This is a genomic window from Bacteroidota bacterium (genome assembly GCA_016718825.1).
Classification (GTDB): domain Bacteria; phylum Bacteroidota; class Bacteroidia; order J057; family JADKCL01; genus JADKCL01.
The window spans coordinates 1-57,671 of the sequence record JADKCL010000038.1; the positions used below are offsets into that span (position 1 = coordinate 1).

49 protein-coding genes and 4 pseudogenes (1 of these 53 running past the window's edge) are annotated in these 57,671 nt (G+C 51.5%); 25 read left to right on the forward strand and 28 right to left on the reverse strand.

What is annotated here, in order from left to right:
* A partial coding sequence (locus IPN95_25580; protein MBK9452731.1) for a hypothetical protein occupies positions 1 to 647 on the reverse strand: 647 nt, incomplete at its 3' end.
* A gap of 199 nt (positions 648 to 846) precedes the next feature.
* On the opposite strand from IPN95_25580, the gene IPN95_25585 reads away from it, so the two are divergent.
* A complete protein-coding gene (locus IPN95_25585) occupies positions 847 to 3,774 on the forward strand; it encodes a histidine kinase (GenBank protein ID MBK9452732.1) in 2,928 nt (975 codons plus the stop codon).
* Positions 3,775 to 3,826: 52 nt separating this feature from the next.
* Complete coding sequence (locus tag IPN95_25590; protein ID MBK9452733.1) at positions 3,827 to 4,561, forward strand: response regulator transcription factor; 735 nt, start codon at positions 3,827 to 3,829, stop codon at positions 4,559 to 4,561.
* A gap of 88 nt (positions 4,562 to 4,649) precedes the next feature.
* Here the strand turns inward: IPN95_25590 and IPN95_25595 are convergent, their stop codons facing one another.
* Complete coding sequence (locus tag IPN95_25595; protein MBK9452734.1) at positions 4,650 to 5,525, reverse strand: helix-turn-helix domain-containing protein; 876 nt, start codon at positions 5,523 to 5,525, stop codon at positions 4,650 to 4,652.
* 176 nt (positions 5,526 to 5,701) lie between these two features.
* Here IPN95_25595 and IPN95_25600 point away from each other — a divergent pair, with 176 nt between their 5' ends.
* The 5 genes and pseudogenes from IPN95_25600 (at position 5,702) to IPN95_25620 (ending at position 10,756) form a co-directional block, all read left to right on the forward strand.
* Positions 5,702 to 7,234, forward strand: a complete 1,533-nt coding sequence (locus tag IPN95_25600) for an aldehyde dehydrogenase (protein MBK9452735.1) — start codon at positions 5,702 to 5,704, stop codon at positions 7,232 to 7,234.
* An 87-nt stretch (positions 7,235 to 7,321) separates the two neighbouring features.
* Positions 7,322 to 7,697, forward strand: a pseudogene (locus IPN95_25605) (DUF779 domain-containing protein).
* A gap of 192 nt (positions 7,698 to 7,889) precedes the next feature.
* A complete protein-coding gene (locus tag IPN95_25610; GenBank protein MBK9452736.1) occupies positions 7,890 to 9,077 on the forward strand; it encodes a c-type cytochrome in 1,188 nt (395 codons plus the stop codon).
* 3 nt (positions 9,078 to 9,080) lie between these two features.
* On the forward strand, positions 9,081 to 9,524 hold the full coding sequence (locus IPN95_25615; GenBank protein MBK9452737.1) for a Rieske 2Fe-2S domain-containing protein: 444 nt from the start codon (positions 9,081 to 9,083) through the stop codon (positions 9,522 to 9,524).
* Positions 9,525 to 9,529: 5 nt separating this feature from the next.
* Positions 9,530 to 10,756: a hypothetical protein gene (locus IPN95_25620; GenBank protein ID MBK9452738.1), complete on the forward strand. Its 1,227-nt coding sequence runs from the start codon at positions 9,530 to 9,532 to the stop codon at positions 10,754 to 10,756.
* Positions 10,757 to 10,939: 183 nt separating this feature from the next.
* On the opposite strand, the gene IPN95_25625 is transcribed toward IPN95_25620, so the two are convergent.
* From IPN95_25625 to IPN95_25640, 4 genes are all read right to left on the reverse strand, one after another.
* Positions 10,940 to 11,365 carry a DUF3828 domain-containing protein gene (locus tag IPN95_25625; protein MBK9452739.1) on the reverse strand — a complete coding sequence of 142 codons (426 nt, stop codon included), beginning with the start codon at positions 11,363 to 11,365 and terminating at the stop codon, positions 10,940 to 10,942.
* Between the two features lie 2 nt (positions 11,366 to 11,367).
* Complete coding sequence (locus IPN95_25630) at positions 11,368 to 13,005, reverse strand: hypothetical protein (GenBank protein MBK9452740.1); 1,638 nt, start codon at positions 13,003 to 13,005, stop codon at positions 11,368 to 11,370.
* A 266-nt stretch (positions 13,006 to 13,271) separates the two neighbouring features.
* On the reverse strand, positions 13,272 to 14,240 hold the full coding sequence (locus tag IPN95_25635) for a T9SS type A sorting domain-containing protein (protein ID MBK9452741.1): 969 nt from the start codon (positions 14,238 to 14,240) through the stop codon (positions 13,272 to 13,274).
* A gap of 273 nt (positions 14,241 to 14,513) precedes the next feature.
* Positions 14,514 to 16,625, reverse strand: coding sequence for a PQQ-binding-like beta-propeller repeat protein (locus IPN95_25640; protein ID MBK9452742.1), 2,112 nt, complete (start codon positions 16,623 to 16,625; stop codon positions 14,514 to 14,516).
* 323 nt (positions 16,626 to 16,948) lie between these two features.
* Between IPN95_25640 and IPN95_25645 the strand changes: the two genes are divergently transcribed.
* Genes IPN95_25645 through IPN95_25655 form a run of 3 tightly spaced genes read left to right on the forward strand, consistent with a single transcriptional unit; the run spans position 16,949 to position 18,883 of the window.
* Complete coding sequence (locus tag IPN95_25645; protein ID MBK9452743.1) at positions 16,949 to 17,752, forward strand: ATP-grasp domain-containing protein; 804 nt, start codon at positions 16,949 to 16,951, stop codon at positions 17,750 to 17,752.
* 41 nt (positions 17,753 to 17,793) lie between these two features.
* On the forward strand, positions 17,794 to 18,402 hold the full coding sequence (locus IPN95_25650) for a class I SAM-dependent methyltransferase (GenBank protein MBK9452744.1): 609 nt from the start codon (positions 17,794 to 17,796) through the stop codon (positions 18,400 to 18,402).
* 10 nt (positions 18,403 to 18,412) lie between these two features.
* Positions 18,413 to 18,883 (forward strand): hypothetical protein, encoded by a 471-nt coding sequence (locus tag IPN95_25655; protein ID MBK9452745.1) that lies wholly within the window; start codon positions 18,413 to 18,415, stop codon positions 18,881 to 18,883.
* 1 nt (position 18,884) lies between these two features.
* On the opposite strand, the gene IPN95_25660 is transcribed toward IPN95_25655, so the two are convergent.
* On the reverse strand, positions 18,885 to 19,676 hold the full coding sequence (locus tag IPN95_25660) for a hypothetical protein (protein MBK9452746.1): 792 nt from the start codon (positions 19,674 to 19,676) through the stop codon (positions 18,885 to 18,887).
* Entirely contained in the window at positions 19,673 to 20,410 is a 738-nt protein-coding gene (locus IPN95_25665) for a hypothetical protein (protein ID MBK9452747.1), read from the reverse strand. The genes IPN95_25660 and IPN95_25665 overlap by 4 nt, the downstream gene beginning before the upstream one ends.
* Before the next feature lie 194 nt (positions 20,411 to 20,604).
* Between IPN95_25665 and IPN95_25670 the strand changes: the two genes are divergently transcribed.
* Positions 20,605 to 20,952, forward strand: coding sequence for a hypothetical protein (locus tag IPN95_25670; protein ID MBK9452748.1), 348 nt, complete (start codon positions 20,605 to 20,607; stop codon positions 20,950 to 20,952).
* A 318-nt stretch (positions 20,953 to 21,270) separates the two neighbouring features.
* Here IPN95_25670 and IPN95_25675 read toward each other — a convergent pair whose 3' ends face one another.
* The 3 genes from IPN95_25675 to IPN95_25685 all read right to left on the reverse strand — a co-directional run bounded on the left by IPN95_25675 (position 21,271) and on the right by IPN95_25685 (position 24,031).
* Positions 21,271 to 21,642 carry a hypothetical protein gene (locus tag IPN95_25675; protein ID MBK9452749.1) on the reverse strand — a complete coding sequence of 124 codons (372 nt, stop codon included), beginning with the start codon at positions 21,640 to 21,642 and terminating at the stop codon, positions 21,271 to 21,273.
* 71 nt (positions 21,643 to 21,713) lie between these two features.
* On the reverse strand, positions 21,714 to 22,247 hold the full coding sequence (locus IPN95_25680; protein MBK9452750.1) for a SocA family protein: 534 nt from the start codon (positions 22,245 to 22,247) through the stop codon (positions 21,714 to 21,716).
* Positions 22,248 to 22,360: 113 nt separating this feature from the next.
* Positions 22,361 to 24,031 carry a membrane dipeptidase gene (locus IPN95_25685; GenBank protein ID MBK9452751.1) on the reverse strand — a complete coding sequence of 557 codons (1,671 nt, stop codon included), beginning with the start codon at positions 24,029 to 24,031 and terminating at the stop codon, positions 22,361 to 22,363.
* Positions 24,032 to 24,209: 178 nt separating this feature from the next.
* Between IPN95_25685 and IPN95_25690 the strand changes: the two genes are divergently transcribed.
* The 5 genes and pseudogenes from IPN95_25690 (at position 24,210) to IPN95_25710 (ending at position 28,046) form a co-directional block, all read left to right on the forward strand.
* Entirely contained in the window at positions 24,210 to 25,055 is an 846-nt protein-coding gene (locus IPN95_25690; GenBank protein ID MBK9452752.1) for a PIG-L family deacetylase, read from the forward strand.
* 162 nt (positions 25,056 to 25,217) lie between these two features.
* Positions 25,218 to 25,995: pseudogene (locus IPN95_25695) on the forward strand (prohibitin family protein).
* A gap of 249 nt (positions 25,996 to 26,244) precedes the next feature.
* Positions 26,245 to 26,775, forward strand: a complete 531-nt coding sequence (locus IPN95_25700; protein MBK9452753.1) for a DinB family protein — start codon at positions 26,245 to 26,247, stop codon at positions 26,773 to 26,775.
* Positions 26,776 to 26,821: 46 nt separating this feature from the next.
* Positions 26,822 to 27,784, forward strand: coding sequence for an NAD(P)-dependent alcohol dehydrogenase (locus IPN95_25705; GenBank protein ID MBK9452754.1), 963 nt, complete (start codon positions 26,822 to 26,824; stop codon positions 27,782 to 27,784).
* A gap of 58 nt (positions 27,785 to 27,842) precedes the next feature.
* Positions 27,843 to 28,046: a cold-shock protein gene (locus IPN95_25710; GenBank protein MBK9452755.1), complete on the forward strand. Its 204-nt coding sequence runs from the start codon at positions 27,843 to 27,845 to the stop codon at positions 28,044 to 28,046.
* A 111-nt stretch (positions 28,047 to 28,157) separates the two neighbouring features.
* Here the strand turns inward: IPN95_25710 and IPN95_25715 are convergent, their stop codons facing one another.
* Entirely contained in the window at positions 28,158 to 29,690 is a 1,533-nt protein-coding gene (locus IPN95_25715; GenBank protein MBK9452756.1) for a hypothetical protein, read from the reverse strand.
* A gap of 304 nt (positions 29,691 to 29,994) precedes the next feature.
* Here IPN95_25715 and IPN95_25720 point away from each other — a divergent pair, with 304 nt between their 5' ends.
* The 4 genes from IPN95_25720 to IPN95_25735 all read left to right on the forward strand — a co-directional run bounded on the left by IPN95_25720 (position 29,995) and on the right by IPN95_25735 (position 32,634).
* On the forward strand, positions 29,995 to 30,234 hold the full coding sequence (locus tag IPN95_25720; protein MBK9452757.1) for a hypothetical protein: 240 nt from the start codon (positions 29,995 to 29,997) through the stop codon (positions 30,232 to 30,234).
* 492 nt (positions 30,235 to 30,726) lie between these two features.
* Positions 30,727 to 31,038 carry a hypothetical protein gene (locus IPN95_25725; protein ID MBK9452758.1) on the forward strand — a complete coding sequence of 104 codons (312 nt, stop codon included), beginning with the start codon at positions 30,727 to 30,729 and terminating at the stop codon, positions 31,036 to 31,038.
* Between the two features lie 247 nt (positions 31,039 to 31,285).
* Positions 31,286 to 31,822 (forward strand): FAD-dependent oxidoreductase, encoded by a 537-nt coding sequence (locus IPN95_25730; protein MBK9452759.1) that lies wholly within the window; start codon positions 31,286 to 31,288, stop codon positions 31,820 to 31,822.
* On the forward strand, positions 31,822 to 32,634 hold the full coding sequence (locus IPN95_25735; protein ID MBK9452760.1) for a hypothetical protein: 813 nt from the start codon (positions 31,822 to 31,824) through the stop codon (positions 32,632 to 32,634). The genes IPN95_25730 and IPN95_25735 overlap by 1 nt, the downstream gene beginning before the upstream one ends.
* 66 nt (positions 32,635 to 32,700) lie before the next feature.
* On the opposite strand, the gene IPN95_25740 is transcribed toward IPN95_25735, so the two are convergent.
* Both IPN95_25740 and hisE read right to left on the reverse strand, forming a co-directional pair.
* Entirely contained in the window at positions 32,701 to 32,874 is a 174-nt protein-coding gene (locus IPN95_25740) for a hypothetical protein (GenBank protein MBK9452761.1), read from the reverse strand.
* A gap of 181 nt (positions 32,875 to 33,055) precedes the next feature.
* Positions 33,056 to 33,301, reverse strand: a pseudogene (gene hisE, locus IPN95_25745) (phosphoribosyl-ATP diphosphatase).
* Between the two features lie 138 nt (positions 33,302 to 33,439).
* Here hisE and IPN95_25750 point away from each other — a divergent pair.
* Both IPN95_25750 and IPN95_25755 read left to right on the forward strand, forming a co-directional pair.
* Positions 33,440 to 33,850, forward strand: coding sequence for a hypothetical protein (locus tag IPN95_25750; protein MBK9452762.1), 411 nt, complete (start codon positions 33,440 to 33,442; stop codon positions 33,848 to 33,850).
* Positions 33,851 to 34,119: 269 nt separating this feature from the next.
* The gene (locus tag IPN95_25755; protein ID MBK9452763.1) at positions 34,120 to 34,296 is read left to right on the forward strand and encodes a hypothetical protein; all 177 of its coding nucleotides are present in this window, start codon (positions 34,120 to 34,122) and stop codon (positions 34,294 to 34,296) included.
* Positions 34,297 to 34,434: 138 nt separating this feature from the next.
* On the opposite strand, the gene IPN95_25760 is transcribed toward IPN95_25755, so the two are convergent.
* The 7 genes and pseudogenes from IPN95_25760 to hisD all read right to left on the reverse strand — a co-directional run bounded on the left by IPN95_25760 (position 34,435) and on the right by hisD (position 40,498).
* Positions 34,435 to 34,983: a bifunctional phosphoribosyl-AMP cyclohydrolase/phosphoribosyl-ATP diphosphatase HisIE gene (locus IPN95_25760; protein MBK9452764.1), complete on the reverse strand. Its 549-nt coding sequence runs from the start codon at positions 34,981 to 34,983 to the stop codon at positions 34,435 to 34,437.
* A pseudogene (gene hisF, locus IPN95_25765) lies at positions 34,980 to 35,731 on the reverse strand (imidazole glycerol phosphate synthase subunit HisF). Before hisF ends, IPN95_25760 begins: the two are co-directional and overlap by 4 nt.
* Positions 35,725 to 36,441, reverse strand: coding sequence for a 1-(5-phosphoribosyl)-5-[(5-phosphoribosylamino)methylideneamino]imidazole-4-carboxamide isomerase (gene hisA / locus IPN95_25770; GenBank protein MBK9452765.1), 717 nt, complete (start codon positions 36,439 to 36,441; stop codon positions 35,725 to 35,727). Before hisA ends, hisF begins: the two are co-directional and overlap by 7 nt.
* Positions 36,438 to 37,016, reverse strand: a complete 579-nt coding sequence (gene hisH, locus IPN95_25775; protein MBK9452766.1) for an imidazole glycerol phosphate synthase subunit HisH — start codon at positions 37,014 to 37,016, stop codon at positions 36,438 to 36,440. Before hisH ends, hisA begins: the two co-directional genes overlap by 4 nt.
* Positions 37,013 to 38,101 (reverse strand): bifunctional histidinol-phosphatase/imidazoleglycerol-phosphate dehydratase HisB, encoded by a 1,089-nt coding sequence (gene hisB, locus IPN95_25780; protein MBK9452767.1) that lies wholly within the window; start codon positions 38,099 to 38,101, stop codon positions 37,013 to 37,015. The genes hisH and hisB overlap by 4 nt, the downstream gene beginning before the upstream one ends.
* 77 nt (positions 38,102 to 38,178) lie before the next feature.
* Entirely contained in the window at positions 38,179 to 39,219 is a 1,041-nt protein-coding gene (hisC, locus tag IPN95_25785; protein MBK9452768.1) for a histidinol-phosphate transaminase, read from the reverse strand.
* Positions 39,206 to 40,498 (reverse strand): histidinol dehydrogenase, encoded by a 1,293-nt coding sequence (gene hisD, locus IPN95_25790; GenBank protein ID MBK9452769.1) that lies wholly within the window; start codon positions 40,496 to 40,498, stop codon positions 39,206 to 39,208. Before hisD ends, hisC begins: the two co-directional genes overlap by 14 nt.
* A 418-nt stretch (positions 40,499 to 40,916) precedes the next feature.
* Here hisD and IPN95_25795 point away from each other — a divergent pair, with 418 nt between their 5' ends.
* Positions 40,917 to 41,927 carry an IS110 family transposase gene (locus IPN95_25795; GenBank protein MBK9452770.1) on the forward strand — a complete coding sequence of 337 codons (1,011 nt, stop codon included), beginning with the start codon at positions 40,917 to 40,919 and terminating at the stop codon, positions 41,925 to 41,927.
* A gap of 139 nt (positions 41,928 to 42,066) precedes the next feature.
* On the opposite strand, the gene IPN95_25800 is transcribed toward IPN95_25795, so the two are convergent.
* A complete protein-coding gene (locus tag IPN95_25800; GenBank protein MBK9452771.1) occupies positions 42,067 to 42,930 on the reverse strand; it encodes an ATP phosphoribosyltransferase in 864 nt (287 codons plus the stop codon).
* A gap of 320 nt (positions 42,931 to 43,250) precedes the next feature.
* Between IPN95_25800 and IPN95_25805 the strand changes: the two genes are divergently transcribed.
* Both IPN95_25805 and IPN95_25810 read left to right on the forward strand, forming a co-directional pair.
* Positions 43,251 to 43,847, forward strand: coding sequence for a hypothetical protein (locus IPN95_25805; GenBank protein ID MBK9452772.1), 597 nt, complete (start codon positions 43,251 to 43,253; stop codon positions 43,845 to 43,847).
* A gap of 147 nt (positions 43,848 to 43,994) precedes the next feature.
* Positions 43,995 to 45,203, forward strand: a complete 1,209-nt coding sequence (locus IPN95_25810; protein MBK9452773.1) for a hypothetical protein — start codon at positions 43,995 to 43,997, stop codon at positions 45,201 to 45,203.
* Between the two features lie 392 nt (positions 45,204 to 45,595).
* Here IPN95_25810 and IPN95_25815 read toward each other — a convergent pair whose 3' ends face one another.
* The 6 genes from IPN95_25815 to IPN95_25840 form a co-directional block, all read right to left on the reverse strand.
* Positions 45,596 to 46,426, reverse strand: a complete 831-nt coding sequence (locus tag IPN95_25815; GenBank protein MBK9452774.1) for a hypothetical protein — start codon at positions 46,424 to 46,426, stop codon at positions 45,596 to 45,598.
* Positions 46,427 to 46,577: 151 nt separating this feature from the next.
* Positions 46,578 to 48,320 carry a hypothetical protein gene (locus IPN95_25820; GenBank protein MBK9452775.1) on the reverse strand — a complete coding sequence of 581 codons (1,743 nt, stop codon included), beginning with the start codon at positions 48,318 to 48,320 and terminating at the stop codon, positions 46,578 to 46,580.
* A 47-nt stretch (positions 48,321 to 48,367) separates the two neighbouring features.
* A complete protein-coding gene (locus tag IPN95_25825) occupies positions 48,368 to 50,473 on the reverse strand; it encodes a hypothetical protein (GenBank protein MBK9452776.1) in 2,106 nt (701 codons plus the stop codon).
* On the reverse strand, positions 50,470 to 52,647 hold the full coding sequence (locus tag IPN95_25830) for a hypothetical protein (protein ID MBK9452777.1): 2,178 nt from the start codon (positions 52,645 to 52,647) through the stop codon (positions 50,470 to 50,472). The genes IPN95_25825 and IPN95_25830 overlap by 4 nt, the downstream gene beginning before the upstream one ends.
* Positions 52,638 to 56,360, reverse strand: a complete 3,723-nt coding sequence (locus IPN95_25835) for a hypothetical protein (protein MBK9452778.1) — start codon at positions 56,358 to 56,360, stop codon at positions 52,638 to 52,640. Before IPN95_25835 ends, IPN95_25830 begins: the two co-directional genes overlap by 10 nt.
* Positions 56,361 to 56,368: 8 nt before the next feature.
* Positions 56,369 to 57,671, reverse strand: partial view of a baseplate J/gp47 family protein gene (locus IPN95_25840; GenBank protein ID MBK9452779.1) — the 3' portion only. 2,999 nt of this gene lie beyond the right edge of the window; 1,303 of the gene's 4,302 nt are visible here — the last part of the coding sequence; its start codon lies beyond the right edge, outside the window — the gene reads right to left on this strand; its stop codon occupies positions 56,369 to 56,371.

Genomic DNA, 57,671 nt, shown 5'->3' on the forward strand with positions numbered 1-57,671 from the left:
TTGGGCTGCGGGGCTAATCTGCTAATCGGAATCAATTCTACGCGAACAGATGTTGCCAGATTGCCTGGATCAGTGACGAAAACCATGATATCGTTGGTTCCGAGGCCAGTTTCAGCAATCCGCACGCCGGTGATGGTTGCTGGGTCTGTGACCAAATCGGCCTTGTCCGTCACGGTGACGTTGATGGTTTCCACGGCACCGACGGTTGCACCGTTGGCATCTTTCATGGTCACAGTGGCAATATATCCCAAGCCAAGTGGCGATGTGCTAAAGGTAATGTCCTTGTTCACATACCGTTTCTTGTTCTTGGCGGAGTTTTCTGCCTTAAACGGCAAATTAAAGGATGTGCTCGAAGGCACAGGACTGGAGGGAGAAACTGGCGTCAATCCCACCTCGACCGATGCAACGTCGTCAGCATCATCATGTTTGACCACGACGACGATTTTGTAGCTGACAGTACTATCACCGCCTACAATCTCCCGAATCCGAATATTCTTGACTTTGGGTGTATTTGCGGGCATGGGAAGCGGTGCGCAGGTGGCGTCTGCTAGCTGGAGATGGTCAGTCAAGCTGAAAGCTGGGGCACTTGCAAAGGCAGTCATGGTCATCGCAAAGGCGAAGCTGAGGAGGAGGAGTATTTTTTTCATTGTCGAATACATTTTCTGGTTGGATAAAGAATGCTGCAAACGTCGTCGAGCGTGGCCGTCTTCCATTGCGCCAATTCACCAACCGTCGGTTTGAATTCACAAAGCGCACCGCAGCACGGACGTGTGAAGGACTTTGTTTGCTTACCTTTAGACCGTGATGTCGCGCCCCGCACATGCTTTTTCGATTTGTCGATCCAGGGTGATCCTTGCGATGCTTTGGATGGCGATGATGGTGATCCAAAGTGGATTTTTGCGCGCACAACACCCCCTCTATTACCCCGTCAACGAGGAAAACGGCCTTCCCTCGGATGAAATCTACGAAGTGCAGCAGGACCGTTTCGGGCTCATCTGGGTCGCCTCCAACAATGGCCTGTTCAGCTATGACGGTATTCGGGTGCATCGCTTCGCGCATCCGAAAGAGAAAAACAGGGCCATCACCGCTGTCACCGTGGACGATCACGACCGTATTTGGTGCCGCAACACCGCTGGGCAAGTGTTTGGCGTCGTGGACGACAGCCTGAAGTTAATGTATGATCCTGATGCAGCAAATCCCGTTCGGGCGATTGCTTTTGACCCCGCCGGTGGCTTTTGCGCCATTGTCGGTAACAAGGTGCAGCGCTACGATGGCGATGGACGAGCCCGTGACAGCATTTCGCTTTTGCCTGAAATTTCAGTCTCCAATCAGGTCTTGGACGCAGCCATCCGCGGAGACAAACTTTTCATTTTTGTGGCCAATGAAGGGGTTTTTGAAGTCGATTTAAAGACTGGACAGAAAGCAAAGCGCTACGAATGTACCGTATTTGTAACGGGCGGCTTCAACTTCAAAGGGACAGACCTCTACCTGATGCTAATCGATCAGCGGGATCAGTCCAAGGCAATTCTTCGATTCAAGGCCGGGAAATTTGAACGAATTTACCAAACGGATCCCCTCGAAACCCCTGAGCGGTGGTTGCGCATCGTCCCGGAGGGCCGCGATCGCCTGTGGGTTTGTACGGGAAGCGGCGCCTTTCCCTTGCTGGCAAGCGCACAGGGCTGGACGAGTGGCTCCAAGCGGTTTCAGGGTACGCCGATCAGTTCGATGATGGTGGACGCAGAGGGGATCGAGTGGTTTTCGACGCTCAGTGAAGGGTTTTTGGTGGTGCCTTCGCCTGAAATCACACGCTTGGTGATCGATCAGGGTGACATCAAGGAAAACAACTTCACCTCGATTTGCACCTTGCCCGATGGAGATCTTATTGTCGGCAACTACTTTGGAAAGCTGTTTCGCATCTCGCCTGCGACCGCTGCAATTCAGGAAATTTGCGCCGGTCAAGACAATGAAGGCAGGTTTCAAGTGCGCAAGATTTTGTATGCCGAGCCGCAGCTGTTGGTGGCACGCGGTGTCATCTCCAACATCCAGCTGTCGACGCAGGCACTGCGTCGATTTCCCACGCTCCTGCATGCCCGGGATTTTGCGGTATCGGGGGAGGACCTGTACTTGGTTTTGCCCACTGTCGTGCGGCGCTTCTCCTATCACGGCAGCTTGAAGCCGGAGGAATCCTTTTGGGAAACCATTCATGGTCAGGGTGGTAGGGCGGTGGAGACTGACAACGAGGGGAATCCCTATTTCGCTTTCAACGACGGTCTTTATTGGCGCAAGGGAGGGGAAATGCAGGAAATCCTCTTGAATGGCGACAAGATTTTTGCCAACCTGCTGTGCGCCACCGTCGATGGCATGTGGGCGGCTGCGCCCGCAATCGGATTGCTCAAACTGCGCGGCAACAAGGTGGAGCGCGTGGTCGGAATGCAGGAAGGTTTGCCCGATCATAGTATCCGCGCAATTTGCGATGACGAAAGGAAACTCTATTTCTCGACGGAAAACCACATTGCGGCACTTGACCTGAAGTCGATGACGCTCAGTCAATTGAGTGCATCGATCGGGTTCAATCCCCATCACGTGAATGAAATGACGGTGATCAATGACCGTCTTTGGCTAGCCACCACCAAGGGGATCATCGCCTTGCCATTGCCGCTGAAACCTGTTGCATCGAAGGCACCACCAATCCGTATTCAACAAGCGACCCTCGACAATGAACCCGTTGATTTTCAAAATGGACTACAGATTCAGGACAGAAATAGCGATTTGCGCATCTCCTTCGAAGGCATTTCTTTTCGCAGCCGCAACCTCTTTCATTTCGAATACCGCATTGCCGCGATCGACAGCCATTGGGCACGCACCCCTGCAGAAGCCAACTTCGTCAACTATGCTTCCTTGCAGCCCGGGAGTTTCGATTTTGAGGTCCGAGCAGTGGATGAAAATGGCATTTGCAGTCCAGAACCCGCGGTTTTGCATTTCGAAGTGGCGACGCCATTTCAGCAGCAGCCCTTGTTTTTTGTCCTCATCGGCGTCGTCGTGCTCCTCATTTCCTTCGCCATTTTTCAAGTCAGGTTGCGCTACCTCCGTCGCCGTCACCGGATTCAGGAACAATTGATTCATTCGCAGCTCACCGCCCTCAAGGCCCAAATGAATCCGCATTTCATGTTCAATGCGCTCAATTCTATCCAGGATTTCGTGATCAGCAAAGACGTGCGCAACTCCAATCTTTACCTCACCAAGTTCAGCACGCTGATGCGCAAGGTGCTTGATGCCTCTGGGCAGAATCAGGTGCGTTTGAGCGACGAAATCGACATGCTTCGGCTTTATTTGGATCTTGAGCAGTTGCGGTTCGGAGCAGAGATGACCTATACCATCGAATGCGCAGCGGATGTCGATGCCGATGGGATTTTCTTACCCTCGATGATCATCCAGCCCTTTGTCGAAAATGCAATCAAGCATGGATTGCTGCACAAGAAAGGGGAGAAGCGGCTGGAGATCAGATTCAAAGTTATAGATAATGAATTGGTATGCAACATCTTGGACAACGGCGTAGGCCGCAAACGCAGCGCCGAAATCAAGGCAAGAGCCACGGTAGCACATGCATCGTTTTCGACGGCTGCTACCGTAAAGCGCCTGGATTTGATCCGGAGTTTGTATGGGGATTCGGTAAATTTGGTGATCATAGATTTGGAGGCGAATGGAGAGGCGCAGGGCACCGAGGTAAAATTGACCTTGCCGATCATGAACCCAAAGCACCCACTGATGAATTGACCGGTGTGTTGTGGCCGACTGCAGCTAAATTTGGGATTCAATATTCTAGGAAATGGAAGAAAGGCAACTCAAAGCCATCATCATCGACGACGAAGAGCGGGCAAGAACCTCCCTGGGAACCTTGCTGTCGGAATTTTGCCCCGAGGTGCAGGTCATCGGCACGGCCGCCAACGTGCCCGATGGTGTCCTCGCAATCAATAAGTTGAGGCCAGATCTCGTCTTCCTCGACATCGAGATGCCCGAATACAACGGTTTCGAGTTGCTAAGCTTTTTCCGGGACGTAGACTTTGAATTTGTGTTCGTCACCGCCTACAATGAATATGCCCTCCGCGCATTCGAAGTCTCCGCCGTGGATTACCTGCTCAAACCTGTCGAAATTGGCCTCTTGCAAGCCGCGGTCGCCAAGGCGCAACAACGCCGCTTTGCCAACTCCATGCAGCAGCGCATCGACGTCCTGAAAGAAGCCTTCAAAGGCGACGACCTCAAACGCATCGCCCTCACCGTCAACGATGGACTGATCTTCGTCGACGTAGCCGATATCGAATTGCTGGAAGCCGATGGCGCCTACACAAAAGTGATTCTCCATAACGGCACCCACATGCTCGTGAGCAAAAAACTGAAGCTATTCGAAGACATCCTCCTGCACCGCCCCAATTTTTCGCGCCCGCACCGGAGCTATATCCTCAACCTGAATTTCGTTAAGAAGTATGCCCGAGGAGAAAGTTTGCTCTTGATGGACAATGGAACGAGCGTCCCCGTGGCGCGGGAAAGAAAAGCAAGAATTTGAATCGATGCTGAAGGATTTGCAAATCGCGATGTGAATGATCAAGAGCTTGGATTGGCTGAGCCTTTTCAGGATTCTGAAGGATTCTGGCCTATCTACCAATCTTCCCGGGCGTGATGCCGGTGACTTTCTTGAACGCCCGCACAAAATAGTTGGGATCTGAAAATCCCGATGCATAACAGGCTTCTTTCACGCTGATGCCTTCTTGTTGTAACAGCAACCGTGCATGGGTGATTCGCTCGTTGAGCACAAATTGCTTCGGCGATATTCCAAATGCGGTCGTGAATTCGCGGTACAGCTGGGATTTGCTCATACCCGTGATTTTGCAGAGCTGCGCGACGGTAATCTCGGACGTGAGGTTGCGGTGAACAAATTGCAACAGCGCTGCGAATGGGGTGAAGTCCTTGGCCAAATTCGGGGAAAGCAGGGCCCGCAATTGCTGCTCCTGAACAATGCCCAATACCAATTCCTTGAGTGCCAATTCGGCAAAGGTATCCTTGCGCGGATGCCCGCTTGTGATCACACGCAGGAGCTTTTCCGTGATGCGCGCGATGCTTTCCGTATTTCGCAGGTGGGCATCGCCGACGTTGATCTGCCAACTGCTTTGCAAAGCGGTCGGCAACATCGACATGTTCAGGAAATCCAATTGCTGCTGCAAATAGCCGTCTTCGATGACCAAAGCCGTGCATTGCGTCGGCGTTTCCAAGTTGGCATCCGGAAAGTCTATGCGCATCAGCGTCTCGCGCGGACAGATCACCGTTTCGCCAGGCACGTAGTCAAAGTCCTGAATGCCATCGAGGTGCATCACCTTGCGACCGCGCAACATCGAGGTGACCGTAAATCCGCCAAACTTGAGATGGAAATCCGATGCCGGACGCAACGTCTGGTAAATGTTCAACTCGCAGCGTTCCAATGAAAACGACGAACGGTGCTCGACATCCGACTGAAGCTTGGCCAAGGGAACCATTGGCAGGGGCGATATGTAGTTGCTGACCAAGTCGCAATGCTGATTGGAGATATGAAGTTATGGAGAAAACAGCACAGAATTCCCATTTGGGAAGTTTGTGCTGCGAATTGGGAAGTTCGTGCAGTCGGAATGCCGATTCGAAGGCGAATTTCGATCAAATCTTAATTTCAATTGTTATGGCAACTTTAGTATCTCCTTCATCTACAGTATTTCCGGGCACGAACATCAGCTTCAAGCCCAAGTATGACAACTTCATCGGCGGGGAGTTTGTAGCTCCTGCGAATGGTGCCTACTTCGACAATATCTCGCCGATCAACGGGCAGGTATTTACACAGGCAGCACGTTCCACCCAAGCCGACATCGAAAAGGCCTTGGACGCTGCTTGGGCCGCATTCCCCCGCTGGAGCAAGTCCTCCGCGGCCTCCCGTTCCAACCTGCTGCTCAAAATCGCGCAGATCATGGAAGACAACCTCGAGTACCTCGCCACCGTCGAAACCATTGACAACGGCAAGGCCATCCGCGAAACGCTCGCTGCCGACTTGCCGCTCTGCATCGACCACTTCCGTTACTTTGCCGGCGTGATCCGTGCGGAGGAGGGAGGCATCTCCGAACATGACGAAACGACGGTTTCCATCAACCTCCATGAACCCATCGGCGTTGTCGGTCAGATCATTCCCTGGAATTTTCCCTTGTTGATGGCCACTTGGAAAATCGCACCTGCACTTGCTGCCGGTTGCTGTGTCGTTGTCAAGCCTGCCGAGCAGACCCCGACTTCGATCCTCGTTCTCATGGAGCTGTTGGCCGATGTCTTGCCTGCCGGTGTGCTCAATGTCGTCACGGGATTCGGTCCAGAGGCTGGCAAACCGCTTGCGACTTCGCCGAGAATCAACAAGGTGGCCTTCACCGGTGAAACCACCACGGGGCGCCTCATCATGCAATACGCCTCCGAAAACCTCATTCCGGTGACCATGGAACTGGGCGGAAAATCTCCCAATATTTTCTTCGAGTCTGTTGCTGCCCATGACGATGCCTTTTTTGACAAGGCTGTCGAAGGGGCCGTCATGTTTGCGCTGAACCAAGGCGAGGTTTGCACCTGCCCCTCCCGAATTTTGGTCCATGAAAACATCTACGACCGATTCATGGAGCGTGTGATTGCCCGCACCAATGCCATCGTGATGGGTAATCCGCTGGACAGCAGTACAATGATGGGCGCGCAGGCTTCCGAAGATCAGTACAAGAAGATTCTGAGCTACTTTGACATTGGCAAGCAGGAAGGTGCAAGCCTGCTCTGTGGCGGAGCACCAAAATCGCTGAATGGTGGCCTCGAAAACGGTTATTACATTCAACCGACGATTTTCAAAGGCAACAACAAAATGCGCATTTTCCAGGAGGAAATCTTTGGTCCGGTGACTTCGGTGACGACGTTCAAAGACACCGAGGAGGCCATTGCCATTGCCAACGATACGCTTTACGGCTTGGGCGCAGGCGTTTGGACGCGCGACGCGCATGAGATTTACCAAGTGCCGCGCGCCATTCAGGCCGGACGTGTTTGGGTGAATTGTTACCATGCCTATCCGGCCCATGCGCCGTTTGGTGGCTACAAAAAATCCGGATTTGGCCGCGAAAATCACAAGATGATGCTGTCGTATTACCGGCAGACCAAGAATATGCTCATCTCGTATTCGAAGGAAAAACTTGGATTTTTTTGAGGTGAAGGAAGGTGCCGAAGGTCGCATCCGGGCTTGGGAAACCAGGCTCGGATGTGCCATGTTTCAACCATTAATTCATTGAGAATGATGACGCCACGTATCATTGCAACATTGGAAGCCTTGGCGCTGATCGCCGAATTGAAATCGCTTCATGGCCCGCTGATGTTTCATCAGAGCGGCGGCTGTTGCGACGGCTCCCAGCCCATGTGTTTCCAAAAAGGCGAATTCCGCATCGGTTACAGCGATGTATGCCTCGGAGAGGTCGTCGGGATCGAATTTTTGGATGGCAAAAGACCAATTCGCATTCTGGGAACATACGCAGTTGATCCTCGACGTGACCAATGGCCGCGGCTCGAGTTTTTCATTGGAAATTCCGCTTGGAAAGCGGTTTTTCATTCAATCACGTGTTTTTGAGGCGCTGGAGCTGACGGAATTGGAGCCGGTCCGATTTTTGGAGGATTGACAATAGCCGCTTTTTGCGTGGTTGAAATGCCTGTCCGAGCTGTTTGGGCAGGCATTTTCCATTGTAGGGCTTCGAATTCCAGTTCTTCTTAAGTGAATTTTGAGGAAGGCGAATCTGATGATGGATGATTGTCGATAAATTTATTTAGACAAGTCTAAAAATAGTTTTAGGTTTGTGGAAATGAAAAGAATCATGAATCGAATTTCTGCAATGTGGTTGATCGTCATCGGATTGCAGGGCTGTGCGGCATTTGAGCCGCCAGCTCCTTCCGACGATTCCTTGCTCGACGGTCCGATCAGCGGACTTTCAGGGGAGGAGAATCGCCGATTTTTGGCAGGAGATGTGGCTTTCAACGACGAAGTGTTTACCCGTAGCACCGGACTCGGGCCGATTTTTGTTGCCACGAGTTGCGGCACCTGCCATGCCGGCGACGGAAAAGGACATCCTTTTTCAGCATTGACAAGATTTGGCCAAACCGACAGCACGGGCAACCAATTTCTCGATCAAGGCGGTCCGCAATTGCAGCATTTGGCGATTCCGGGATTTCAACCTGAACAGTTGCCCGCCGGAGCGACTTCGTCCTTGTTTATTCCGCCGGCCAATACGGGTTTGGGCTACTTGGAAGCTGTATCAGACGCTGACATTTTGGCCATGGCCGATCCGCTTGACATCAACGGCGACGGCATTTCCGGGGTGCCCAATTACATCGAAATGCCCGCTTTTGTGAGGCCTGCTGCGAATGCCATCCCGCGCAGCGGCAAGTATATCGGTCGCTTCGGCCGCAAGGCAGCTGCCTATAACTTGCTCCATCAGACTGTGAATGCCTATTATCAGGACATGGGAATTGCTTCCGAATATTTTCCGGTAGACATCCTGACCAATCAGGCTTGTGATCCCGAGGTTTCGATGCAAACAATGTCGGACCTTGTTTTTTACCTGCAGACGCTCAAAGCACCCATTCAGCGCACGCCATCCGACGCGACGGTGGGTACAGGCAAACAGTTGTTCATTCAGATTGGTTGTGAAGCCTGCCACAGGGCAAACCTTCAAACGTCCGTATCCGACATTGCCCCACTTTCGCAGGTCACTTTTCATCCCTACACCGACCTGTTGATGCACGACATGGGCAGCGGCCTCGACGATGGTTATACCGAAGGTACCGCCCTTACCTCCGAATGGCGTACCACCCCGCTTTGGGGCCTCGGATTGTCAGCCAATTCGCAAGGAGGAAGCCTGTATTTGATGCATGACGGCAGAGCGCATTCGATCCAAGAAGCGATTGAATTACATGGGGGAGAGGCGGCAGGGAGCAAGGATAGATACTTGCAATTGACTGAAAATGAAAAAGATGCCGTGATCACCTTTCTCAATTCGCTGTAAGCCATGGACAGAAAATCATTTCTCAAAAGTTGTGGTGTTGCCTGTTTGGGTGCCGGCTTCCTCGTGAGTTTCCTTGAATCCTGCGGCACCACGAAACGCATCCAAGCACCCATCGAATCTTCAGATTTGGTCGTTGACCTGTCTGCATTCGACAACAAGGGCAAAAAGGACAATCCGTTTCACATGGCAGTCATCGCCGACAACGAAATCTTGCAGGATCCGATCTGCATTTTCCGGTCTGCGGATGGCCAAACCTTCACTGCGCTGCTGATGCGCTGCACGCACCAAGGTGCGCAACTGCAACTCTTTGGCGACAAGCTCCAATGCCCGGCGCATGGCAGCGAATTTGATCCGAAAGGTGCTGTCGTTCAGGGCCCTGCCGTCGATCATTTGCGCACATTTCCCGTTTCGATTCAAGGCGCTCAACTCCGAATTTCCCTCAAATGAAAGCGTTGAAATACATCCTTTTTGCGACGGCCTCGTTCCTGATTTCTTCCGCAGCGATCGGCCAAATCGACAGCACCTTGCTGAAACGCATTCCGACCGACACATCCAAGGCGACCCTCAACATGGATGCGATCTACAACCGGCCGTTTCTCACTTTGGGTAAATCTCCCGTCGCCTTGGGCGGCTATGTCGAGGCCAATTGGCAACATCTCGGGACAGACGGTGTTTCAGACGGTCATCAGTTCCAATTTCGGCGAATGACCCTGTTTGCGAGTGCGGCGATCGGGAGGAGGATCAAGTTCCTCAGCGAAATTGAATTCGAAGAAGGAGGGAAGGAGATTGCGGTCGAATTTGCAGCGATGGACGTCGAATTGTTGCCTTTGCTGAACCTTCGTGGCGGCATGATCGTGAATCCGATCGGCTGCTTCAACCAAAACCACGACGGACCCAAATGGGAATTCATCGACCGCCCGATTTCGGCGACGCAGATGTTGCCCGCTACCTGGAGTAATGCCGGATTTGGCCTCTATGGCAAGTATTACCGCCGCAATTGGATGGTCGGTTACGAAGTTTACGCCTCCGGCGGATTTGATCCGTCGATCATCGAAAATACCCAAAACCGCACCTTTTTACCCGCAGCCAAACAAAATCCGACCCGATTTGAGGAAATCGCGAGTGGCGTACCGATGCTCACTGCCAAAGTTGCCGCACGCAACCTCAAAATCGGCGAAATCGGCCTTTCCTACATGGGCGGCGTGTACAACCAATTCCAGATCGACGGCTTGCCCATCGATGAAAGGCGACGCTGCGATGTATTTGCCGTGGATGTCAATTTTCAGGTTCCCAAAGCCAAAACCTATTTCACTGGTGAATGGGCTTGGGTATTTGTCGATGTCCCGACGGATTATGCGCAGCAATTCGGCAGCCGTCAGCACGGCGGGTTTTTGGACATTGTGCAGCCCCTCAAGTCGGGCAAATTCCTCGGTTGGAAAAACGCGACCCTCAACGTCGTCTGCCGCCTCGAATATGTGGATTGGAACGTCGGGACCTTCCGCGAGACGCAGGGCAACATCTCCGACGATGTTTGGAGCATTGTCCCCGGCATCAGCTTCCGCCCGAGTCCGCTCACCGTCCTCCGCCTTAATTATCGCTATATGCAACAGCAAGACCTGCTCGGAAACCCACCCGCAACCACCGGAGGAATGGGATTTGGCGTAGCAACCTACTTTTAAGTGAAAAGTGAAAAGTGAAAAGTGAAAAGTCGCAAGTGAAACGTGAGCAACTCTTATAGTTTTCACTTAACTACTCACTTCTCAAAGTCGCACTTTGCCCGCAATGCACTTTTTCACTTTTCACTAAAAGTCTCGTTGGCCCGCAACGCAACTTTTCACTTATAGTTTTTCACTTTTCACTTTTCACTTAATAATGTTGTCGATTTTCCAGCTTCCGCCTTCATCGACCATCGTGACCTTGACACAATGCTTCGAATTGTCAAAGGAGGCAGTGTAGCAGACCTTGTACTGATCCTTGGCAGCAGATTCGGGCGTGATTTCCAGGTTTTCAGCCCATTTTTCCTCAACGTCTTGCGCATTCAGGAAGGGGTCGGCGTCGAGTTCCGCGTCGGCAATCTGCACCAAAAATTTGGCCGTACAATGCTTCGCCTTGAGCGATTCAATTTTGGCGTGATCTTCGGGAACTTTGCTGCTTTCGCGGATATAACTCTGATAAAAAACTTTCAAGGAATCCATTGACTGTGCGTCTGTACCTGAAGAACAGGCTGTGAAAAAGAAAATGCTCAAAAGCGTTATTCCGCTCAAGAGAAAGGATCGGCGTTTTCTCATGATTACATTCGATAGACGACGTTTCCAGGCTTGTGCTTGCGATAGTCGCCGCCGGCCCAGTAATCCCTTTGCTTGAAGTCAGAAACCCATTGCGAGCCGTTCCACATTTGGATGTGTCCGTGTTCGTGGTACTTCTTGTCGCCTTGGAAGGCTTCAAAAACGGCAATGTCGCCCTTTTCATAGGCTGACGTGCTGATCTGCTTGAAGCCCAAGGTCTCGAGGTAACCTTTGTATTTGCAGGCTGAAACAGGGTTGTTGGGGGTCGCGACACCACCTGCGTTGATGGCCATGCGCACGTATTTGGCGCATTTGCCCAACGAACCTTCGGAGGCATTCGCATTCAAAGCTGCGACGGCCTTGTCGACATCAAACTTGGACTTCGCTGCCGGGGACTGGGCTTTGGGTGCAGGCGTATTGGTCTTCGCTGCGGCTTCTTTGCCCGCTCCGTCCTTGGTCGGGGTAACTTTGGCAGGCGTGGAAGCTGTGGCATTCAAATAGCCTAGCGCTTTGTCGAGTTGATTTCCATAAATCACCGAGTTGCTGAACTCTGCCTTGATATCTGCCACGACATCCGAACCATGTGCAGTTTTGTAGGCAGACTTGAAGCCGGAGATGAGGGCTCCATCATTTTTGAGCTTGGCGAGGCTGGCATAAACCGCATCTTCGTCGGTGCCAAAGCCGGTGTAGCCGCCAAACATGGCTTCCCAAACGGCATTCGCAATCGCGCCAAGATCCGGGGCAGCGGGTTTTTCAGATCCCTTTGCCGGGGTTGAAGCCGGGCTTTTGGTGGTCGCCGTCGAGATGAAATCCTTGGAGACCCATTGACCTTGTCCGATGCAGTACCAACCCGTTACTTCGCCATAAATGGTCACGCCGCTTCCCTTGCCCAGCTTGTTTCCAGTTTTATCGTATTGTGTACCAGGTCCTTTGCGAATATTGACGCCATCACCTGTGGCTGTACCCGATCCGGTTGCGGCACCGATTTTAAAGTCAAATCCCGTACTGGGCTTGGTTTCAGGCGCTTTTGGCGCAGTGGTCGTGACACCTGCAAGTGCGCGGAGAGCTGCTTGGAAGTCTTGCACACGCACGGGCGTCTGCGCGTACCAAGCACTGTCCTGGCATTCCAAAGCGGCTTTTTCCCATTCGCCTTGTGTCATATAGGTCCACGTCTTTTTGAATTTCGTGTTCCAAGCGGTTCCCAATTGGAAGTTGACCGAGGCGAGTGCGATGATGAATCCTTCCGAGGCTACACCCAAAGTTGAGGCCTGGGCGCTTGCGGCATCGTAGGCCTTTTTGGCGTCTTGCGAGGCCCAACCATTCAAAATATTGTCGGGAACTGTGGTTCCGACAGGATAGGTTTCCTTCTGGGAGGATGTAAGCAAGTGGCCCAGTCCGACGGTAGGCAGACCACGTGAGTCGAGGTAAACCTTTGTGCGCCAGCCTTCTCTCACTTTTAAATGCGCGATAAATTCGGCGGGCACACCGTTGACTTCCATTTCTCCCTCGCCCTCTTTCTTTTGGATGGGATCCGCTTTCAATTGAAAGGCAGGGGGAGTCATCGTTTGTACGTTTCCGACAGGACCTTCGGACTCATTGGAGGATTGAGTCGACTTGGCGTTGATTTTCTCTTGAGGAACCATGTGAATTGACTTTAGACAAAATGACCCCATGAAATTGCCATTTTTCGCTCAAAAATCCAAGGATGGGGATAACAATTCCTGTAGACCGCCTTCCGAGCTTCAATCCCGATTCCACGACTACCCAAAAATGTCCTTATCGCCGGTTGTAAGTGAAAAGTGAAAAGTGAAAAGTGAAAAGTGAAAATTGAAAAGTGAAAAGTCACCTTCAGAAGTTCAGCAACTTTTCACTTTTCGTTATTCACTTTTCACTTATGGTTATTCACTTTTCACTCTTTGATGAACTTGATGGCTTTGCCCGTGTTCAAGTCACGCAGGAAATAGATTCCCGATTCGAATTCGGATACATCCAGCGTTTTTTCAGTTTCGATGGCAATTGTGCTGTGATGCTTGCCCAAAACATCCACCACGGTGATGGTTGTAGGTTGTGCGACAGCGATTTGTAACATGGAATTCGTTGGATTTGGGAATACGGTGATGGCTTGGGCGGGATTGGCCTGCGGATCAATGGCCAAAGCTGGATTGAGCTCGTTGTACAGGGTAATGACCTCGGATTCACCCAATTTGCGGTTGTAAACGCGCATGTCATCGAGTTGGCCATTGAAGAAATTGGCCATGTTTTCCGAGTGATAACCGAGTACCAACGGGCGCCCGGCTACATTAAATTGACCACCAAACCATCCCATGTCATGTGCCACGTATTGACCATCGACATAGATAATGGTGCTGTCCATATAACCATGTACAAAAACGACGTGCTTCCAACTTCCGCTGATGTCTCCCACAAGGGCAGACCTGTCATCGCTCGCGCTGCAACGTTCAAAAGTCCAGACGTTTTTGCTGATCCCGCCAAACTGCGGATTAGCAATGACAGAGATGTTGTATTGGCTGTAATTGGAAGTGGCGCCATCTCTTTTGCTGAAGATCACACCTTGCTGCGCGACGGTATAATTCACCCACAACGAAATGCTGAAGTCGCCAGTACCCATCTGAAATTCAGCACCATCTGTGAGGTCAATGTGGTCATCAATTCCATCAAAGCTATAGGCCATGTCTGCGTTGCCAAAGCGGTCAGTGGTTAGCGTGGCGCCGGTCACGGTACCATGGTTACTGCCAACTTCGTCGTCGGCATTGCCGCCGTTGAAGGAGTATTTGGCGACGAGTCCATTGGTAACTTGGGCTTGAATGGCCATGTTGCCGCCAAGTAGCAAAACAATAAGAAGTAGAGTTTTTCGCATAATAGGATACTTAAGATTTCCAGTGCCAAAGTACCTGTAGCCGATGGATCGGGTCTGTTTTTGTTCAGGAACGGCCCGTTTTGTGCAGGAATGGATGGGTGTTTTTACTTGAGAAGCGAATTGGCCGAAAATGGTGGTTGGCAAAATTCAAAAAAGGAAAATCGAAGCAAAGCGTTGGATATCCATTGGAATGAGAAAAACGGATCGGAATGCTCAAAGCAGCTCCATCAGAAGGGATTTCGCAAGTACTTCCTTCCCGTCAGCCATTCGGTATCAACGATTCGCGGTCCGATTATTCCTCGCCGCATTCCCGCCCCAGCAAAACCAACGATCTATCCCGGCATTCCCTGTTTTGATCACGGCCAATTTTCCGTCGGTACAGGGCGCATAGAAGTTTCCTTGAGCGGCGATGGGTTGTTGGCGGTGCGTTTCTCCCGTTGCGTAGGTATGGGTGATGCGTCCCGATTGCGGATCAAATTCTCGAATGTTGCCATCCATGCAGGCGACATAGATTTTACCGTCCACGGTCATCGGGGGGGCCATTTGACTGCCGCCATCGTCGGTCAGGGACGTAGGATATTGCCATTCCCAGACTTGGAGCAAGGTTTTGGCATCAAGGCAGCGCAGGACATGCCCTTGGGCGACATAGATTTTTCCGTTGAATTCCAGTGGACGCGAACCTTCAAAGCTTTGTTGTGCCATGATGGAGGCTGTACCCACAAGTTGGACCGCTCCGATTTTTTCACTTGTGCTTAAAGGCGAGGCGATGTAGCCCGTATTGAGGCTCAAGTTGTTGGCGTTCGAAGCGAATTTGCTCCTTCGCATGGCTCCGGCGTCGATATAGGGCGCCACCTGATAGGGCGTAGCCTTCAACATTTTGAGGGTCGCCGCGTCAAAAAGGGCGATGCGCTCATGGGCGACGCCGTTGCTACTGTCGCGCTGACTCATGCAGACTTGCCCTCCGACCACAATGGGTGCACAAGTCGCGAAAAGAGGTTTCTCCGCGATCACATTGCCATTGTCGACATCGAGCACGTAGCTATGTCCAGAGAAGGTATTGAAATAGAGCCGATTCCCTTCAGCCACTGCTGCCGAAATGACTTCGCCGCGGATCCATTGCTGCCAAAGGATTTCTCCCGTCCTGAGGTCCAAACATGCCATCGAAAAGGGTTTGCCCGCGGCAAATTGCGGAACAAGTGTCTGACCGTTGTAGTCTTGGTAGCTCATGTACACGCGACCATTGGCGATGCAGGGCGCTGAGAGCACGTAGCTCGCAAGCCATTTGCTCCAGAGCAATTTCCCGGTTTTGGCCGCAATCGCATAGATCGTGCAGCTTTCCGTGGCGCAAACCACCACGTCATCGTCGCTTTCGATATTGGAAATGCCGCCTTCTTTCAAGTTGATCGACCAGATAGGTTCGCCAGTTGATGCCTTGACAGCTGCCAAATGCGACGAACCCCAACTTGCACCTGCGACAATCATACCATCTACAAAGCAAGGACTCATCATCGGTCCGAGGTTGTAAGGCTTCAATGCAAATCCGTATTCGGTGGAGACAATGTCAAACGGATGCGCGACTTCACCCACCTCCATCGTTTGAAATTCCAGTTTGTGGCCCTTAGGATCGCGGTATTTGAGCTGTTCGGCATTGTTGCGCTTCACATAGGCATCATGCGCAGCTTCATCGGCGAGCCTTTTTGCACGTGCATCAAGGATCGCCTGCTTGCCCGCGTACCCATAACGCACGCGCACATTGTACGAGCCCCCGTGCCCAGGAAATTGGAAATGGTCGAATTCGGCGAGAAAGGTGACGCTCATGGTATAATTCTCACCGATGGGGACCTTCATGAGCAGCTTCCCATTGGCATCGGTGCTGTCCACATAGGTTTTTTTGCTGCCATCGGCCGTGAGGGTGATCACTTCGTGGACAAGTGGTTGATGGTCAAGGCCGATGAATTCCATGCTGATCGAAGCAAGCCCCTCGGCAGGCGGCATCATGTTGAATTGTGGTGCGCCGACAACAGTAGGTTTGCCATTCAGCCATCCATTGTAAAAAATGGTATGTTTCGTGATGGTACTCGGCTTGTTGGGCACGGTCAATTGGTTATAATTCAGCGAATCCCCCACGGAAATCCAATAAGTCTGGTTGATCGGCAGGAGGCATTCCCAGATACCGTTTTTGTCGGTTTTGCCAGATTGCAAGACAGCTTTGTCGATGGATTGTACGACGAGCGTTGCTTTTGCAAGCGGACCCTTCCCGAAGTCCTTGAGCTGGAAAATCACCAGGGATTTCGTGGCTGTCGGCACAAGATTTTTGCCCGTCTGGGAAAAAGCGATTTGGGCGAGAAAAAGGATGGGAAGGAAGAGCAAGCACAGCTTTTTCATTGCATTTTCGGGGTTGGACGACACCTAAACGCGCCAATGCAAATGGGGAACAGGGGGATGTCGGAAACACCCGTTTGTCAGCCCAAGCCAGAATGCTGGGATGGGCTGACAAACGGCTTTTTGTTTCAAAATTGTAAGACGGCAGTGCTGTTTGTCAGCCCACGTCAGAAGCGCTGGGATGGGCTGACAAACGGCTACCGGGTTCAAAATGCCGGGTCAGCGGCGCTGTTTGTCAGCCCAAGCCAGAACGTGGGGATGGGCTGACAAACGGCTACTGGGTTCCCTTTCTTTTGTCATTCGCCAAGGATTTCATACCTTTCAGCATGCCCCGACCCACCTGGATCCTCCAAAAGAACCTCACCAATGAGAAGGTGTTTGCCACGATCAAAGCGACCTTGGAGGCAGACAATTTGCCATATCAAGAAGTGCTGCTGATTCCATTTTCCGATGAAGCACCAGAGGTTTCTCGACCATTCGAAGGGTTGGTCTTTTATGGTTCGACGACCTTGATTCTCAATGCCTGGAAAAATCCCGACCTGCAGCAAGGTGTCTTCTTTGATCCCATGCGTTTTTCCATGGAAAATTACCTTCGACAATGGGGCGCATCCATGCTTAACAACGACAGTCGCGCGACCACATTTGCAGAATTGGCCTCTGAAAAGCATCCCACCGCCACCCAATTTTTCATTCGCCCCGATGCAGATTCTAAAGCCTTTTCAGGTCAGGTAATGACATTTCAAGCAATCCAAACCTTCGCCTCTCAGCTTCAGGATGCCGAAAATCCCCATTTGGACCGGCAAACGCCGATCGTCATCAGCCGCCCAAAAAAGATCGATAAGGAATGGCGCAGCTTTGTCGTGGACGGAAAAATCATCGACACCACCCGGTACGTTCTCCAAGGCGAACTTGACATCGACGCAAAAGACGTTCCGCCGGCATTGCTGGAATTTGTGCAGCAAGCAATTGATCGGTACGAACCGCATGCCGTTTTCGTCATCGACACTGCCTTGAGCCAAGGGCAATTGGGCATTCTAGAATGCAATTGCTTCAACGGGACGGGGTTTTATGGGCATGATATCCCGAAGATTGTACGGGCGGTGAATGGTTGGGTACAAAAGCAGGCTTAGCAATTAAATTTCGTTAATTTTCCATCAAAATCAGCCCTCCAATGCCCACGCTCCAAGAAACATTCGGCAACATCGACATCTACCTTTTTGACCAGATTCAGAAGGGGCGGTTTGCGCAGACCAAAACCGTGCTCGACATGGGTTGCGGCGGCGGGCGGAATTTGGTGTATTTCCTCCATCAAGGTTTGCAGGTTTTTGGGATCGATCCTCAGAAAGAGGCGATTGCGGTCGTGCAGGAGCTTTGTCGCACGCTCGCACCCGCGAATCCCGAGGACAATTTCCGCGTCGGCAACATCGAGGAAAACCCATTCGAAGGGCAACAATTTGACTTGGTGATCTGTAACGCAGTGCTGCATTTTGCGCGTGATCAGGCCCATTTTGACCAGATGCTCAAGGCCGTTTGGGCGGCAGTCGCACCGGGCGGATTCCTTTTTGTTCGTTTGGCTTCCAACATCGGCATTGAAGGGAAAGTTCAACCTATTGGCAACGGCCGTTACCTGCTTCCGGATGGCTCCGAACGCTTTTTGGTCGATGAAGCCATGTTGCTCAGCTACCAAACAGAACTCGGGATGAAGCAATTGGAACTCATCAAAACGACCAACGTGCAGGGGCTGCGGTGCATGACGACTTGGTGTACCGGTAAATCATAAAATCGAAATTATGACCCAATTAAAAGACCACATCCGCCGCATGCTCCTCGAATTCATCCACGAAATTGAAGCCGCAAAGTGGCAAGGCAAAGAACGTGAACTCGTTTCTCATTTTGCCTTCTCCAAACTTGTGAAAAATGTCGGATGCTGTCCTGAATTCCAGGATGTTGCGCAGATTGCCATCGAAGTGCGCGTCAAACAGGTCAAGGGGCGCAGCAAAGAAAATGTCTGCAAAGACATGATGATTTGGCCTAAGCCGGGTCAGACTTTTATGAACAAAGGTGCGGTTCCCTGCTGCATCATTGAGTGGAAACACCGCCTCAAAGAGCCTTATCCCTACGACGTCGAATGGCTCCGCGATTACACGCGGGTGCATCCCGACTGCTTCGGCATCGCCCTCACCGTGGAAAACGAAGCCCGTTACCGGCTCCGCGCCACCTTGATCGAAAACGGTGAAGTCTCCGACCAACATTGGATCTAAACTAGCCCAGAGATTCCAGATTCTCCCGCACAGCAGCCAGGAAAACTTCCTTGATCGGTTGTTGAAGTTGTTTGGATTTGGCCCAGAGCCGCATTTCCATCAATCCGATGACGTGTGGGCCGCTTCCTTGTCCGGATGCCAAGGCATCCAACGATTCCAGAAGGCGATCCACTGCAAGCTGCTCATTCTCTGAAACATCCTTTCGCAGCGCTGCCTGCAAATACGAGAACACGGCAAGCTCAAAGGCGACTTCCCTCGAATTCTGACGGAACCGGCGTTTGCCCGCGCGGGTCAGGTATTCGTTGAGTTGATCGTCTCCCAATTCGAATTGGATGACCGCCTGCAAGACCAAGGCAAAGTCGCGAATATCCTGCCGGATGCTGCGTTCGGGGAGGTTGAGGATGCGTTGCACATGGCGATTGGCCGCTTTGAAATTGCCGCTGAGGAACTCCGCGACCGCGAAATTGTTGAAAAAGGGCAATTGCTGTGTCGGAGAGGCCACCGTCGTTTTGAGATTGAGCCAAAGCATGATTTCCTCGATCAGTTTCGGAATTTGATCCAAAAATCCGCGGTTGAGCGAGAGGGTAAATTGATGGTGAAACAATAGGCGCTGAAAGTCATTGGCGATCGAGGCGGGTAGCTGCTTGAAATCCGGCATCAGCGCGAGCCGCTGTTCAAGGACATTGCTTTTTCGTGCGTCGAGGAAACAGGCGCTCTGATACTGCCGGCAGATGCTCATCAGTACTTGCGCCTGATCGATTTGCCAATCAGGTTGCTGCCGCCATTCCTTCAATAGTTCTCCGTAGACCTTGACGGCTTCCGCGGGTCGTCCATCGAGCAGGTGGCCAATGCCAAGAATATTCGCAGCAAGCCCCTTTTCAACGTACCCGCCAGTTCGACGCCAATTCCGCGATGGTCGGACTCCCCCGCCATTTCCCGAATCTCGAGCAGCAGTTCCAGGTTGCGCGGCAGCGAAATTTGACTTGCACGCACGCGCAACAATTCGTGACGATGCCGGAGTTCCTGCAACCGGAGCAGCTTTGCGGTCATTTCCCGTTCCTCCATGCGATGCGCTTTGATGGCAGCATTGCCTGCCGATGCCGGGAGAAGGCGGCGTTCGGCCTCCAGGCATTGCAGCCCAAAATGGTACCTGCTTGTGGTGAGCGCCAATTTCTTGGCACGTTTGAGGCGGCGCGCGGCTGCCGGGTAAAGCTTCTTTTCGGTAAGAATCTCGACGGCCGTCAGGGCAGTGCGCAATTGTCCGTCAACGGTGTCTTCCTGATGCAGTAACTGCAACCCGTCCAAAATCAAGTCTTTAAGCCGAACGGACAAGGTCGGGAGGTTGGCCACAAGCCGTGGATCTGACGGCGGATTTTCTGAGTCATCCTTTCCATCTAGCCAATCAAAAAGATCGAGAATCTGCGTTTCGCGGTTCCTTGCGCGAGCATTCCCCAACATTTTTACGGTTCGTTTTTCCCCGATTTCCAGCGATTTCACCAATTCTTTCAATTCCTTGACCTCTTGCATTGCCTTTTCACTGTATTTTATGCGAGGCTAAAAATGGCTTAAAATTTGATTTTATGACAAATAAATTTGAATGTCACTGTATAGATCAGAATGCAGTTTGGTTTGGTGAGCCGTCGGGGCTCCCGTAAAATTGTGTTATCGTTGAAGCTTCAACTACTTTATCAGGGATAAAATGATTCGAATATCAAGGAGCGTTGGACATCAACGTCACGTGGCTCAACAACACTGCTACCGCCTTCTACCTTGGGTGGCCCGGTGTCGAATCCGTTCTTTTGGAGCCCTCTGAGCCGTCAGGGCAGTATGAAGTCCAAGTGCAGGACTTGGAATTGCCACTGAGCAAGGATGGCGTGGCGGCAATTCGGTTGAAGTGGACGCAAGTAGGATCGTCGTATACCATCGCCCAGGATTACGGAGATGGTTGGACACCGATTGCGGGCACTTTTCCCACGACGAAGAAAAACTATACGATTGACTTCGTCCTCAATGAAGATGGCATCCTGATCGTAGGCACCATCGACATCGAGATCGAGTTGCCCAGCTAAGCGGATTGTCGCTTTTGCAGCTGAATCGAACGCCCCTTTTCGGGGGTGCTGGAAGAGCATTGACCAGATTTTCGCATCGAAGGATGCCTACAAGAGATGAATTAAGACGCATAGACATAATACTTTACCAACGCAGTTTTTTGCAACCGTGAATCACGCGAAGTGGTGATTCCTGAACCAAATGGAAATGTTCGCCGAAGGCCGTCCTGCAAAGGATGGCTTTTTGCATTGGAAGTGATTGGGGATTTGGAAGATCGGATCGGATGCGACGCGAAAGTCTTGAACTGCTCAGAAAAAGTGTTCGAAGCCAAACTTCCGTCAAGCCAAACCAAAATTTCGCTTTTGAACTTTGGCAATTGTCGTTGCATTCTTGATAGCTTGCCGGATGTGCTGAAAGTCTTCATTATTAAGCTGTCCAGCTACGATTTGAGGCGTATCAGAAACTGATTTCATCAATTCAATGGTGCTTTTTTCGAAGATCTGTGTACAATCGACAAAGGAGTCGTGGTCGAGGAAATCATAGTCTCTCGCCATGATGGGTATATGCCAAGCCCTGACCGTTGCACTACGAAAAATCTGTGGGTTGATTTGACTGTTGATGAGCACCACACCCAAAACGACTTTGTATTTTGAAGTTCCCAAAACAACGAAGAGTTTGATTTTTGGTGGATTGGTTTCGCGAAAATGCATTCGAATGATGGAACCGGGCTCCAAGGATCGGCTTGCGTATTCGCTTCGAAATTCCTCCGAAAAAAAGTCTCCTAAAGCCATTTCAACGCATTCTCAGCCTCGTTGATTTCGCGAATGTAGTGTAGCATTTCTTCGGAGGCATTTGCTTCCTGGGCAATGTCCAGCAATTCCATTTCATTGTTCATGGACGCCCGATTCCAAGCATAATCATGTGATTTTTCCGACAGCTGCCCAAAAGTCAGGGATCTATTTTCTGCAATGGAGTGTTGCAAGCATTCAATTTCAGATGCAGAGAGAAAGTCTTCGTCGGCCGCGCTTTTGGGAATCACGACCCATCGATCTACCGTCATGCGGCTTTTGGCATCCGCAAGAAGACTTGTGCCAAACGCGTCCGGACGGAATGCCTTGAGAAAGTCGTAGGTATTGGATGGAACCGGCCCATCTTTCATGGCAAAGTATTGATCTCCAAGGATTGTGCGTCCGTACAATGCCAAGTGCTCACGGTCTGCAAAATAAAAAATCTTGAATATCCTGTGAAAATCAGCTTTCTCCAGCAAGTTCGCTACCAGCAATACAGCATTCAATACCTTTTCTTGTTGCCACATAAGCTAATTTAATTCGTCACAAAGCTATTCAATTTAGCCATGAATTGCAAGGTTTTTCTGGCCAATAACTGTTCCGTGTAGGTTCCCTGTCGATTTCTTTTTGTCTTCAAACCTCAATCCCGCTCCACCGCCTTCGCCACCCGCTCGCAGCGCTCCCACATCACTGCGAATCCCTCTGCTGACCGATGCAAAGCTTCCACTTCCGCTTTTCCACCCAGATTGGCGACGTCGCGCAGGTAATCGGGTATCAGTCCGTAATGGGCGACCCCCTCGGTGTTGTAGTCCCAACAACGGTCGCCCGTGCAACAGCGGTCGAAGTCAAAGCCATACACAACCTTTGAGGCGGGTACCACCTTGCCATCCACCGTGTCTACCCTTGGAAATGGCAGCATCATCATGCCGTTTACATCGGTCCCGATCGCGCAGGATTGCCGGCCGGTGAGCGGCATCATCGCCTTTAGATTCCGCAGGAAAGTTACCGCATCCGGGCCCCATCCGAGGCCGATCATGCCTTCTAAAGCCAAGATCCTGCGAACTTGGGCGTAGGTGCGGCCGTTTTCGTTGCGGGTGCCGGGAGCGTTCATCGTCCGCAGGCCGTTGTGCCCCGAGTTGAGCGGGTAGCCGCCGGGGATGGATTCGGCAATGGCAAGCGTCTGGTTCACTGCCTTTTGTGACATATGGTCCACATCGATCAGCATACCCAATGCCATCATCGTCTTGATCGCGGATTCGCCCAAGGGCGTAAGTCCGAGGGCATTCACCTGCGGGGTAGGGGTCTGGGATTCGCTCTGCGGACAAAGGCTCAGGTTTTTGCCGATCTTGAGTTTCAAAACATCCAACATAAACTGGCTGAGCGCGGGATGGAATTGATAATCAATGCTGTCTGTGGGTTGCGCAGGTTCGAGTTGCCAGCAATGACCTGATTCCCGGAAGTTGCTGATATTGAAAAAATCTACCGAAGCCGCGGTTCCTCCGAATGGATTGTCGATGACGTGCACGGGGAAAACATAACGTACGCCGCTGTCATACAGCATCATCAGTTCCTTGGCGACGCGCATCTCCAGCGGAGGATAGCCGCTTGTTTGCGGTTTGTTGAAATTGCCGATGTTGTCGATTTCGACCCCCAATACGATGGCCAATTTGCCGGCCAACACAATGTGCCGGAGGTCTTTGCTCGAATAGGCGACCTCCATCCAATCGCTGTGGCGATCCACCATTTTCTTGATTTCTTCGATTTGCAGTTCGGCCGAGGCTTTGTCATCGGTCGGCAGGTCGCCTGGACCCGCCATGGAAGCGGCCACCGTTTCGCTGTTCACGGCAAGAGCCACCATCACATTCAAGCCATTGTTGTGCGCCCGCTGAATCCAATCGATCCACATGGCCTGATGGGAAATGTCGCGGCAAGAAGGCCACTGCGCAAAATTTGTATTTGCGCCACCAATTTCCTTGCCGTGCACACTTATCGCATGGTTGTTGGCTTCCAACGTGCCGATCAAATTCTTGCGGATGATGTCGCCGCAGGGATTGGTGAAATGGTTGTAGCCGCCATGCGTAGCATTGCAGTGGGAGAGGGCATGTTCCATCGAGGTCGCGGTCACAATGGACTTACATTCGCCATCGGTTGGAATCAGGCATCCCACATCAGGTGCGCCATGCAGGAATTTCCCCGAATAGGCCAAATGCGCCATCGGGTGGGCGTGCATGTCCACGAGGCCCGTAAGCTGTTGTGCATTTGCATTCGCGGTAATGATAAAGAAAAGCAACCCGCAGATTTGGAATCGCATTCGGATTCTTGATCGACGGCGATCTACCATTTCGACGATTGGGGACGGAAGGGAGGCAACTTTCGCGTTCAATTCTGACTTAGTTTTCTCAAAATTAATAGATTCCAAGTGGATTGGAGTTGTTTCTCTGGCTGAAATTCATTTGTTTGGATCTTCTCCGTTAGAAAAGGAATCATTCATGAAATCGTCCTCCATCTTGTTCTTGATCGTCTTGATCTCGTTGGGAATCAGCGGAAAAAAGCTCGACTACGCGAAATTCAAAGCAACGCAGGACTATACCGTTCCGCTATTTGAAGATGCTTTTGACAAAAAGGTGGCCTTGTTCATTTTTCCGCATGCAGATGACGAAATCGTTTGCGCGGGAACCATTGCCACGCTGAAGCAGATGGGTTGGGAAGTGAACCTTCTCACGCTGAATCAAGGTCTGTATTCTGCGAAAGCCATTCGAAAAAAGGAATGGGAAAATGCAGTTGCGGCACTTGAGCTGGATCATGCCGAGATTTTGGACTTTCCCAACAACACTTGGGAAAATGTGATGCGCGACAGCATCGTCTTTTGGTACGATCACCAAGACAGTGTTGCCACTATTTTTGAAAAGGCCATTCAGCAATACAAACCCTCCGTTTTGTTTACCTATGACATGGAATTGGGTGCCTACGGGCATCCCGAACATCGGATTTCGGCAGAGATTGCCCACAAGGTGTTTCAAAAGCACAAGGGTGACCCGAATTTTCCGGTGCAACGCATTTTTCAAATCACCTTGCCGGAAGCGATGGAGCAACTGATGCTTTCTGATTCGGAGTCGTACCACAATGCCATTCAACGCACTGGAAACAAGACCTTGCCGGAACCGACCGTTGCCTTTGACATTTCCCGATTTTGGCCCATGAAGCGGAATGCGGCTGCGAAGTATGCCTCTCAGGAGGGGAGCATGAAGAAATTTTACCTGCTGCCTGCCGTGAAGGATACTGCGGTTCATTACAAGACGTTTGACCGCGAATATTACCACGAAGTCTCGCGCTAAGGCATTTTTTCAAGCCTTGAAGCCAAATCTGATTTCCAAACAGCCGTAAAGTGGAAAATCTTGGAATGATAGTAAAACTATTTTATGTAATGGCTCGTAATTCAGCTATCGAAGTATCATTTAATCACTAGAATTATGAGAAAGTTTTCCAAAGCAAGTGCAATGATGTTGAAGTTTACCGTGGTGGCTTTTCTTGCGATCGGACTGCTGGAAAGTTGTGCTATCGTGCGACCGGGCGAGGTTGGCGTGAAGACTACCTTGGGCAAGCTCAAAGGACAGGGTCTATGAACCGGGCGTCGTCGGATTCAACCCATTTGTTACCAAGGTCTTACGGATGCCGACACGCACCGTCAACCGCGAGGTGAAGCTGAATTTGCCCTCCAAGGAAGGTTTGAATGTGAGCGCGGAGATTTCAATTCTCTACCACATTACCCCCGAAATGGCCCCCAAGGTGATCGCCGAGGTAGGCAGGAATTATGAAGAGGTCCTGATTTTGAGCGTGTTCCGCTCTGCATCGGCCGACGTTTGCTCGAGGTTCATGGCCAAGGAATTGCACTCCGGTCAGCGCTCGGTGATCGAAGGTCAAATCCAGGCCCACATGGACAGCCTGCTTTCCCACCGTGGATTTGCCATCGAGTCGGTTCTGCTCAAGAGCATCAGCCTGCCTCCCGGATTGTATGCCGCCATCGAAAACAAGCTCGAAGCCGAGCAAGTCGTCAAACGCATGGAATTTGAGTTGCAGCAGGAGCAGGTGGAAGCCGAACGAATCCGCATCGAAGCCACAGGTGTGCGCGATGCGCAAAAAATTCTTTCAGAGGGACTTACGCCGGCCATCATTCAATGGCGGAGCCTCGAGGTATTGCAACAACTTTCGTCATCACCCAATTCCAAGCTGATCATCACGGATGGCAAGGCACCGGTTTTGATCAACGGCGAATAAGTCGGTTCGGGTAAATAAGCCCGTTTGAAACATAGGCTTTTCATCATTTCAGGCTCTTCCGAATGCGGCAAGGGCCTGATTTTGTTTTTCTTGCATGCGTTAAAAATTCAAAATTCAATCACATTTGAGCGAGAAGGCCATTCGTTGGAATCCCAAAATCGCGCATATTTGAAGCTCCATAGCTTGGTATGGTACAAGGCCGAGCATGGGTCGTCATATTAATCAATTGAATCGAATTCCCTCAAAATCATGGACTTGGTCAAAATTCTTCATCAATATGAGGCGCATACCCAACGTTGGATCGCGGCATTGACAACCTATTCGGATGCTGAATTCGCAACCAAGCCCACAAATGAGGCTTGGTCCATCGGGCAGGTTTATGCCCATCTCGCAAGCGTGACAGACAAATGCCTTGAAAATGCCTTGCGCTGCGCAGAAAACAAGGGTGAGACCGGACATAGTGGATTTGGCCCCGCATTTTTCAGTTGGATGGGGGCATTCCCACCAATGAAAATGCACATCAAAAAAATTCCACCCGGTTTGGAATCGGTGTATTCACCCGCACAAGTGAAAAAAGCCGAGGCGGAAAAGCTGCTCCTTGATGCGCTTGAAAGGATGAAATCCAGCATTTCGACAGTCCAAAAGGCGGACCGCAACCAACGAATGGCCCATTGGGCAGGCGGATGGTTCAATGCGCAGCAATGGTTTCACAGCTGCGAAATGCATCTCAAACACCATTTCAGGCAAAAAAAGCGCATCGACAAGTCCCTGGGAAAATGACTTAGCTTTGTCCATCGAAAATCAAAAAGTCACCCGCCCCAACAACATGATTGCAGCTCAGTATTTCCGTTATGGTCCTCCAGAAGTTGTTGAAATCAAGGACATTCCGATTCCTGCAATCAAGCCCGACGATGTGCTGATCAAAGTCCATGCGACGACGGTCAACCGTACGGATTGCGGTTTTCGGAGCGCCGAATACTTCGTCTCGCGGTTTTGGAGCGGATTGCTGCGGCCACGATTAAAGACTTTGGGCTGTGAATTTGCTGGCGAAATCACCCAGGTGGGCAGCGCCGTGACAAACTATGAGGTCGGCGAATCCGTGTTTGGGTACAACGACAAAACCTTTGGTGCGCATGCCGAATATTTGGCAATGCCTGCCAACGGGGCCATGGCGACGATTCCTGCAGGAATGACTTTTGCCGAAGCGGCACCGCTTACCGAAGGTAGCCACTATGCGCTTTGCGACATCCACGCGGCAAAGATCGTGGCAGGCCAAAATGTCCTTGTTTATGGCGCGACGGGTGCCATCGGATCGGCTGCGGTGCAGTTGCTCAAGGCAATGGATGTGCGCGTGACGGCAGTTTGCGGCACAAAACACGTTGGCACAATTCAAGCGCTCGGGGCAGACGAAGTGATTGACTACCTTCAACAAGATTATTCGCAGACCACGCAACGCTTTGACCTTGTGTTTGACGCCGTGGGTAAAACCTCCTTCGGCAAATGCAAGCCCATCCTGAAACCCAATGGCCGCTATGTCTCCACCGAACTCGGAAAAAACGGCCAAAACATCTGGTTCGCACTGTTTGCGCCAATTTTGGGAAACAAAAAGGTGCTGTTTCCCATCCCGACCATCACGCCGGAAGACGTTGCATTTCTCAAGAAACTCGCTGAATCCGGAAAATTCAAGCCACTCATTGACCGTCACTATCCCTTGACAGCGATCGTAGAAGCGTATCGATTCGTCGAAACAGGGCAAAAAATCGGCAATGTGGTGATCACAGTCGCTTGATTGGTGTTCTCCGAATTTCCCGTAAATTCATTCTCGGATCAACCTCAATTCTGAAAAAATGCAAGAATCAGGAACTGTTAAAGAATACAACGAAGCCACAGGCGCAGGTAAAGTCACCCGTGAAAATGGCGAAGTGATGACCATTCTCAAGAAGCACTTCAAATCCGGTTTGCAGACCCTGCAAGTAGGCGACGCCATCACCTACAACGTCGTCATGGGCGCGATGGCCTTGACTGCCAAGAACATCGAGAAGGTTGGGTGAACCATTTTTTCCGCCAATTGAATTCGATTTTTGAATTTTTCTCGATTCGAAGCGCGATTGTTCTGCCTTCAATTTAGAATTTCATCCTCCAAGGGAATTCATCCAAAGCCCTTATCTCATTTCTTGGAGATTTTGTTCCACGGCTTCCAGAAAGACTGCTTTGAGGGATCGCTGAGCGTGTTTGGCTTTTGCCCAGAGCCGTATTTCCATCAAGCCCAAAACCGGCATGGCATCGATGGTGGCGGATGCAAGGCCTTCCAATGCAGCAATGAACTGTGCAGCAGCCTTTTGTTGGGCGCGTGGATTTTGTGCCGAGAGTGTCCGTTCGAGGTAATGAATGGTCTCCAATTCGAAGTCGATCTTGCGCGCGGATTTTTGAAAATGACGCTTGCAGGAGCGCAAGTGGTATTCCAGATTCTCCAGATCCCCCAGCTCAAAATGCAAAACGGCTTGCAGCAACATGGCAAACTCCCGGATGTCTGCCCTCACCTTCCGGTTGGGAAGTTGCTGAATGCGCGCCGCAGTGCGTTTTGCATGGACCAGCTCTCCGGTGATGAATTGCGCGATCAAAATATTGTGCAGAAAAGGAAGAATCCTTGCCTCCGTGAGAAACTCCTGATTTTGAGCAATCCAGCCTTCGATGTCGGCGATGATCGTGGGCAAATGGTCGAGTTGTCCGGTATTGAAGGCAAGCATGAAATGGTGATGGTGCAACATGCGCTGAAAGTCGCGCGCTACATCCGTTTGCAAGCCGTCAAAGTCTGGCATCAGACGCAGGATTCGCCGGACTTCCTCCAAGGGAAGCGGGGAAAACAAACAAATCGACTGGAAGCAATGGCAGATGAAGAACAGAAGGCTGCTTTGGTTGACTTTCCATTCGGGATTGCTTTGCCAGGCGACCAAGAGTTTTTCGTAGCTCGCCAAGGATTCCAAAGGTTTGCCTTCAAGCAGATGAACGATACCGAGGATGTTCACGGCAATTGCGTGCTCCAAGTAGTTGCCGTCCTCTGCATAGCGTTGCACGACAGGATTGGCAGCAAAGGATTTAAGGTTTTCTTCGTCCGTCGCGCCACGCGGCACCAATACCCGAGCTGCGGATGCTTGCATACGTGCATGCAGGTACTCCAATTCGAGCAAATCGGACTGTTTTTGAAGAATCTCCATTTCCTCCGCACGAATCTCCTGCAGGGTTCCTTCGCTCGCATTGCCTCCTGCGTTTGCAGCGATCTGTTGCTCTATCTTGAGACATTGAAGTGCAAAATTGTACCGCGAATGTTCCAAAGCGACCTTTTTTGCCCGGCGCAATTGCCTTGCCAAGGTAATTTTGAGGTCCTTTTGCTGCAGGATCGCGATTTCGTCGAGGGTCGTACGCAACAAGGCATCGACATTGGCTTCTTTCCCCAACAACCGCAGCCCATCGAGAATCAAGTCCTTGAGGCGATTGGAAACCGTCGCCAGGTTGTTGGTGAATTTGGCCTCGTTGGGAAGGGTTTCATCCGCCTCCGCCTGATTGAGCCAGTCAAAATAGGTGAGCATCTGACTCTCATTGGAGCCGGCCCTTGCCTTGCCGAGCAGTTTGACAAACCGCTTTTCTGCGATGCTGAGCGAACCCACCCATTTTTTCATTTCCTCAACAGCATCCATTTTTTGTTGGATCGTATTTTTCGAAACCGCGTTTTTGCTCAATAATAGCGCCAATGACGGCATTTTTCAAACTTCGGATTGTATATATGCAGCTAAAAGTTGGCTTTTGGTCCCCATTTTGGTTGAATATATTTGTATTGTTATCCTAAGTCAATCACTATAAAATCATTAAGTAAAATGTTTCACAATTCAGAATCTATCAAGGTTGCGTTTGTTCTGCAAGCGATCTCACCATTTCTTGGGGACTAAGCAGTTCGATGCAGGCCCATTTGCCAGCAGACAATGGCAAGGCTTTTCCATCACTTTGAACGCAGAGGAAAATTTATACTTTGATTTTTCCAGTTGTACCGGCAACCTCAACCTTCAATACAATGGTGAGGATGACCAATTGATCTTCTCCTTGGTTCAAGGCGAAGCAGGTGGTTGGTCGCAGGATAAGAATGTCTTTTCCGAGGGCAATTTTCATATCGGCTTTGCGCGACAAACCGAATCCGAAGGCATTGTGATCGTAGGGACGATTGACCTTGGAGGCGAAATTGCTTGATCGCCATGGGGTTTTGAGGGCTGCAAAGCGCCGTTTGATCGCTGAAGGCAATAATCTGCATTTCCTCTGAAGATCCATGCCCAAATCCGGCATTGTCGGACGGGCAGCGTATTGCCTCGAAAATAAAAGTGGAGCCCAGAACCCACTTAAAAAAACGGCCTGTCCCGGCAGGTTCACCGGGGGCGAATTCCGAAAAGCCTTACGAGTAGGAGCTGTTTTTTTTACCAACTAAATCTTATGTCCAATTCATCTTCTTCAGCTGTAGGCGCATGGAGCGCCTGGAATTTCAGCCTCGATGCCACCGCACAAGAGGTTTTTGCAAAAGCCACTGCCGGATTGGTAGGTGTCAAGTACACGGCTTTGGCTTATGCCTCACAAGTCGTTGCCGGCACCAATTATGCCTTCATCTGTGAAGCCCAATTGGTTTCCGCCAATCCGATTGCCTATCCCGTGGTGATGCATGTGAACCAGCCCTTGAGCGGCGCGCCGATCATCAACGGAATCCAGAAGCTCGGTCCAGCTGTCACCGGCAATGCAGGCGGATGGAGCTCATGGTCGTTTACCGTTTCAACCGAAGCGCAACAAGTGTTTGATGCTGCAGGTCAAGGTTTTGTCGGTGTCAACTACAAGCCGATCGCCTTCAATACCCAAGTCGTGGCAGGTACCAACTACTGCTACCTCTGCGAAGGAACCGTCGTCGTGGAAGGCGCACCCGTCATCGCTGCCTTGGTTTTCGTCAACCAGCCGCTTCCAGGTCAGGGCCATCCGCATCGCACGGAAATTCAGGCGATCCCAACCCACTGAAATCCCAGGGTTCAGGTATCTGATCCCATTTGATTCCAACTATCCAACTATTCGGCAGGCGCAGGATTTCCATCCTTGCGCCTGTTTCTTTTGTGGGGTGGTTTACGCGACCATTTCACAACTTTCGGAAGTGCAGGAATTGAGATGCCTTCAATAAAATTGTCGGCAAGACGATCAAAAGGGGATTACATGCGAATCATGTTGAAGCCGAATTTGAGATTCTGCCGAACAATTGTCAAATTCGAAGATGAACCAAGATCCAAACGATGCCCTTGCCGATGCTGAAGTTTTGATCCTAGGAGCAGGCCCCGGCGGCCTCACTGCTGCGTACCAACTCCTGAAACAAGGCGTGAAAGTCGTCTTGGTGGAAAAGGACCGCGAAACCGGCGGCTTGATGCGCGCGGTGAAACATGGAGACTTCACGGTTGATTTCGGATACAAGCACCTCTACAACCGCATTCCGGAAGTGCATGCACTTTGGTCCGAATTGTTGGGAAAGGACTTTTTGCAGTATCAGCCACGCACGGGGATTTTGTACAAAGGCCGCATCTTGGAGCGCGAACGAAGCTTCAAAGGCCTGCGTCGTGGAATGCCTTATCGCTTGTTGGTCAGTGCCTTGATAGATTGGGCCAAATACAGCATCCGCTACCGGAACCGGACGATTCACTCCTTGGAGGACTATACCTACGCTCGGCGGGCGCCAAATTCACCCGGATTTTCTCCCAAGAATTTGAGGAGCGGTTCAAGGGCGTGCTGTGGTCGGATTTGCCGGCTCCGCCCCTGATGGACAAAAAGCGGCCTTGGAAGCGGCTGATGACCGATGCCACCAAAAATCTGCAAAAGCAGGCGCAGTGGTTCCATCCGGCAAAGGGAACGGGGCAGATCGTGGATCGCTTAACGGAGGAGGTGCAACGAATGGGAGGCCGCATTCTCTTGAATACCAAAGTGAAACAACTTCTTTGCGCAACGAATGTCATCACCGAGGTGACGCTGGAGCAGGGGGGAAGAACTTTGGTTTGTCGGCCGAAAACCGTCGTTTCGAGCCTCACGGTCGAATTGGTTGCCCCGCTGATGGGAATCGCTTTCGAAGCGGCGCCGCAGGAACTGTCCTTTCAAAGAGGTGTAGTGATGGTGTATTTGTTCCTCGATCATTCGCCAAGCTTTCCGCATACAAGTCTCCATGTAACTTGTCCAAACACCACGATGGCGCGCATCACGAATTTCGGCGCGCTAGGCGGAGAGATGGTTCCGCCCGGAAAAGGCTGCCTTTGCATCGAATATTTCACCTCCGCAGCCAACTTTTTGATGCCGAAAACTGACGCTGATCTTCTGCAATACGTCCTCCAAGAATGCGAAAAAGCCAATTTGTTACGACGGGAACATTGCGTGGATTCCATGATTTTCAAGCTCCCCAGCGCCGATCCGGCTGCAAGTTGGGAAGACTACCGCAACGACCCGAGCCGCAAGGCGCTTTACGAGCAATTGGCGGAATTCAACAATTTTACCAGATCAACCGCACGGGCACTGACAAGTCCACTTTTTGCGGGACTGATGGCTGCCAAAGGCCATTGTGGCAGGCGACAAGTCGCTATTTGAGAATGCCACGCGACCGGATGTGAATGCGCCTTGGGAGGGGTGATCAAGTTGGGATTCGGCCCGATTCTACAACTGCCTGAAAGTCGTCCCCAAGGCAAGTGCGATAAAACCCACCATCAGGAGCAAAAAGTGATATTCTGTGAGGAATTCAATTTTTGCAAAATGGCCCAAAATGCCCAAAAGGCCAGCAACCAAGCCGATGATCCAAGTGATACTTTGAGGTGCTGACGGTGCGCGCATGAAGATGTATTATGTGATTCAAACCCTAGAATGAATTCTCCTAAGGCAAACAAAGGTTGCCGGGTTCCGTCAACGTTCAGTTGCATCCTGTCGGCGATTATTTACATGTTTGACAGGTGGCTTGCCTTGGTTCGGGGCTCACAGGAATGCAATGCAGAATGTACCGCTCTCATTCTCCCGCTCACACTGTTCCGCCGTGCCTTTCCTTCAAAACCTCCTCCACCTCGCTCAATTCCACCCCTTTAGCCGCCAGCAGCACCAAATAATGGTACATCAAATCCGCAGCCTCGCCGAGGAATAGCTCCCGGTTGTTATCCTTGGCTTCGATGACGAGTTCCACCGCTTCCTCGCCGACTTTTTGGGCGACTTTGTTGATGCCGCGGGCGAGGAGGGGGGCCGTGTAGGATTTCTCCGAAGGGTTGTCCTGCCATTGCATTCTCATTGGAGCCTGCCGTGTCAGGCTACAATTTCATGGCCCGCGTTTGTTGGAAGCGTAAGAATCGCTGAACATTTGTTCGTCGCTTCTTCTGGTAAACGCGTAATTTTCAGAACTATTCAAAATCAAATGAAAAACAAAGGAATATTAGTTTGGCTTTTGCTGAGCATCGTTCTTGTCGGTTGCGGGGACAAGTTTGATTACCGCAATCGTTATACAGGTGAATATATGGTTGTGGATAGTTTCGTGGCGACACTTTATCCGTCATTGTATCCGACATGGGTTGACACGAACTACTGCGAAATTTTCATGGGCGACGACGAACTTGTGTTGCTTTTTGAAGATCCATACTTCGGCCAAAAAGCAATGGTTCTGAACATTGACCGCGAAGGGAAGCTCTTGGAATCACTCGGTTACCCGGTAAGCGGAAGATTCCAAGACAAGGATCATTTTGAGATCAAAGAGGCTGGAGAAGCGACGTGGTACTTCCCGAATAGTCCTTTCCTTCTTTACCATACAGGGGTCCGAATTGATGAATAACGCCATGAAGAAATTACTGCACGAAATTGGCTTTCTACACGTAAGGCGTTGCTTTGCAATGTTCCCGCTGATCGTCCTGGTATTTTTATTCCAAGGATGTAAGAAGGATGAATTCTCCTCACAAGCGCCATGAGGGGATTGGCATTTCAAATTGGCTGAGTTCAATAATCCAATGGTAGATTCGGTCAATGCCGATTTGACAGAGGAATATGATGGTCATATTTTCGATGCCGATTCAAATTGGCTGTATTTTCACCTGAACCGGGACGATGAGGGAACTGCAAATCGATGAAACGGGGAAAATCATTGGCGGAGCACACCGATTTTACCAAGAAGTGCCGATCGGTGGTTTCGCTGACAGGAAACATTTTTCATACCGTGCCTATGCCCACGATCAGCAAGGTCGCCTTTATAAAATCATCGAAGTGATTGCTGAGACGCGCTAAAAAGTCAGCCTCCAAATGCAGGTCAGGCTACGCGAGTTCCAAGGAATTCTGATTTGAAGTTCCCATTTTCATCAATGGGAAGCCGCCATTGGACTACTTGGTCGAATGCCTTTCCCTTCAAAACCGCCTCCACCTCGCTCAATTCCACCCCTTTGCCGCAAGCAGCACCAAATAATGGTACATCAGATCTGCCGCCTCGCCGAGGAATAGCTCCCGGTTGTCGTCCTTGGCTTCGATGACGAGTTCCACGGCTTCCTCGCCGACTTTTTGGGCGACTTTGTTGATGCCGCGGGCGAGGAGGGAGGCCGTGTAGGATTTCTCCGAAGGGTTGTCGCGGCGTTGATGAATGACCGCTTCAAGTTGGTGCAGAAATCCCTTGGCGTCGCCTTCGCCCCAGCAGGAGCTCGTCCCGTTGTGGCAGGTCGGACCTTTGGGAAGTGCTTGAATCAGAAGTGTATCTGCGTCGCAGTCAGAAGCGATCGAGACGAGTTCGAGGAAATGCCCCGAACTTTCGCCCTTGGTCCAGAGGCGGTTTTTGCTGCGGCTGAAAAAGGTCACATGACCACTTTCCTGCGTCACCGCGAGCGCCTCCGCATTCATATAGCCGAGCATGAGCACTTCGCGGGTATGCGCATGTTGCACGATCGCGGGCGCGAGGCCGTCGGATTCTTGGAATTTGATCTTCATCTTACGGGGATGGTTTGGGTTTTGAGAAATGCCTTGAGGTCGGGAATCGGAACCTCACCGAAATGGAAAATGCTCGCAGCCAAGGCTGCATCCGCCTGACCTCAGTAAATACCTCAGCGAAGTGCTGCGCCGTTCCTGCGCCGCCACTTGCAATCACGGGAATCGAAATCAAGTTGGAGACGGCAGCCGTGAGCGTGATGGCGAATCCCTTTTTGGTGCCGTCGTGGGCCATGCTCGTGAGCAAAATCTCGCCGGCGCCGCGCTCCTGCGCCTCACGCGCCCAAGCGAACGTGTCGATGCCCGTAGGCTTGCGGCCGCCATGCGTAAAAACCTGCCATTTTCCGTCGATTTCGTTGGTGTCGATGGCCAAGACCACACATTGACTGCCGAAATTATCGGCAAGCTCTGTCAGAAATGCCGGACGCGCCACGGCGCTGCTATTGATGCTCACCTTGTCCGCACCAGCGGCCAGCAAGGCCTCGACATCCGCGATTTCCCGCAATCCGCCACCAACGGTGAACGGAATGCTGATCTCAGCAGCAATCTGCTCGACCAATCGAATCAGCGTCCCGCGATTTTCAACCGTCGCGGTGATGTCCAGGAAAACGAGTTCGTCCGCGCCCTGAATTTGGTAGCTGCGTGCCAGTTCCACTGGATCGCCTGCATCGCGGATATCGACAAAATTGATGCCCTTCACCGTTCGCCCATCGCGAATGTCGAGGCAGGGTATGATTCTCTTTTTCAGCATCTTGCAGCAAGTTGAGCGAGGGTGATACGGCCTTCGTAAATGGCTTTCCCGACAATGGCGCCTTCGAGGCCATCCAAGGCAAGCTGATCGATGTCTTCAATCGTCGTGACCCCGCCACTCGCGATCAAATTCAGCCCGGGACAGGCCAATAGAATCTCTTTGTACAATTCAAATGCCGGACCTTGCAACATTCCATCCTTGGAAATGTCGGTGCAAATGCAAAATCCAACTCCTTTACTTTGGTAATTTTGGACAAAACCAACTAAGTCGGATTCTGTTGCTTCCTGCCATCCTGCGACGGCGATTTTGCGGTCTTTGGCATCAGCACCGAGGATGAGCTTCTCCGAACCGAAGATTTCAAGCCACTTGAGAAACGCCTGGGGATCCTTTGCGGCGATGCTGCCGCAGGTCACTTGTACCGCACCGGCCTCCAAGGCAATGCGTACTTGCTCTTCCGTGGAAATGCCGCCGCCAAAGTCAACTTGCAGGCTTGTCTGCGAAGCAATCGCCTCAAGCACAGCGTGGTTGATGATCTTGCGCGCCTTGGCGCCATCAAGATCCACGAGATGCAAATGGCGAATACCAGCCGCCTCAAACGCCTTCGCAACCTCAAGCGGGTTTTCGTTGTACACCGTTTTCTGCGCATAATCGCCCTGGGAAAGCCGCACGCATTTCCCGTCGATGATGTCGATAGCAGGGATGATTCTCATAGATTCAAGAAATTTTGCAACAACCGCTGACCAGCCTCCGCCGACTTTTCCGGATGAAACTGCACCCCGTAAAAATTGTCCCGCTGCAGCGCAGCACTGAAAGGCACCAAATATTCGGTCTCCGCCGCCGTCTCCGATCCGACCTCCGCATAGTAGCTGTTAACGAAATACATATTCTCTTCCAATCCGATATGTTGAAACAGCGGACCTCTGATTTCCGTGAAATCATTCCATCCCATATGCGGAACTTTACCGGTTGATGGGAACTTCTTCACATTCTCCTGAAAGATTCCCAGACATTCCGTGTCACCTTCCTCCGAATGTTTACACATCAATTGTAGTCCCAGGCAGATGCCCAGGAAAGGATTTCGCAGTTCGCGAATCACTTGATCCAGCGCCCTTTCCCGCAGGTAGGCCATCGCCGAACTCGCCTCCCCGACACCGGGGAAGATCACTTTGTCGGCTGCTTGCAGCCGCTCCGGCGAATCGGTGACCTCATATTGCGCTCCCAACCGATGCAAAGCATTCTCGACCGACCGGATATTCCCCGCATTGTATTTGACGATGGCGATCATAAAATCCCCTTTGTGCTTGGAATATTGGACGAAGCGGTGCGGCTCACAGCCATCATGATGGCTTTGGCCCAGGCTTTGAAGATGCTTTCGATCTTGTGGTGCTCGTTCTCGCCTTCTGCCTTGATATTCAGGTTGCAACGTGCCGTGTCGGTGAAGGATTTGAAGAAATGATGGAACAATTCCGTGGGCATTTCCCCGATTTTTTCACGCTTGAATTCGGCATCCCAGACCAGCCAAGGCCTGCCGCCAAAATCAATGGCGACTTGTGCCAGACAATCGTCCATCGGCAGGAGGAAGCCGTAGCGCATGATGCCTTTTTTGCTGCCGATCGCTTCGTCGAATGCCTTTCCCAGCGCCAGCGCCGTGTCTTCGATCGTATGGTGCTCGTCGATGTGCAAGTCGCCATTGACCTTGATTTTCAGGTCAATGCCGCCATGCCGCGCCAATTGTTCCAGCATGTGGTCAAAGAATCCGAGCCCCGTCGAAATCTCCGACTTTCCGACGCCGTCCAAATTCACCTCGACCCTAATGTCCGTCTCGAAGGTTTTGCGAATCACTTTTCCGACGCGCGGTTTTTCCTTGAGAAAGCGGTAAATTTCAGCCCAATCCATGGTGGTGAGTGCCGCGTCTGGATTGGAAGTCGACGCAATCTGAATGGCTTGACAACCAAGGTTTTTGGCGAGTTGTACATCCGTGAGGCGGTCGCCAATCACGAAGCTGTTGGCCAAGTCGTAATGGCCTCCCATGTAATGCCGCAACATTCCTGTCCCCGGTTTGCGGGTGTCGAGCCCGTCTTTGGGAAAGCTCCGGTCGATGCAGATTTCGTCGAAGACAAATCCTTCTCCTTTCAGAATGTCGAGCATCTTCGTATGCGCAGGCCAGAAGGTATCTTCTGGAAATGAGGCGGTTCCGAGGCCATCCTGATTGGTGACCATCACCAGCAAGAAGTCCAATTCGCGGGCGATCTTGCCCAAGTTGCTGATGGCGCCGGGCAGGAATTGCAGCTTCTCGTAGCTGTCAATCTGCTCGTCGGCCGGCTCCTGAATGATACAACCGTCACGGTCAATAAAGAGTATCTTTTTCATGTTCTTGATCCTATTTTAGGCCACGAAGGCACAAAGACACAAAGTCCAATTTTCTTCGTGCCTTTGTGCCTTTGTGGCTAATTTTTCATTTCCAATTCCCCCAACGCTTTCACAAATGCAATATTCTCCTCTGGCGTTCCGATGCTGATCCGCAAACAGCCCGGCACCACCGAACTGCGATCCCGAATCAAGATTCCACGGTCGGAAAGCCCATGGTAAAAGTGGTGAGGATCATCAAATTCCACGAGCAGGAAATTGGCATCCGAAGGCCAGACTTTGCGAACAAAGCCTTGTTTTTCAAGCCAATCCGCCAATTGCATCCGTTCTTGGATCAGCGTTTGAACGCGTTCCTCCGTTCCGACGTGGTCGTCGAGCGCTTTGAGAGCGACCTGCTGCGTGAGCAGATTCACGTTGTAGGGCGGCTTGATCTTGTTGAAAACCGCGATCACGGCCTCATTCGCCAGCGCAATTCCCAACCGGATTCCCGCAAGTCCCCAGGCCTTGCTCAAGGTCTGCAAAACCACCAAGTTCGGATACTGCGCCAACAGCGGAACGACGCTGCCTTGGGGGGCAAAGTCGATATACGCCTCGTCCACGATCACCAAACCAGAACTCGCCTTGGTGAGCCTTGCAATCGTCTCTACATCAATGAGATTCGCCGTCGGATTGTTGGGCGAACAAATGAAGGTCAGCTTGGGGCGATCGCGTTGCAGCACCTCCAGAACAGCTTCGAGATTCACCGAAAAATCAGCCAACAGCGGCACACGGATCAATTCCACGTCGTTGATGCCCGCGCTCACTTCGTACATGCCATACGTCGGCGGGCAGATGAGCACCTTGTCGATGCGCGGTTCGCAGAATCCCCTGAACAGCAGGTCGATGGCCTCGTCGCTGCCGTTCCCGAGAAACATTTGACTTGCGGGAACGCCTTTGATGGCACTCAGCTTCGCCTTCACCGCCTTTTGCAAGGGATCGGGATAGCGGTTGTAGCCGTTGTCGAAGGGGTTTTCGTTGGCGTCCAGCAGGATGCCTTGCTGCCCCGCATGTTCGCCGCGGGCGCTGCTGTAGGGCTTGAGCTTGCGCACACAAGCGCGCGTGAGTTGTTCAATGCTGTCCATCGCGAATCGCCTCCAATCTTAAGGTTACGGCATTTTTATGGGCATCCAACTGCTCCGCAGCAGCCATCAATTCGATCGCAGGGCCAAGGGCCGCGATTCCTGCGGCGCTCAATTCCTGAAACGTGATCTTCTTTAAAAAGCTGTCCAACGAAACGCCGGAATAGCTCCTTGCAAAGCCATTCGTGGGCAAGGTATGGTTCGTGCCGCTTGCATAATCGCCCGCACTTTCGCAGCTGTAATCGCCGATGAAAACACTACCGGCATTCTCCACTTTTTCGGCGAGATCGCGGGCATTGGCAGTCGCAAGGATCAGGTGCTCAGGCGCATAGGCATTGCTGAATGCCATGGCTTCGTCCAAATCCCGCAGAATGATCGCCTTGCTATGTGCCAAAGCCTTGGCTGCCATCAACTTGCGGGGCAGTTTTTCCAATTGTACATCGAGGGCCCGCTGCACCTTGTCCACGAATTCAGCCGAATCCGAAACCAAAATCACTTGACTGTCAGCGCCGTGCTCGGCTTGGCTCAACAAATCGGCCGCCACAAAATCGGCATTAGCACGGGCATCTGCAATGACCAGCACTTCGCTCGGACCCGCCGGCATGTCAATCGCAACCCCTTCCATTTGCACAAGCTGCTTGGCCATGGTCACGTATTGATTCCCAGGACCGAAGATTTTGTCCACCTTGGGAATCGATTCTGTGCCGAATGCCATCGCCGCAATCGCCTGTGCACCACCCACTTTGAAGACTTTTGTCGCGCCGACCAGCGCAGCGGTGTAGCGAATCGTCGGATCGATTTCCCCGTTTTTATTCGGCGGGGTGCAGAGCACGATTTCGCGGCAACCCGCAAGCTGTGCCGGAATCGCGAGCATCAGCAAGGTCGAAAAGAGGGGAGCGGTGCCGCCGGGAATGTAAAGGCCGACCTTCTCGATCGGCAAGCTTTTGCGCCAACAGCTGACGCCCGGCATCGTTTCGATCGGCTGCGGCAACTCGACCTGCGCCGCATGAAACTTGCGGATATTGGCGGCTGCAAGCTGAATCGCAGCTTTCAGTTCCTCCGGAATCGCGTTTCCAGCTTCCAATTCTGCAAGAGAGAGCAGGTTTTCGGGGCAACGGCCGTCAAATTTTTCCGTGAGTGCGCGCAGGCCTGCGTCGCCTTCGCTGCACACCTGCGCGAGGATGGCCTTGACCTGGGCCTCGAGTTGCGCAGCCGGCTCGGCCGGGCGTTCCAGCAACTTGGGCCATTCGGATTTTTGGGGGTAGGAGTAGGTGGCGATCATGTTTAAGTGAAAAGTTATCAGTGAAAAATGGCTTTGGCGTTAACCGTGGGAGGGGTGCGGTGCACCGTTTTTCGCCCTTGCGCAGTTTTTGCTTTTGTTTTTCGCCGGAGGCAAATGTTCGGGCGGCGTGCGGCCGGAGGCCTTTAGGTTTGCAAAGAGAAAAGAATAACCATGTTGTTGTAGTAATCTTTTCTTTTTGCTTCTTTTTCTTTTGTGGATTAACGTTGATATGTTGATAAGTCAGCACTGGCAGGAGGGAACTATGCCGGAGGCCGGGGGGTTAGCCCCACCCGCGGATTCAGTCTCCTGCCAGTTGCTTTGGGATACCCCGAATAGAAACCTGGGAAAGACCCATTAAAGGTCCTGGGAGAGCCCATCGCTGCTGGCTTTTCAACGAAAGAACTTATTCTAAAAATTTATGGAAAAGTACAGTTTTTTTGTCGGAATCGACATTTCCAAAGGCCATCTGGATTTTTGCATTCGCAATTCAAGCGTCCGTCTGGGCTTCAACAGGGTCCCGAACGATCCAGGCGGGATCAAGGAGGCAATTAAGTGGATGCGCTCCTTTGAGGGCTTCAGGGTAAAGGAATGCCTGGCATGCCTTGAACACACTGGGATCTATGGACTTACCGTCCTTGAGACCCTGCATCGCTTGGACTTTGCGGTTTGGATGGAGGTTGCTGCTTGCATCAAGAATGGGTCTGGCAGCCTGATGCGGGGCAAGAACGACAAGGTCGACGCCAGCAGGATCGCCGATTACGCCCACCGTTTCAGGGCCGACGCCAAGCTTTGGGAACCCCCGCGCAAAGAGATTACCTTGCTCGCCGACCTGATGGCTTCACGTACGCGCCTGATGGCGGTGATCAGTAAGCTGGCGGTTCCGGTCAACGAGATCAAGTCCTTCAAGGCAAAGGGGCACTATGAGAAGATCAAAGACGCCTCGAAAAAGACCATTGAAGCCGCCAGGAAAGAGGCCAAGGCGATTGAAAAGCAAATCTTGGAGATCATGATGGGTGATGCCGTGCTGGCCAGACTCTACGAGGTTGTGACATCGGTACAGGGAGTGGGCTTCGTCACCGCAACCAACCTCATCATCGCCACCAACGAGTTCAAGTACATTAACGACCCCCGCAAGCTGGCTTGCAATGCCGGTTGTGCCCCCTTCGAACACAGTTCCGGGACAAGTATCAGGGGACGGAACAAGGTCTCCCACAAGGCCAACAAGCGATTAAAGTCATTGTTGCACATGTGCGCGACAAGCGCCCTGCAAGCAGAGGGAGAGTTCAAGGTCTATTTCGACCGAAAGATCGCTGAGGGGAAGAATAAGTTCATAGTAATCAATGCAATACGCAACAAGATCATCCACAGGGTCTGTGCTTGCGTCAGGGAGGATCGCCTGTACACGAAGTTCCCGAAAACAGTGGCGTAACCGCAACCACTTGGCAATCAAAACCTGCTCAAAAATATCGCACAGTGCGGTAAGGGCTCCCTATTGCCTTAAATGTCCAGAAAAAAAACATGAAAAATATTTGTCACATCACTTGCATACACCATAGAAATCCGCCGCCTCATAGGATCATCTTCTCGATGGGGCAGACGACAATGCCTTCGGCGCCAGCGGCTTTGAGTTTCCCGATGATTTCCCAGAATTCGTCTTCGTGGACAACGCTGTGGAGGCTGCTCCAACCTTCCATCGCGAGCGGCAAAATCGTCGGACTTTTGATGCCTGGCAGCACGCGGCAGATTTCGTCGAGGGCATCGTTGGGGGCGTTGAGAAGAATGTACTTGTTTTTGCGCGCGTTTTTGACGGCGCGGATGCGGAAGAGAAGCTTGTCGAGCAGGGCTTGCTTGGAAGGCGAAATCCCGGGGTGGGCAACGAGGACAGCTTGGCTTCGGAGCACCGTTTCGACCTCGACCAAACCGTTGCTCAGCAGCGTACTGCCCGAACTCACGATGTCAAAGATCGCTTCTGCAAGTCCGATGCCCGGTGCAATCTCCACGCTGCCGCTGATTTCCTCGATTTCCGCGGAAATCTTGTTTTCGCGCAGGTAGTTGCCGAGAATTTCAGGGTAGGAGGTGGCGATTTTTTTGCCGTTGAACCAGCTGGGATCGGTGTATTTTTCTTCCCTGCGAATGGCGAGGCAAAGCCTGCAATACGCGAATCCGAGGGCCTCGACGGTTTGGACAGGCTTCTGCTTTTCCAAGACCACGTTTTCGCCGAGGATGCCCGCGTCTGCCACGCCATCGTGCACGTACTGCGGAATGTCGTCGTCGCGCAAAAACAGCACCTCCAACGGGAAGTTGCTCGCCGCTGCCAGCAGCTTTTGACTGCCATTGGGGACGTTGATCCCGCATTCCTCGAGCAGGAGGAGGCTTTTTTCGCTCAGTCGGCCGCTTTTCTGGACCGCAATTCTCAATTTTTCAGTTCCCATTCGCTTTTTCTCCGCCTTGGCGGCTTCAAATTCTCCAAAAACAAAAAAAGCCTGCCGGAGATCGGCAGGCTTTTGTATCGTTTACAGTTTTGATACGACAGCGTGACCATCACTCCGGCTTTGCAGCAGGGAAACGATGATGGTGGTGATGCAGCGTCAAAAACATGTTTCTTCCTTGAATTGTGATAGCAAGATTGGGAAGGCATTCGTTGAAAAGCAAATCAAATCTTGGAATGAAATTGTTAGTGATTGATTGTGAGTGAAATAAAAGTGAAACGCGATTCGTTCGTCGCTTGTAAATCAAATTCGTACCTTTCATCATGCGTTTCCGGTGGACCGTTTTTGTCTTGACTTTAGCTGCGGCACTTCCCGTATTTGGGCAGCAGGTCGTCGTAACAGGATCTATTGTGGAACATGTGGATGGCTGGATACGAAGGGGGCATGCGGTTCGGTATTGGCGCGAGGATCCGCCGGATTCGATCAAAGACCCGATGCTCATATTCAACCATCAATACGAATTTGTACGCGCTCCAGGCTGGATGATTGACATCGCGTACCACTACGTCAACCATTGCTGCACAGATACATGGTGTGGCATGGATGTTTATTTGTTCATTCCCCGCGAAGAACTCAAACGAAAGGTCCGGTCTTTGACGATTTCCCTGCCGGATTCCCGGCATGTATCGGCAACCAATGTCTATGGACGGTGGTACACTTCTTCTCCGGTTGAGCAATTGCAGGGCAATATTCAACTGAGCCGCAAAGGCTTGGCAAGGTGGAAGGCCGAGGTAAAGATCGACGGCATCTATGAGGAGGAAGATACGTTCAAGGTTCCCCACGTCACATGTAAACTGCGAAGGTTTCCCGCCTCCTTGTCCCGGGAATTGAAGCCCGGAGAGATCATTTGGGGAATCTAACGCGCTTCGATTGAGACGCGCCACGAGAACAAACACTTTGATAGCGAACGAACTATTTTCAAAATACTTCGCCTGCTACTAAAATTTTTCCACGCATACATTCGTTGGGGACTTGTTGAGCATCTATTCATCAAAATCCCACCGATTATGAAAAAGTTCCTTGGTTTGCTTTCCGCCGTTGCCATCTCGACAACCCTGCTGCCAGCGCAGTACAATTCCGAAAATCTTGTATTGAACAAAGAAGAGGCCGTCGAACGCTTTTCCTTCGACAAACTCCGCATCTATCCCATCACCGCCAACCGCGTTTTCATTGAGGCCCACAAATCAACCGGCAATTTCAAGCCCCTCAAAGCAGGATTGGAGGATGGATCCATCAAAATCATCGAACGCGGAGCAGCCGCGATTGAGCCTGAAGTAAATGCCGAGACCTTGGGGATGTTGCCACCGACCAATTTGGACGCATCCGATGAAGTCGCCGTCGAAGAGACTCCGGCCGAGCACCGCGATTACGACGGGCATGTCATTCGCTACGAACAGATTCAGGTCAACAATGTCGCTACACGGAATATCTCCGAGGAATCGTTGCCACAACAGCGCATCAACAATGACCATCTGAATATTCAGCAAATCCAGATGAATGGCGATGGCGGCGGTGCAAGCGACGAAGTCAACAAGCTTTTCATCCAAAACACGGGCAATGACAGCATTTTTATCATGGCGGGCGAAGTCGTGAAGGGCGGCAAACAGGACCGCGTGATTGCCATGGACATGGTCATTCCGCCGCATAGCGAGCCCATTGATCTCTCGGTGTTTTGTGTGGAACACGGTCGTTGGACCTATGACGGCTCCGACGCATCCGACGGATTTACGGGCCATGCCAACGTTGCCAATACGAGCGTGCGCAAGGCCGCAGTCGTTTCCAAGAATCAGTCCGAAGTTTGGTCAAAGGTCGAAGAAGTGACGACCGCCAACGATGCCCAAACCTCCACCGGCACCCTCAATGCGCTGGAAAAGGATGCAGATTACCAAAAGGAGCTCAAGGAATACGAAGCCAAATTTGGCACTGTGCCGACGTCGATGCCCTCTGTCATCGGCTTGGTTGCCGTGACCGGTAACCGCGTGATCGGCTGCGACATGTTTGCTACGCCCGACTTATTCCGCAATGCCTACCCCGACCTGCTGAAAAGTTACGCCTCCGAAGCCATCACCTCCGGTGCTAAAGTGACCATCAGTCAGGATGCCGTCGACAAGTACATCGCCAACATCCTCGACGAATCCAAGCAGAAGGAACGCGTGGAGGAAAACGGGCAGATGTTCCGACGTGGGACGCGGACCTTGCATATCAATGCGTTTTAAGGGTTGTGTTTCTGGCAAAAAGTATGTCCGGGCAATGGGAGGTGAGAGAGTAAACCTCCCGGGTTGAAGAGTTTAACGGCTTTGCACAAATGCAGGTTTGAGGTAAATTGCTTGACAGGAAACAGAAAATTCCCCCTTCGCCCTCTTGCCTTGCGGCAGGAGGGTTCGGGGGGATCGTTTCCCCAAAGGGAATCGACTAAAGAAACCGCGTGGTGTAATCTCCCCTCAGGGAGGACCGATTTGGGAACCCGGGGCCAAAAGTCCCTGGCGCATTACTCACAACCGGGCATTTCACTTACCTCCCTCTTCGGTCACATCGCGTAAAATCGGCTTTGCCCCACAGGGCCTGCCGTAAAGTCTTTTCCGTGCAACACGGTATTTTTTCAGTCTTGCTACAATTTGCCCCTCAGCTTGGGTGAGGCCTCAGGACCAAGAAAGTAGCGCAGACTCGTCCACAACGAACCATCCTTGTGCGGATACAGCACAAAAGTTTCAGAAAATGGCCCAAACAACTTGGGCTGATCTGAATTGAGATCAGGGTTGTCAATGGCAATCCTGACTTTGAATACTTGCAATCTGGACTTCATCGTACCTGTCCCGCGCGGCCACGGTTGCTTTTCCATGGGAAAATCATCGGGTTCAAGTCCCAAATGCGGGTTGGTCATCCCTTCGGTGCGATAATAGCTCCAAGGTCCGAGATCAAGATGCGTTTCGTCGAATGGGTGTGTAGAGACGTCCCATTCAGTGTTGCGCGAGGGAATGGATTGCGTCAAGCCCCCGATCGTCGCAAATTGACCGCCATCAAAATACCTTGCCCCGCTGACAACGCTTCCTGATGTGCGGAAATAGTCGGCACCATGTTGATGGGAGGGATGGACGAATCGCTTTTTCATGAAAACTGCATCACGGTTTTCTGTTTTTTTGTTCAAAAATGTGCGCAATTCTGCCTTTTTGTAACGATACAGAAAGAACTTGGGTCCGAATTTGAGGAATTTCTCATCCGAGCCTTCCCAGGATGCATAAACCTGATCGTGCCCGTAATGCTCATTTGCAAAGTCACGCTTGATCTTGATGCGTGGCTGCGGGATTTGGAACTGCATTTCGCTGATCAGCGCACGCAATGAAATCTTGCTCGTAACGCCTTCATGCACAACCGCCAACAAGTCATCCAGCGCCAAATTTGCGGCCAAAGGCAATTCCGATATTTTCTTGTCCTCGTTCATAAATGCACAATTTCATTTGAAAAACCTCGATACCTTCCGCACAATTGCCCTCGTCCCAGGCCACTTGGTTTCGCTGAGATAAATATAGGAGAATTCAGCAATAATTCCGAGAAATTCGCCTGAAAATATATGCGGAAATGCATGTTCTTTTTCACCAATCAACGGTTAATAATCCTTGCATCCATGGCAGTTTAATCATGCCAAAACTCCACGGCAAAAACTCCAGTAAAATGTCAATGGTATGACGGTCCACTTTGAGATTCCATCCATGATCTGTGAAGGTTAATTTTCCTTCGCGCATCAAAAAAGCCTCTCTAAATTGGTCAGGAGAAAGCTTTCCCGCTTTTTTCCAGTGTTCATTGGCAGCTGTCAACAACGATTCAGCCTCAGCCAATGCAGTCTCGGAAAGTTCCATGTGCGCGCGCACAGGTCGATCGATTTCCATCCCGCAAAGGAGTTTTGGCAATGGCATTCTTGCTTCGGAAACTTCAGTTTCGCCATAGGCCAAAAATGCCGTGAGCATTACCGCATTTTCTTGCATGATTTCGCTCTCAAAATTGCCATCTTTCATCCAACCCAAACTTTCGAAGCAATATTTCAAAAATGGATTGAGCAAGACCAACCCGGCATTGTCGATGAACAGCGAGGAATCGTCTGCCCAAGCGCGGGGGCTGTCTGAATTTGCCACCTTTGCAGTCTTTTTTTGCGGACTTTCCTGATTGAGTTTCGAGGAATGTACTTCCTTTTTTGTTTTTGCGTCAAATTCCTCTTTATCAATGTTCTTTGAATCCTTGGGGGAGTACAGCCCTTCGGATTCCGTGGGCGTTTTGGAGTGTACGCGTTTTTTGTGGGCTTCGACTCCCAGAATTTGATAGACCCAGCGCTGTTGTTGCTCGGGCAGGGCCTCGACCTCGCGTTGGATGTTTTCCTTGAAATTCACTTCACTTTTGGCAACTGTGCCGAGACTCATCGATTGAAAGAGGAGCTCGCGTATTTCCGATTGAAGAAAAGACGCCAATTCCAGCGGCAAAGATTCCGTTTCAAAAGGAGGGGTTGTATTCGCTTTCAATTCCGCGTTTTCCCCCGGGAATATTGGAGACAAAATCAACAATTGTTGTAAACCCAATTGTCCAAGTTGCGACTTCAATGCGATGGCGGAGCACTTTCCGGATTGAATCCAATCGCTGACCATGGCCAATAAAGTTGCTTGGTGTTGCTGCGAATAGCGCTGAAGCTGTGGAAGATGGCCCAACAAATACCCCTGCACCAAGGCGATCCGATGATCCTTTTGGCTTGGAAGCCAGGGAATCGTGGTGGAAATGGTCTCGGTCGCTGCCTGCAAAAAAGAAACAAGCCTTGCGATCTCGGCCGCCTGCACATCACTCAGCAGGGCAAGCAATTGAACCTGAAGTGGCAAAGGAAATTGAAGACCGATCCTGCGGATGACGGCTGGATTCGAGAGCCGCGGAACCAAGGCAGCTTTCAAGGGCTCGGAATACCCCTCCAACAGGGTTTCGAGCAATGCAACCGGGAGATTTTTGTGCGATGCCGAATCCCATTGCTGCAGACCTGTTTCCAGAAAGGCGATCAAGTTGGCGAGATCTGAAGACGCCACCGATTCTTGGGTGATGGTGACCGTATTCTCCTGCGTGGAATCCTTTGCCATTGCTTCCGCAAAAGCCGCCCTCAGCTTCTCCGTTACCATTCGCGGAAAATCCATGTGAAGATCCTGCAGGTCAATCGTTCCCAAATCCAATTGAAGGCGGTCTATCCGAATCAACTGATCTGCAGGTGCAAGTGCATCAAATTCCTGTTCCAGCATCGGAATCACCGCAGCTTGAAACAATGCAATCACTTGCGATTGAATCTCATAGGCACGCGCCTTGTCGCGCACCTTTATTTGAAGATGACTTTTTTGGACGATATGTGTGGCAGGCAAGCTCAACCTTTGAGGGTATTTCTCAAATCAATCAAATCCATTTTCACGGAAATCAGCCACTTCCTTGATTTCGTGTCCTTGCCCACAAGGCGGAAGGCGTAGGGTCCGGGTTTCACCATTTTTGAATCCAAAACCGTGATTTGACCATCCTTGGCGATCGAAAGACCCTGTGGGAATTTGCCGGATTCCACCTCGACAGTCACCAGTTTCATGTCTTTTCCGACAATTTGCACAAGGTTGACTTCCACACCGGTCGGAATGGGCAATCTGCTGAATGTCCGCTCTGCCTGCTTGAAAACCAGCCCTTTGACAAGTTCAATTTTGGTAAACACCTCACAATGGGGCTGCGCATGCGTCGAACCGTGGACCACGATTTCGTAGGTTCCGGGAAGGTGCCCTTGCCCCGGCTTTGCAATTATCTCGCCGGATTCCGTGAACAATAGGCCTGTTGGCAAACTTCCGCCGACAATTTTCGCACCCTTCAACCCAAGTTGGTCGACGGTCACGGTGGCAATCGTTTCGCCGCCGATCAAGGGTAACTCAATCCCTAGGAACTGTGCCTCCGTTTGGTACAATCCTGTCGTGGTTTTGCCTGCAACGAAATTGAGGATGACATCGACAAGATATTGGATTTTATTGGCGCCAATTCCTTGAATGCGAAGGGTATATCTTCCAGGAGTCAGAAGTTCCGGATTGGTGACCAGCAGCTTTGCAGTGGAATCCATCGCAATTCCTTCAGGCAATTTGCCTTCCACGAGCTTGTATTCCAACAGCGTGGATCCATCGGCAGTGATTTGTGTCAACGCCGCTCCCTTTTGTTGTGGGACAAGAATTTCAGCGGAAATGAATTGCACACGAACGATTTCTCCCGACCCATTTCCGGTTGCGGCTCCGATTGCGAGGGTGATTTGATGCTGGGTCTCACCGCCTGCGCTGTCCATGGTGGTCACCGTAAGGGCGTAATTTCCTTCTCTCAGTTTTGCTTGGTCGGCCACCGAAAACACGCCGGTGGCGGTATGGAACCGGATACCGGGAGGGAAGTTCCCCGTTGTGACCTGGGCTTCGACAATATCGCCATCAAGATCTTTGGGATAGGCGAGGATTGTACCATTCTTCAGTTCGGAGATCGGAGCAACTGCCTCAACAATATAGGTCGCCTCTTCATCATACCCGAAAACGATTTCAGGCACGGAAAGCTTGAAAACGAAACCCAAGTTGGTCGTTCCGGAGATTTCGAGCCCATCAAAATAGCCTGGAAGCAATTTTACAGGATCACTGACTTCGATATTGCCCTTGCTGCTCAGCGCCAACCCTGCTGGCAACCTGCCGGCACTGATCGCTGCGGTTTGCAAAGTACCGGAAAGGACCGTGAGCCTGACGACGAGGTCTCCTTTTTTACAGCGGTCGATGCTGCGCGTGGGCAACAATTCCAGCATGGCGACACGCACCCATTTCTCCAATTGCAGGCGGAAATCGGGACGGCTTTCCCATCGTTGCCGCCAATAACCAAGCTCCTCACGGAAGATGTTGACAGCTGAATGGTTTCCCAAGTTGTCAATATTCGGAGCCATTTCATCAAAAAAACGGGCGAGTACACCGTCTTCGGGAGCCTCCGGCAAAATGTCCAGGACTTCGAATGTCGTGTTGGTGAGGACGGTCGTCAATTCGACCTTTCGTTGCAGGATATGGGTTTGTTCGATTTCGCTGACGCCGTAGGAGCTTTCGATCAATGCCGAAGAAGCTTCGCCAATGCCCTTCAAAAGTTCTCCAAAGATGGAAGTCACAATTCGCACGACGACTTCAGCGCCCTCACCGGCCTGCAGCGAGGCGAGCATTTTCGGATTGGAAAGCAGACGGTCGAGTGCCTCGTAAGTGGCATAAACCGCATCGTAGGCGGCAACCAAGGTGGGCAAAGGTTCGCCACCCAATGGCGAGTCGAGCCGTTTCCCGATGGCAATCAGCGGCCCATAGACCACGCCCGGCACCAATCGTGACAAAGCCGCATCCAGTTTGGGCTTGGTGCTCACAAACTGCCCCTGTAAATCACGCAGGGTTTTGCGCAATTCCTGGAATTCAGGGAAGAAGACAAATGGGACCTTGCTGCTCATAGGATGCGACTATTTTGTTGTTGGATCAGATCAAAAAGGCCTTCGACCTCGGTCGACAAGTCATCGGTGCGCACATCGGCTGCAAAATTTGTCGCTGCAACGACTTGCTGCCTGTAAATCTCCACATATACAGCAAGTTGTGCCCTTGTCTGGGTATTCGCACTTCCTCCTTTTTTCAAAATTTCGGATTGCAAACGCACGATTTCATCCATGGTTTCCACCAACAGACCCCCGAGTGATTGGGTCACGTCCCCGTCTTTGCTGCCATTGGCATAAGCCTCTACCAGCGCCGGATTGGTGCGCAATTGAGGATTGTCAGGAAACTGCGTCGCATTTTGAAGATCAAAGACGAGCTTTCCGGTTGAGTTGGTCAATGTAAGGGATTTTTCATTTCCGAGATTGGAAGAGCCATTGAGCAAGACATTTCCTCCGAATACGGCCGTCACATTTCCTTTGCCTCCACCCGGATTGACCACCACAAATTGCCGGCGCGTGATGGTGAGGGTTCCCTCGACGATTTCGGCGCCGATCGTACCATTGAAACTGACAGTCTGGCCAAGCGTGGAGGTCGCAAATCCTGTCCCTTCCGTAAACCCAAGCTCAATTCCGTTTCCTTTTGACACCGTTCCGAAGCTCTTCGGGAAAAGCGGCAGCCTGAAGCTGGTTACTTGCAAACCGTATACTTTTGGAGCGAGATTCAGTAAATGACTTTGGTTGGAAGCCGTGACGGTGAAGCTGACCGCTACCAGGCGTTTCAGAATCAGAATCGGAACTGCAAGCGTAGTCTTGCCGCCTTGGTTGTCCGTCAAGGTGACCGTGCGCGGGTAGCTGCCGGCTACCAGCAGCGCTGGGTTGGAAACATAGATTTCATACTGCCCGAGCACGAGGCGCATGCCGAGTCCAGCGGGGAGTGCCGTATCAAAGGCATAAGTGGTGAAATTGGTATTCGGATCATTGTCCTGGAACCTGAACAAGACATCGTTGAGCACATAGGTATTGACACGCTGCCCATTGAGCACCGCCAAAATGGTGGCTTCGATGTCCCGGCGCGCATCAATATTCACTGGCACATTGCCTTTTCCTCCCAATGAGTCTGTTGTTGCAATGTTCACCACCGCGCGCACGAGGTTGGTGGTCGCATTGATCACCGTGAAATACGGGCTGTAGCTTACGGCATTGACAAACTGATTCCAGAACTCGATTTCGATGCGGGCAACGGTGCCGGGGTAACCCGATGCCGCGCCAACCACCATTTTCAAACCTAAATCTGCGAGGAGGGTGCCGCCGACTTGCGTGGCGGTTACAATTCCAGTTCCATCAGCATCCTTGATCCAAGCCAAAACTTGGTGTTTGAGGTACTGATCCACGTTTTTGACAGGGGCGTAATCCACCGTCGGTTCTTGGTCGAGCCTTGCCTGAATGGTGCAATTAGCGACGCCAATTCCTCCGGTATTGTCCACTGTGCCAACCTGGAAGGTCAACGTGGCGATCAAGTTGCTGTCGGCTATGCTACTGTTCATCGTCGATGTGAAGGCCGCTTGATCGCTGACTTTCACCTGCAATTGATTGCCCACTTGCGTAATCGTCAAGCCCATGCTCGCCAAATTCACCGGCGGGGTGAAACTCGCGATCCCCATGTCCAACGTTTCCGAAATCGTCCCCACCAAGGTGCCGGCAACGAGTTGATCGACGGATTTGACGGGCGGTACACCTGCAAATACAGGCGGATTGTCTCGCCGGATGGTCAATAGAATATCGACATCCGATTTGCCATGCTTCTCATCCTCGGTTTTGAGCTTGATCGTTTTGTTGTAGGTGGCTCCACTCAAGGTAAACAGCGTCCCGAGCGCGGTCGTGAATGTCGGCAAATGGCTGATATACACTTCCGCTTCGACTGGGCTACCTGTGGTCAATTGAAGGGCAAGTCCAAGTGAGGCCAAGGCCGTGGTGCCCAGCCTTTCCACCACAGTGACGAGGTCGCCATCGGCATCACTGATCTTGGCCACGATGTCGCCGGCATTGTAGGCGTCCTGGTTTTTGCTGACCGGTGTCAACGCAACACCGACCGCCTCCTGATCCGGTTCAATCACGATCGTGACCGTGAGCAGGGTTTCCCCGCCGTCATCGTCCATGAGGTTGACTTGCACCACAAAAGTTCCAACGATCAGAAGCATGGAACACCTACGGCAATTGTTCCGTTGATCAGGTCCAAGGTCATTCCCGGAGGCATTCCCGAATACACTGTGTTGGGTGAACCCACTTTGTAGCTCGTGACAAACGTCGCCATGATGATGGCCCCATCCGGATCGGTGAATTGCACAAGCGGCTGACCAGCTGTGAAATTGTCAATATGGCGATTGGTCTCTTGGAAGGATACAACGGCCGGTCCATTGGGGATGAATTGAAGCGTCACCGAATGGTAGGTTACCTCACCACTTTCACTCAGGGTGGCGATGACCAATGGCCAATCAAATTGGGTGATGGTATGCAACAGATCGCTGTCTTTGACGCGGATATCGCCCGTGCAAATGTCCAGGCATACTCCCGGCGGCAGCGGGAGCGAGTCCGGGGCAAGCCATGCACCGGTGATCGGGCTGTCGGGATCGACGACATGCGCCAAGACGTCACAATTTTCCCATTGGTCGACAATACGGCGTGGCTCCGTGACGTAATAGGCATCGGCAAGATTGCGCAGGTTGCCGAGACAGTCGACAAACCATTCGCTTTCCTCCCCGGAGGCAAGCTTACGCTCGATGAGAATTTTGTAAAAATTCTCCTGCAACATCAGGCCCTTGTCGATTTCGCCCGTCACTTCCAGGTCATTGTCGATTTCCCATAACAGCGACAGGTCCTTGTTGATCCATTGACCATTGAGCCATTCATTCCAACAATGTTCAAAATCATACATTTGGACGGGATCGACCCAGTAGAAATGGACGTACACATGTGCGGGCGCTTCCATGCGCAGGAGGCGTTTGAACAGGCGCCTGAAATCCATTTCGGCAAATCTCCCGGCCCAGTTGGGCAGCACGACACTGATTCTGAACGAATACGGATCTTCGATATTGAGGGCCTTGCAGTTACTCAGGATGCGCACCGGCAAGGTGGGGTCGCCATTGGCGCGTGGCCTGAGCAGGATGTGCTCTATGATGTGCAGGTTTTCAATGCTGTACAGTTCCAGAAGGTAAGCGCCCAATGCGGCAATGCATTCAGTTGCCGAGCCGAAGCTGGACAAATATCCTGCATCAACAATGCCGATGGCCGATGTTGGAACGGTTACATCCGACCGCAATTCCCAAAAACCGCCGTTCAATACCCAATTGGCCGCATCCTGACTAAGCGGGAAAGCCAATGCGAGGTCGGATTGAAGCATCGCCTTGGTTGCTTGGAAACTGCCGGGAACCGAAACGAAAGCAGGCAACGTTCCCGTATCATCCATCAGTTCAAACGTCCATTGGTTGGGAGACAATTCGGAGAATGTAAACCGCTCAAAAGGGTTGATATATTCCCGTTCCACCTTTGGAAGGCCTGTGAGATAGACCATCCGCTTTTTGAGTCCCTCTACTTGCAAATTGTTGAGCGCAAAATAGCTGTCCGGGACAAATCCTGCGGAGAGGGGCAGTTGGTAGTTGAAGGCAGTTCCCCGGTCGTTGCTGTGACCGCGACGCCGATCGGTTGCATTGGGATCACAGGCAAGTGAATCCGTGGCATAATTGCGCAGGAAACGGGATTGATCCGCGATCAACTTGCTGTATTGGTCTGCCTCCGGAATTTTTTTGCTGAAAACGTAGGCGGCGTACTCGCTGAAGGATTCGTTGAACCTTGCGAGTAGATGATTGAGGAAACGATGGCGCCTGTCTTGAAATCCATCTTGGTTTTCTGCCAATGCATTGACCTTGTTCAAAATGTGATCCGGGTCGCTTGAGGGCAGGTTGACATAATCGCCATATTGTGCATCGGTCAAGCCCGTGGCATCGACAATCAGCTCCTTCACCCGCGGAACATCAAACAAAGCCTGCGTGAAATATGTGCGGTTGATACTGTCTGAATAGGAAAAGAGCAGACGAACGTTGGCTAGCTGCGAATGGAAATTGGCCAACAATTGCTCGAAAAACAAGAGATAAGCCTTGAGCTGTTTGGCCTGCGCCATCCTCAAAGCAGGTTCGTCAGGCGCCAATCCTTCCAAGCCAATGGCAAAGTTGGCCGGAAATTCATGCTGAATCGAATAGTATTCTTCGAGGTTGGTGTAATCGTTGGTTGGAATGTCAAAATCTCCCCGCCCGGCATTGCCATTGAGGTGCTCCAATGCTTTGAGTTCGGAGAGATAGTTTAAGGCCTTTTGACGATCGGGTTCTTCGAATTTTCCCCCGCCGCAATCGATGCGAACATTGGAGAAGTTGTAGTTCAGCTTGGGCAAAAACCGCTCCGGCTGCACCAAACAGAGACATTCCGTGCGGCGAGATTCTTGGAGGAGACCTTGCAAATACCGCGACAGGGAAATACTTTGGACATCTTCCACGCCGGGAATTTTCATGAATTCCTGCAGAAGGTCAGAGGTGTAGAGAATTTCACGTCGTTGCGTGAATTGGGCTTCATTGCTGTCAATGAAGCCATTGCAAAGCCACGGCCCTTCAAAAATTTCCTCCGGCCGGTAGCCTTTGTCCAACATTTCCCGCAAGGAATAGGACCTGATGGCTGGCGAAAGATAGTTTTCAGTCGCATGATAAACCTTCGCCAAAATTGCGTCGCAGTCGGCACCGGAAGCGACAACAAGCTCCAATTCCAAGCCGATTTCCTGCAAACTCATCGGATACACATGGTCAAAGTCTTCGCAAAGGTTGCGATGCTCTGCCAAGGCGATCCGCGCATCCTCCAAAAATCCCTTGATCAATGCGCGCTTTCGCAAGAAATTCAGAATCAATTGGACGATTTCCTGTTGGTCGTCAAAGTCCCCGCCATCGTAGGCTGCCATTCCATAAGTGGGCGCGACGCCAATGCTTGTATCCAGAAATTCGTCTTTGAGCCTGGCAATGAACTCGTTGTAGTTGAGTACAAATTCCTGTCCTGAAATCACCTTGAGGGTCATTGGCAATTCGACAGCACGTTCATTGGGATTGACTTCCAAAGTGAATTCAAAAACATAGGGCTGCAAGGGTGCTTCCGTGAGTAGCCCGTCCTTCAATCGAAGCTCAAAAACGTTGCCTCCGCCCGGTGTGGAGGAAAGCACTTGGGTATAAATGGCATCAAACTCGTCTGAAATCTCTTCCCAGACGGGAAACTCGATTTCCACTTCAAAAGGCTTTTCCTCGATTTGCCCGATCGGTTTGATCCAAAAGGTGGTAGCCAAGGAATTGTCGTTCAGATCACCAAAATCGGGATGGACATCAAATTGCAGGAAGACATTGTAAAGCCCTTTGATGTCGATTTTTTGGGTGGTCGCCGTCGCGGTATGCACAAAATGTGGCTTACCCGGGCTAGGGGGGAATTCAAGAAACAGCTCCGGAACAGGTCCGTTGGGGCTTTCTACCTTTTCGAGCCAGGCATTGCGGATTCCGCCGAGGTCGATCAGCAGTTTGCGATAATCGGTGATCGTCAGTGGTGCATTGCTCGCCACTTGTGCAAGCGTGAAAAAATCATTGAGCACTGTGCTCCCGGGGGAAGGCTCGATGATTGTTCCGATCTCAAAATCAGTGCGGTAGCCAAGATCGGTGATGGCATAACAAAGCACCTCCAAGATGGTGATGCCGGGGTCATGGGCATTGTAGTCGGTCCATATTTTGCCCGACAAAGCTGTAATGTGCTTCAGGCCTTCCAAGTAAAGACTTTGGTAGTCCATGCTTGGATCAGGTGCCAATGGCCGCGAAATGGAGGATGTAGCGTCTGCCATATTCTTTTTCAGTTCATGAACTGTTGCGCACTTTCATAAGTGATGTCATTGCAGCAGGAACTTGCTGCCTCCATTGCTTGTACCTCGGGCAGACAATGCAGACAGTCTGCATCTACTCCCGTGATGTCGTGAACCAGCGAGGTCACCAAAATCGACCTCCCCGTGGTAGCTACAGCGTCGACGACGCCTTCAAGCAATCCGTTTTTGGTCGATTGATCCATCCGGAAATTGATCACGAAATCGACATACTCCTGTTGCTCAATAAATTGAATGATATGGGACCGGTGAATATGACCACCAAAGACGATTTCCTCCGCGTGATCAAATGCCCATGGGGACAGGAACTGCTGGATGGCCTTTTCCAATTCGGCGGTGTAGAATCCTGGATCCTTGCCGGTTACAAATCCGACATTGCAGGTGATTTTGATCTCCTCATAAATGGGATTCGTGACCCTGAAATTCACCCAAGGCGACACGTGGGCGCGTAGAAAGGTGTCAATTTGCTTCAGAACCCTGATCGATGCTTTGGGCTCGAAGGGATTCATTCCATTCACATTGCGCATATCTGGAATACAAACCACTGTCACATGGCCCGGCGAAATTTCCCAGTCGCTGCCGCTGAGGTAGGCGGATTGCGACTCGGTATGGTTCAAGCACTTGACCTTGTAAATCGAAGGAAACTCCTCCAAAACCATCCGCTCGTAGTCCCAAATATTGATGGAGCGCTGTTTATGCCGCAGTCTTTCGCTCACGCGGGTGAGAAAAGCATCGTCTTGTTCGGGTAGTTTTCCACCAAAACTTCCGTAGGGTTGCGTCACGGACTTTACTTTAGGGTCGGTGACTTTTAATGCTTTGATCGTCCCGTTGGGCAAGGCTTTTTCCAAATGGGAAACTTCATTATCATCGTTGACAAACTGCACGACGACTGCCTGCGCGATCACTTCGATTCCCTTGAGGTAGGCCGGCGTTCCGCGATGAATCTTGGCCCTGAGCCAATGTTTCTGACCATCATGGCATGTATTTCCAAGATTGATGTCTGCATCCAACTCAAACCGAATCACACCGGAGGCGATCATGCCGTCGGTGGTATCCACGAGGATTTTGCGGGAAGGCAACGACTGCCACTGATTTTCTACCAAAATGCTCCAATCCAGTGGTTCACGGTCCAATTCCGGATCGGCGCTTCCTTCTGCCAATTGGAACAACACCGACAAAGTGCTGGGAGGGATCAAACCTTCGATGCCAATGTACAAATAGCCCTCATCTGTAAATTGCGGCACCAAATAACCCTTGGCGCCCGACTCCCAGAGA

Bases quoted from the DNA above. Each gene is read 5' to 3' on its own strand.
- IPN95_25600 (MBK9452735.1), top strand. From the start codon at position 5,702: ATGGCAACTTTAGTATCTCCTTCATCTACAGTATTTCCGGGCACGAAC.
- IPN95_25735 (MBK9452760.1), top strand. From the start codon at position 31,822: ATGGACAAAAAGCGGCCTTGGAAGCGGCTGATGACCGATGCCACCAAA.
- IPN95_25755 (MBK9452763.1), top strand. From the start codon at position 34,120: ATGAGGGAACTGCAAATCGATGAAACGGGGAAAATCATTGGCGGAGCA.
- IPN95_25675 (MBK9452749.1), bottom strand. From the start codon at position 21,642: ATGCATTTTCGCGAAACCAATCCACCAAAAATCAAACTCTTCGTTGTT.
- IPN95_25645 (MBK9452743.1), top strand. From the start codon at position 16,949: ATGCCCCGACCCACCTGGATCCTCCAAAAGAACCTCACCAATGAGAAG.
- IPN95_25710 (MBK9452755.1), top strand. From the start codon at position 27,843: ATGCAAGAATCAGGAACTGTTAAAGAATACAACGAAGCCACAGGCGCA.
- IPN95_25730 (MBK9452759.1), top strand. From the start codon at position 31,286: ATGAACCAAGATCCAAACGATGCCCTTGCCGATGCTGAAGTTTTGATC.
- IPN95_25685 (MBK9452751.1), bottom strand. From the start codon at position 24,031: ATGCGATTCCAAATCTGCGGGTTGCTTTTCTTTATCATTACCGCGAAT.
- IPN95_25615 (MBK9452737.1), top strand. From the start codon at position 9,081: ATGGACAGAAAATCATTTCTCAAAAGTTGTGGTGTTGCCTGTTTGGGT.
- IPN95_25740 (MBK9452761.1), bottom strand. From the start codon at position 32,874: ATGCGCGCACCGTCAGCACCTCAAAGTATCACTTGGATCATCGGCTTG.
- IPN95_25655 (MBK9452745.1), top strand. From the start codon at position 18,413: ATGACCCAATTAAAAGACCACATCCGCCGCATGCTCCTCGAATTCATC.
- IPN95_25810 (MBK9452773.1), top strand. From the start codon at position 43,995: ATGAAAAAGTTCCTTGGTTTGCTTTCCGCCGTTGCCATCTCGACAACC.
- IPN95_25640 (MBK9452742.1), bottom strand. From the start codon at position 16,625: ATGAAAAAGCTGTGCTTGCTCTTCCTTCCCATCCTTTTTCTCGCCCAA.
- hisB (MBK9452767.1), bottom strand. From the start codon at position 38,101: ATGAAAAAGATACTCTTTATTGACCGTGACGGTTGTATCATTCAGGAG.
- IPN95_25825 (MBK9452776.1), bottom strand. From the start codon at position 50,473: ATGAGCAGCAAGGTCCCATTTGTCTTCTTCCCTGAATTCCAGGAATTG.
- IPN95_25630 (MBK9452740.1), bottom strand. From the start codon at position 13,005: ATGGTTCCTCAAGAGAAAATCAACGCCAAGTCGACTCAATCCTCCAAT.
- IPN95_25610 (MBK9452736.1), top strand. From the start codon at position 7,890: ATGAATCGAATTTCTGCAATGTGGTTGATCGTCATCGGATTGCAGGGC.
- IPN95_25805 (MBK9452772.1), top strand. From the start codon at position 43,251: ATGCGTTTCCGGTGGACCGTTTTTGTCTTGACTTTAGCTGCGGCACTT.
- IPN95_25750 (MBK9452762.1), top strand. From the start codon at position 33,440: ATGAAAAACAAAGGAATATTAGTTTGGCTTTTGCTGAGCATCGTTCTT.
- IPN95_25705 (MBK9452754.1), top strand. From the start codon at position 26,822: ATGATTGCAGCTCAGTATTTCCGTTATGGTCCTCCAGAAGTTGTTGAA.
- hisA (MBK9452765.1), bottom strand. From the start codon at position 36,441: ATGAGAATCATCCCTGCTATCGACATCATCGACGGGAAATGCGTGCGG.
- IPN95_25795 (MBK9452770.1), top strand. From the start codon at position 40,917: ATGGAAAAGTACAGTTTTTTTGTCGGAATCGACATTTCCAAAGGCCAT.
- IPN95_25715 (MBK9452756.1), bottom strand. From the start codon at position 29,690: ATGGATGCTGTTGAGGAAATGAAAAAATGGGTGGGTTCGCTCAGCATC.
- IPN95_25800 (MBK9452771.1), bottom strand. From the start codon at position 42,930: ATGGGAACTGAAAAATTGAGAATTGCGGTCCAGAAAAGCGGCCGACTG.
- IPN95_25625 (MBK9452739.1), bottom strand. From the start codon at position 11,365: ATGAGAAAACGCCGATCCTTTCTCTTGAGCGGAATAACGCTTTTGAGC.
- IPN95_25680 (MBK9452750.1), bottom strand. From the start codon at position 22,247: ATGTGGCAACAAGAAAAGGTATTGAATGCTGTATTGCTGGTAGCGAAC.
- IPN95_25665 (MBK9452747.1), bottom strand. From the start codon at position 20,410: ATGCAAGAGGTCAAGGAATTGAAAGAATTGGTGAAATCGCTGGAAATC.
- IPN95_25835 (MBK9452778.1), bottom strand. From the start codon at position 56,360: ATGGCAGACGCTACATCCTCCATTTCGCGGCCATTGGCACCTGATCCA.
- IPN95_25595 (MBK9452734.1), bottom strand. From the start codon at position 5,525: ATGGTTCCCTTGGCCAAGCTTCAGTCGGATGTCGAGCACCGTTCGTCG.
- hisC (MBK9452768.1), bottom strand. From the start codon at position 39,219: ATGGACAGCATTGAACAACTCACGCGCGCTTGTGTGCGCAAGCTCAAG.
- IPN95_25760 (MBK9452764.1), bottom strand. From the start codon at position 34,983: ATGAAGATCAAATTCCAAGAATCCGACGGCCTCGCGCCCGCGATCGTG.
- IPN95_25700 (MBK9452753.1), top strand. From the start codon at position 26,245: ATGGACTTGGTCAAAATTCTTCATCAATATGAGGCGCATACCCAACGT.
- IPN95_25590 (MBK9452733.1), top strand. From the start codon at position 3,827: ATGGAAGAAAGGCAACTCAAAGCCATCATCATCGACGACGAAGAGCGG.
- IPN95_25635 (MBK9452741.1), bottom strand. From the start codon at position 14,240: ATGCGAAAAACTCTACTTCTTATTGTTTTGCTACTTGGCGGCAACATG.
- IPN95_25830 (MBK9452777.1), bottom strand. From the start codon at position 52,647: ATGCTTCTGATCGTTGGAACTTTTGTGGTGCAAGTCAACCTCATGGAC.
- hisD (MBK9452769.1), bottom strand. From the start codon at position 40,498: ATGATCGCCACCTACTCCTACCCCCAAAAATCCGAATGGCCCAAGTTG.
- IPN95_25815 (MBK9452774.1), bottom strand. From the start codon at position 46,426: ATGAACGAGGACAAGAAAATATCGGAATTGCCTTTGGCCGCAAATTTG.
- IPN95_25650 (MBK9452744.1), top strand. From the start codon at position 17,794: ATGCCCACGCTCCAAGAAACATTCGGCAACATCGACATCTACCTTTTT.
- hisH (MBK9452766.1), bottom strand. From the start codon at position 37,016: ATGATCGCCATCGTCAAATACAATGCGGGGAATATCCGGTCGGTCGAG.
- IPN95_25690 (MBK9452752.1), top strand. From the start codon at position 24,210: ATGAAATCGTCCTCCATCTTGTTCTTGATCGTCTTGATCTCGTTGGGA.